Origin of the sequence: Streptomyces sp. Tue6028 (assembly GCF_002300165.1) — a bacterium.
Classification (GTDB): Bacteria; Actinomycetota; Actinomycetes; order Streptomycetales; family Streptomycetaceae; genus Streptomyces; species Streptomyces siamensis.
The window spans coordinates 173015-229521 of record NZ_MLCE01000006.1; the positions used below are offsets into that span (position 1 = coordinate 173015).

The 56507-nt window shown below is 70.8% G+C and carries 51 protein-coding genes and 7 tRNA genes (2 of these 58 running past the window's edge); 18 read left to right on the top strand and 40 right to left on the bottom strand.

The annotated features are described in order from the left end of the window. Window positions 1–1783: the 3' portion of an ATP-binding protein gene (locus tag BKI49_RS05425; RefSeq protein ID WP_095933041.1), read on the top strand. Its footprint begins 386 nt before the window's first position; the window shows 1783 of its 2169 coding nt (coding positions 387–2169); its start codon lies off the left edge, out of view; it ends in the stop codon at window positions 1781–1783. A 30-nt stretch (window positions 1784–1813) separates the two neighbouring features. On the opposite strand, the gene rpsD is transcribed toward BKI49_RS05425, so the two are convergent. From rpsD to BKI49_RS05440, 3 genes are all read right to left on the bottom strand, one after another. Next, a complete protein-coding gene (rpsD, locus tag BKI49_RS05430; protein WP_028803708.1) occupies window positions 1814–2428 on the bottom strand; it encodes a 30S ribosomal protein S4 in 615 nt (204 codons plus the stop codon). Window positions 2429–2792: 364 nt separating this feature from the next. Beyond that, window positions 2793–4148 carry a replication-associated recombination protein A gene (locus tag BKI49_RS05435; RefSeq protein ID WP_095933042.1) on the bottom strand — a complete coding sequence of 452 codons (1356 nt, stop codon included), beginning with the start codon at window positions 4146–4148 and terminating at the stop codon, window positions 2793–2795. A gap of 65 nt (window positions 4149–4213) precedes the next feature. After that, window positions 4214–4849, bottom strand: a complete 636-nt coding sequence (locus BKI49_RS05440; RefSeq protein ID WP_095933043.1) for a vitamin K epoxide reductase family protein — start codon at window positions 4847–4849, stop codon at window positions 4214–4216. 139 nt (window positions 4850–4988) lie between these two features. Between BKI49_RS05440 and BKI49_RS05445 the strand changes: the two genes are divergently transcribed. Both BKI49_RS05445 and BKI49_RS05450 read left to right on the top strand, forming a co-directional pair. Then, on the top strand, window positions 4989–5855 hold the full coding sequence (locus BKI49_RS05445) for an ABC transporter ATP-binding protein (protein WP_095933044.1): 867 nt from the start codon (window positions 4989–4991) through the stop codon (window positions 5853–5855). Continuing rightward, on the top strand, window positions 5852–6697 hold the full coding sequence (locus tag BKI49_RS05450; RefSeq protein ID WP_095933045.1) for an ABC transporter permease: 846 nt from the start codon (window positions 5852–5854) through the stop codon (window positions 6695–6697). The genes BKI49_RS05445 and BKI49_RS05450 overlap by 4 nt, the downstream gene beginning before the upstream one ends. 104 nt (window positions 6698–6801) lie before the next feature. Here the strand turns inward: BKI49_RS05450 and hisS are convergent, their stop codons facing one another. Both hisS and BKI49_RS05460 read right to left on the bottom strand, forming a co-directional pair. After that, entirely contained in the window at window positions 6802–8064 is a 1263-nt protein-coding gene (gene hisS / locus BKI49_RS05455; protein WP_095933046.1) for a histidine--tRNA ligase, read from the bottom strand. 13 nt (window positions 8065–8077) lie between these two features. After that, on the bottom strand, window positions 8078–8785 hold the full coding sequence (locus BKI49_RS05460) for an MBL fold metallo-hydrolase (RefSeq protein WP_095933047.1): 708 nt from the start codon (window positions 8783–8785) through the stop codon (window positions 8078–8080). 180 nt (window positions 8786–8965) lie between these two features. Between BKI49_RS05460 and BKI49_RS05465 the strand changes: the two genes are divergently transcribed. Together BKI49_RS05465 and BKI49_RS05470 are read left to right on the top strand one after the other, a co-directional pair. Further along, complete coding sequence (locus tag BKI49_RS05465; protein WP_095933048.1) at window positions 8966–9814, top strand: peptidylprolyl isomerase; 849 nt, start codon at window positions 8966–8968, stop codon at window positions 9812–9814. 135 nt (window positions 9815–9949) lie between these two features. Then, the gene (locus tag BKI49_RS05470; protein WP_095933049.1) at window positions 9950–11179 is read left to right on the top strand and encodes a DUF349 domain-containing protein; all 1230 of its coding nucleotides are present in this window, start codon (window positions 9950–9952) and stop codon (window positions 11177–11179) included. 79 nt (window positions 11180–11258) lie between these two features. Here BKI49_RS05470 and BKI49_RS05475 read toward each other — a convergent pair whose 3' ends face one another. The 15 genes from BKI49_RS05475 to pgsA form a co-directional block, all read right to left on the bottom strand. Then, a complete protein-coding gene (locus tag BKI49_RS05475) occupies window positions 11259–13814 on the bottom strand; it encodes a RelA/SpoT family protein (RefSeq protein ID WP_179332341.1) in 2556 nt (851 codons plus the stop codon). A 242-nt stretch (window positions 13815–14056) separates the two neighbouring features. Further along, a complete protein-coding gene (locus BKI49_RS05480; RefSeq protein WP_095933050.1) occupies window positions 14057–14596 on the bottom strand; it encodes an adenine phosphoribosyltransferase in 540 nt (179 codons plus the stop codon). Further along, window positions 14593–15708: a protein translocase subunit SecF gene (secF, locus tag BKI49_RS05485; RefSeq protein ID WP_095933051.1), complete on the bottom strand. Its 1116-nt coding sequence runs from the start codon at window positions 15706–15708 to the stop codon at window positions 14593–14595. The genes BKI49_RS05480 and secF overlap by 4 nt, the downstream gene beginning before the upstream one ends. A gap of 1 nt (window position 15709) precedes the next feature. Then, the gene (gene secD / locus BKI49_RS05490; RefSeq protein ID WP_095933052.1) at window positions 15710–17467 is read right to left on the bottom strand and encodes a protein translocase subunit SecD; all 1758 of its coding nucleotides are present in this window, start codon (window positions 17465–17467) and stop codon (window positions 15710–15712) included. Window positions 17468–17607: 140 nt separating this feature from the next. Continuing rightward, a complete protein-coding gene (yajC, locus tag BKI49_RS05495; RefSeq protein WP_095933053.1) occupies window positions 17608–18120 on the bottom strand; it encodes a preprotein translocase subunit YajC in 513 nt (170 codons plus the stop codon). 163 nt (window positions 18121–18283) lie between these two features. Beyond that, window positions 18284–19378, bottom strand: coding sequence for a Holliday junction branch migration DNA helicase RuvB (ruvB, locus tag BKI49_RS05500; RefSeq protein ID WP_095933054.1), 1095 nt, complete (start codon window positions 19376–19378; stop codon window positions 18284–18286). Between the two features lie 35 nt (window positions 19379–19413). Beyond that, on the bottom strand, window positions 19414–20025 hold the full coding sequence (ruvA, locus tag BKI49_RS05505) for a Holliday junction branch migration protein RuvA (RefSeq protein ID WP_095933055.1): 612 nt from the start codon (window positions 20023–20025) through the stop codon (window positions 19414–19416). Next, the gene (gene ruvC, locus BKI49_RS05510) at window positions 20022–20630 is read right to left on the bottom strand and encodes a crossover junction endodeoxyribonuclease RuvC (RefSeq protein ID WP_095933056.1); all 609 of its coding nucleotides are present in this window, start codon (window positions 20628–20630) and stop codon (window positions 20022–20024) included. Before ruvC ends, ruvA begins: the two co-directional genes overlap by 4 nt. A 132-nt stretch (window positions 20631–20762) precedes the next feature. Then, window positions 20763–21515, bottom strand: a complete 753-nt coding sequence (locus BKI49_RS05515) for a YebC/PmpR family DNA-binding transcriptional regulator (protein ID WP_028801488.1) — start codon at window positions 21513–21515, stop codon at window positions 20763–20765. 74 nt (window positions 21516–21589) lie between these two features. Beyond that, window positions 21590–22195: a pyridoxal 5'-phosphate synthase glutaminase subunit PdxT gene (gene pdxT / locus BKI49_RS05520; RefSeq protein WP_095933057.1), complete on the bottom strand. Its 606-nt coding sequence runs from the start codon at window positions 22193–22195 to the stop codon at window positions 21590–21592. Window positions 22196–22202: 7 nt separating this feature from the next. After that, complete coding sequence (gene pdxS, locus BKI49_RS05525; protein WP_028801490.1) at window positions 22203–23117, bottom strand: pyridoxal 5'-phosphate synthase lyase subunit PdxS; 915 nt, start codon at window positions 23115–23117, stop codon at window positions 22203–22205. Between the two features lie 143 nt (window positions 23118–23260). Beyond that, window positions 23261–23806, bottom strand: a complete 546-nt coding sequence (locus tag BKI49_RS05530; protein ID WP_095933058.1) for a LemA family protein — start codon at window positions 23804–23806, stop codon at window positions 23261–23263. A gap of 251 nt (window positions 23807–24057) precedes the next feature. Next, complete coding sequence (locus BKI49_RS05535) at window positions 24058–25218, bottom strand: glycosyltransferase family 4 protein (RefSeq protein WP_095933059.1); 1161 nt, start codon at window positions 25216–25218, stop codon at window positions 24058–24060. Further along, window positions 25215–26174 (bottom strand): phosphatidylinositol mannoside acyltransferase, encoded by a 960-nt coding sequence (locus tag BKI49_RS05540; RefSeq protein WP_095933060.1) that lies wholly within the window; start codon window positions 26172–26174, stop codon window positions 25215–25217. The genes BKI49_RS05535 and BKI49_RS05540 overlap by 4 nt, the downstream gene beginning before the upstream one ends. Next, a complete protein-coding gene (gene pgsA, locus BKI49_RS05545; protein WP_095933061.1) occupies window positions 26171–26893 on the bottom strand; it encodes a phosphatidylinositol phosphate synthase in 723 nt (240 codons plus the stop codon). The genes BKI49_RS05540 and pgsA overlap by 4 nt, the downstream gene beginning before the upstream one ends. 220 nt (window positions 26894–27113) lie before the next feature. Between pgsA and BKI49_RS05550 the strand changes: the two genes are divergently transcribed. Next, window positions 27114–29309 carry an elongation factor G-like protein EF-G2 gene (locus BKI49_RS05550; RefSeq protein ID WP_095933062.1) on the top strand — a complete coding sequence of 732 codons (2196 nt, stop codon included), beginning with the start codon at window positions 27114–27116 and terminating at the stop codon, window positions 29307–29309. 156 nt (window positions 29310–29465) lie between these two features. Next, complete coding sequence (locus tag BKI49_RS05555; protein WP_095933063.1) at window positions 29466–31133, top strand: hypothetical protein; 1668 nt, start codon at window positions 29466–29468, stop codon at window positions 31131–31133. Between the two features lie 144 nt (window positions 31134–31277). On the opposite strand, the gene BKI49_RS05560 is transcribed toward BKI49_RS05555, so the two are convergent. Beyond that, window positions 31278–31838 (bottom strand): HIT family protein, encoded by a 561-nt coding sequence (locus tag BKI49_RS05560; protein ID WP_095933064.1) that lies wholly within the window; start codon window positions 31836–31838, stop codon window positions 31278–31280. A 67-nt stretch (window positions 31839–31905) separates the two neighbouring features. Between BKI49_RS05560 and BKI49_RS05565 the strand changes: the two genes are divergently transcribed. Beyond that, on the top strand, window positions 31906–32565 hold the full coding sequence (locus BKI49_RS05565; RefSeq protein WP_095933065.1) for a potassium channel family protein: 660 nt from the start codon (window positions 31906–31908) through the stop codon (window positions 32563–32565). 36 nt (window positions 32566–32601) lie between these two features. Here BKI49_RS05565 and thrS read toward each other — a convergent pair whose 3' ends face one another. The 3 genes from thrS to BKI49_RS05580 form a co-directional block, all read right to left on the bottom strand. Continuing rightward, window positions 32602–34578, bottom strand: a complete 1977-nt coding sequence (gene thrS, locus BKI49_RS05570; protein WP_095933066.1) for a threonine--tRNA ligase — start codon at window positions 34576–34578, stop codon at window positions 32602–32604. 178 nt (window positions 34579–34756) lie between these two features. Beyond that, window positions 34757–35974 (bottom strand): hypothetical protein, encoded by a 1218-nt coding sequence (locus tag BKI49_RS05575; protein WP_095933067.1) that lies wholly within the window; start codon window positions 35972–35974, stop codon window positions 34757–34759. Beyond that, window positions 35971–36537, bottom strand: coding sequence for a DUF4365 domain-containing protein (locus BKI49_RS05580; protein ID WP_028801501.1), 567 nt, complete (start codon window positions 36535–36537; stop codon window positions 35971–35973). The genes BKI49_RS05575 and BKI49_RS05580 overlap by 4 nt, the downstream gene beginning before the upstream one ends. A gap of 170 nt (window positions 36538–36707) precedes the next feature. Between BKI49_RS05580 and BKI49_RS05585 the strand changes: the two genes are divergently transcribed. Beyond that, window positions 36708–37433, top strand: coding sequence for a 3'-5' exonuclease (locus BKI49_RS05585; protein WP_095933068.1), 726 nt, complete (start codon window positions 36708–36710; stop codon window positions 37431–37433). An 88-nt stretch (window positions 37434–37521) separates the two neighbouring features. On the opposite strand, the gene BKI49_RS05590 is transcribed toward BKI49_RS05585, so the two are convergent. Then, window positions 37522–37593, bottom strand: a tRNA-Val gene (locus BKI49_RS05590). 39 nt (window positions 37594–37632) lie between these two features. After that, window positions 37633–38079: an SRPBCC family protein gene (locus BKI49_RS05595; RefSeq protein ID WP_095933069.1), complete on the bottom strand. Its 447-nt coding sequence runs from the start codon at window positions 38077–38079 to the stop codon at window positions 37633–37635. 88 nt (window positions 38080–38167) lie between these two features. Here BKI49_RS05595 and BKI49_RS05600 point away from each other — a divergent pair, with 88 nt between their 5' ends. Continuing rightward, window positions 38168–40639 carry an SCO7613 C-terminal domain-containing membrane protein gene (locus BKI49_RS05600; protein WP_095933070.1) on the top strand — a complete coding sequence of 824 codons (2472 nt, stop codon included), beginning with the start codon at window positions 38168–38170 and terminating at the stop codon, window positions 40637–40639. A gap of 12 nt (window positions 40640–40651) precedes the next feature. Here BKI49_RS05600 and BKI49_RS05605 read toward each other — a convergent pair whose 3' ends face one another. The 7 genes from BKI49_RS05605 to BKI49_RS05640 form a co-directional block, all read right to left on the bottom strand. Then, window positions 40652–43387: an exo-rhamnogalacturonan lyase family protein gene (locus BKI49_RS05605; protein ID WP_095933071.1), complete on the bottom strand. Its 2736-nt coding sequence runs from the start codon at window positions 43385–43387 to the stop codon at window positions 40652–40654. A 262-nt stretch (window positions 43388–43649) separates the two neighbouring features. Further along, window positions 43650–44270, bottom strand: coding sequence for a hypothetical protein (locus tag BKI49_RS05610; RefSeq protein WP_095933072.1), 621 nt, complete (start codon window positions 44268–44270; stop codon window positions 43650–43652). 1 nt (window position 44271) lies between these two features. Next, the gene (locus BKI49_RS05615; protein ID WP_095933073.1) at window positions 44272–45150 is read right to left on the bottom strand and encodes a carbohydrate ABC transporter permease; all 879 of its coding nucleotides are present in this window, start codon (window positions 45148–45150) and stop codon (window positions 44272–44274) included. After that, window positions 45147–46115 (bottom strand): carbohydrate ABC transporter permease, encoded by a 969-nt coding sequence (locus BKI49_RS05620; RefSeq protein WP_179332342.1) that lies wholly within the window; start codon window positions 46113–46115, stop codon window positions 45147–45149. Before BKI49_RS05620 ends, BKI49_RS05615 begins: the two co-directional genes overlap by 4 nt. Continuing rightward, window positions 46115–47404: an ABC transporter substrate-binding protein gene (locus BKI49_RS05625; protein WP_095933074.1), complete on the bottom strand. Its 1290-nt coding sequence runs from the start codon at window positions 47402–47404 to the stop codon at window positions 46115–46117. The genes BKI49_RS05620 and BKI49_RS05625 overlap by 1 nt, the downstream gene beginning before the upstream one ends. A 1114-nt stretch (window positions 47405–48518) precedes the next feature. After that, window positions 48519–48593 (bottom strand) — tRNA-Val (locus tag BKI49_RS05635). Window positions 48594–48675: 82 nt separating this feature from the next. Then, entirely contained in the window at window positions 48676–49110 is a 435-nt protein-coding gene (locus BKI49_RS05640; protein ID WP_095933076.1) for a TIGR02611 family protein, read from the bottom strand. A gap of 191 nt (window positions 49111–49301) precedes the next feature. Between BKI49_RS05640 and BKI49_RS05645 the strand changes: the two genes are divergently transcribed. Together BKI49_RS05645 and BKI49_RS05650 are read left to right on the top strand one after the other, a co-directional pair. Continuing rightward, entirely contained in the window at window positions 49302–49715 is a 414-nt protein-coding gene (locus BKI49_RS05645) for an SsgA family sporulation/cell division regulator (protein WP_003959770.1), read from the top strand. 338 nt (window positions 49716–50053) lie between these two features. Then, window positions 50054–50611: a CGNR zinc finger domain-containing protein gene (locus BKI49_RS05650; protein ID WP_095933077.1), complete on the top strand. Its 558-nt coding sequence runs from the start codon at window positions 50054–50056 to the stop codon at window positions 50609–50611. Window positions 50612–50751: 140 nt separating this feature from the next. On the opposite strand, the gene BKI49_RS35200 is transcribed toward BKI49_RS05650, so the two are convergent. Beyond that, the gene (locus tag BKI49_RS35200) at window positions 50752–50904 is read right to left on the bottom strand and encodes a hypothetical protein (protein ID WP_010988207.1); all 153 of its coding nucleotides are present in this window, start codon (window positions 50902–50904) and stop codon (window positions 50752–50754) included. Between the two features lie 145 nt (window positions 50905–51049). Continuing rightward, a complete protein-coding gene (locus BKI49_RS05655; RefSeq protein WP_095933078.1) occupies window positions 51050–51493 on the bottom strand; it encodes a hypothetical protein in 444 nt (147 codons plus the stop codon). A gap of 204 nt (window positions 51494–51697) precedes the next feature. Here BKI49_RS05655 and BKI49_RS05660 point away from each other — a divergent pair, with 204 nt between their 5' ends. Further along, on the top strand, window positions 51698–52216 hold the full coding sequence (locus tag BKI49_RS05660) for a DsbA family protein (protein WP_095933079.1): 519 nt from the start codon (window positions 51698–51700) through the stop codon (window positions 52214–52216). 106 nt (window positions 52217–52322) lie between these two features. Here the strand turns inward: BKI49_RS05660 and BKI49_RS05665 are convergent, their stop codons facing one another. Genes BKI49_RS05665 through BKI49_RS05675 form a run of 3 tightly spaced genes read right to left on the bottom strand, consistent with a single transcriptional unit; the run spans window position 52323 to window position 55057 of the window. Continuing rightward, window positions 52323–53144 carry a GNAT family N-acetyltransferase gene (locus BKI49_RS05665; protein WP_095933080.1) on the bottom strand — a complete coding sequence of 274 codons (822 nt, stop codon included), beginning with the start codon at window positions 53142–53144 and terminating at the stop codon, window positions 52323–52325. A 48-nt stretch (window positions 53145–53192) separates the two neighbouring features. Then, window positions 53193–54017, bottom strand: coding sequence for an aminotransferase class IV (locus BKI49_RS05670; protein ID WP_095933081.1), 825 nt, complete (start codon window positions 54015–54017; stop codon window positions 53193–53195). Further along, the gene (locus tag BKI49_RS05675; protein ID WP_095933082.1) at window positions 54014–55057 is read right to left on the bottom strand and encodes a chorismate-binding protein; all 1044 of its coding nucleotides are present in this window, start codon (window positions 55055–55057) and stop codon (window positions 54014–54016) included. The genes BKI49_RS05670 and BKI49_RS05675 overlap by 4 nt, the downstream gene beginning before the upstream one ends. A 156-nt stretch (window positions 55058–55213) precedes the next feature. On the opposite strand from BKI49_RS05675, the gene BKI49_RS05680 reads away from it, so the two are divergent. The 5 genes from BKI49_RS05680 to BKI49_RS05700 all read left to right on the top strand — a co-directional run bounded on the left by BKI49_RS05680 (window position 55214) and on the right by BKI49_RS05700 (window position 55678). Beyond that, a tRNA-Gly gene (locus BKI49_RS05680) sits at window positions 55214–55286 on the top strand. A 38-nt stretch (window positions 55287–55324) separates the two neighbouring features. After that, window positions 55325–55398: transfer RNA gene (locus BKI49_RS05685), tRNA-Cys, on the top strand. Between the two features lies 1 nt (window position 55399). Further along, a tRNA-Val gene (locus tag BKI49_RS05690) sits at window positions 55400–55471 on the top strand. A gap of 20 nt (window positions 55472–55491) precedes the next feature. Continuing rightward, window positions 55492–55563: transfer RNA gene (locus BKI49_RS05695), tRNA-Val, on the top strand. A 40-nt stretch (window positions 55564–55603) separates the two neighbouring features. After that, window positions 55604–55678, top strand: a tRNA-Val gene (locus BKI49_RS05700). Between the two features lie 176 nt (window positions 55679–55854). On the opposite strand, the gene BKI49_RS05705 is transcribed toward BKI49_RS05700, so the two are convergent. Both BKI49_RS05705 and BKI49_RS05710 read right to left on the bottom strand, forming a co-directional pair. After that, a complete protein-coding gene (locus BKI49_RS05705) occupies window positions 55855–56142 on the bottom strand; it encodes a TFIIB-type zinc ribbon-containing protein (RefSeq protein WP_028801517.1) in 288 nt (95 codons plus the stop codon). A 74-nt stretch (window positions 56143–56216) separates the two neighbouring features. After that, window positions 56217–56507 carry the end of a phosphotransferase enzyme family protein gene (locus BKI49_RS05710; RefSeq protein ID WP_373557520.1) on the bottom strand. The gene runs 651 nt beyond the window's last position, so only the last 291 of its 942 coding nucleotides appear in the window; its start codon lies off the right edge, out of view; it ends in the stop codon at window positions 56217–56219.

Sequence of the window (56507 nt, forward strand, 5' to 3'; positions counted from 1 at the left end):
CGCGAGTGCCTCGCTGGTGGGCGGGCTGCTGCGCGGGGCGCCCGGGCTGCGGGTGCTGGCCGTGGGGCGCAGACCGCTGGGTGTCGCGGGCGAGCGGCTGTTCCCGCTGGCGCCGCTGCCCGGGCCGGACGCCGCCGAGCTGTTCGCGGACCGGGCCGCGGCCCGGCTGCCGGGCTTCGCGGTGCACGACGGCAACCGGTCCGAGGTGGCGGAGCTGTGCCGGCGCCTCGACGGGATCCCGCTCGCCGTCGAGCTGGCGGCGGGACGTCTGAACACCCTCTCCCCCGCGCAGCTGCTCTCCCGGCTGGAGGACCGCTTCCGGCTGCTGACCGGGGGTGCGCGCGACGCCCCGGCGCGGCACCAGACGCTGCGCACGGCGATCGGCTGGAGCCATGAGCTGTGCACGCCCGAGGAGCGGCTGCTGTGGTCACGGCTGTCGGTGTTCGCCGGGCAGTTCGACCTGGAGGCCGCGGAGTACGTGTGCAGCGGCGAGGGACTGCCCGCCGACTGCGTCCTCGACGTGCTGGGCGAGCTGCTCGCGCAGTCCGTGCTGTCGCGCGAGGAGACGGTGGCGGGTGTGCGCTACCGCATGCTGGAGACGGTCCGCGCGTACGGGGCTGACTGGCTGGAGGCGACGGGCGACGCCGACCGGCTGCGCCGCCGCCACCGCGACTGGTACATGGGTCTGGCCACCTGGTGCGAGCTGGACTGGTTCTCGCCCCGGCAGGGCGAGGTCGCCGCGCGCGTCGAGTCGGAGCTGCCGAATCTGCGCCGCGCCCTGGAGCACTGTCTGACCGAGCCGGGCGACGCGCATCTGGGCCAGTATCTGGCGGGCACCCTGTGGTTCTACTGGGTCGGCTGCGGGCGGCTCTCGGAGGGCAGGCACTGGCTGGAGCGCAGCGTGGACCTGGACGGCGACCGCGACCAGTCCCGGCTGAAGGCACTGTGGGTGCTCGGCTACGTCGCGGTCCTCCAGGGCGACACGGTGCCCGCGCTGTCCGCGCTCCAGGAGTGCCGGGAGGAGGCGGAGCGCACCGGGAACGCCACGGCAGTGGCCTACGCCGAGCATCGCACCGGCTGTCTGGCGCTGGTCACCGACGACATGGCGCGCGCGGAGACCCTGCTGCGCTCGGCGCTGGACCGGTATCACGAGATCGGCGAGCTGAACAGCAATGTGCTGATGGGCCAGGTCGAACTCGCGATGACACTGGCCTTCCAGGGCGATCTGCCGGGCGCGGTGAGGCTGTGCGAGGACGTCCGGCGGGTCTGCGAGGACCACGGGGAGCGCTGGGCCCTGGCCTATGCGCTGTACGTCCTCGCGTACCAGGCGCTGACCGAGGGCGACGCGGCGCGGACCCGGCACCTGCTGCGGGAGTGCCTGGCCATCGCGCACACCTTCCACGATCTGCTCGGCACCGTCCTCGCGGTGGAGGTGCTCGCCCTGGTCACGGCGGTGGAGGGCGATCCGGCCGAGGCGGCGGTGCTCCAGGGGGCGGCGTCGCGGATGTGGCCGTCGGTGGGGCTGCCGCTCTTCGGCTCGACGTACTACAACGCGCCGCACGAGCGGTGCGAGGCGCTGGCCCGGGAGCGCCTGGGGGACACGCGGTACGCGGAGTGCGTGCGGGAGGGTGCGCAGCTCGGACGGGAGGCGGCGGTGGTCCGGGCGCTGGGCCGGACGGGGCCGCCGCCGCTCGGTGCGGTCCCCTCGCCGCCCCGGCTGCCCCCGGACATGCGCGAGCCCGCCGTCTCGCCCACCTCGAAGGGCGGGGAGACGACGGGCTGACGCGCAGGTGGTGCTACGTCCGCAGGTGGATCAGCGGGCGTAGTACTCGACGACGAGCTGCTCGTCGCAGATCACCGGGATCTCCTTGCGGTTCGGCTCACGGTCCAGGCGGAAGGCCAGGGCACGGAGGTTCACCTGGAGGTAGCGCGGGGTCTCGCCGTCGGGGGCGAAGCCACCCTCACGCGCGACCTGGAACAGCGGCTTCTCGCGGCTGCGCTCGCGGACCATCACGACGTCGTCGGGACGGACACGGAACGAGGGCTTGTCGACCTTCTGGCCGTTGACCTCGATGTGGCCGTGGACGACCATCTGGCGGGCCTGGTAGATCGTGCGGGCGATGCCCGAACGCAGGACCAGCGCGTCGAGACGGCGCTCGAGCTCGATGACCAGAGCCTCACCGGTCTTGCCCTGAGTCTTGGCGGCACGCTCGTAGGCGCGGACGAGCTGGCGCTCGGACACGTCGTACTGCGCGCGCAGACGCTGCTTCTCGAGCAGACGGACCTTGTAGTCCGAGTTCTGCTTGCGGCCGCGGCCGTGCTCACCCGGCGGGTAGGGACGGGCCTCGAAGTACTTGACGGCCTTCGGGGTCAGCGCGATGCCGAGGGCACGCGACTTCTTGACCTTGGGGCGGGACTGGTTCGCCATGAACCAAACACCTCATGTTTCTGATCTGAATACGGCTTCACCAGGGTTAGGGGAGGTCGCATCCGCAGCCTGGGAAACCCTGCGGGTCCTTGCGGACCTGCCGGGCAGCCGCTCCCTGGTCTGGGCACATACGTGCAGCACGCGAGTGGCCCACCGACCGTCCCGGTGACCGGGTGGTGGTGGGCGGCCCGCGACACCTTCGACGGTGCGCGACGCTCCTGGAATCCCCCCGTGGAGGCGGGGGCTCCGGCTGGATGTCCCGTTCTGGTGGTGCCGACCGGAGCCGGACACGGGACGCAGCGCTGCGGGTCATCCTACAGGGGGTTCCGGGCCCCTCTCGACCGGAGGGTGCGCCGGGCCGATGTCAGGGTCTGCCCCGCCCGAGATGCTTGCGGGTCCACTCCACCGCGTCCGCGTACCGCGCCTCGGCGCCGTGCCGGGTCGGGGTGTAGTACTCGCGGTCCTTGAGCTCCTCCGGCGCGTACTGCTGGGCCGCGATGCCTTCGGGCAGGTCGTGCGGATACACGTACCCCTGGGCGTGGCCCAGCTTGGCCGCGCCCTTGTAGTGGCCGTCGCGCAGGTGCGGCGGCACCGGGCCCGCGTGCCCCTTGCGCACGTCCTCCATCGCGGCGCCGATCGCCGTGGTCGCGGAGTTGGACTTGGGGGCCAGGGCGAGGGCGATGGTGGCGTGGCTGAGGGTGAGCGCGGCCTCGGGGAAGCCGATCATGGCGACCGCCTGGGCGGCGGCGACGGCTATGGGCAGCGCGTTCGGGTCGGCGAGGCCGATGTCCTCGCTGGCGGAGATCATCAGGCGCCGGGCGATGAAGCGGGGATCCTCACCGGCCTCGATCATCCGGGCCAGGTAGTGCAGCGCGGCGTCGACGTCGGAGCCGCGGATGGATTTGATCAGGGCGCTCGCCACGTCGTAGTGCTGGTCGCCGTCGCGGTCGTACTTCACGGCGGCGCGGTCGACGGTCTCCTCCAGGGTCTGGAGGCCGATCTCCGTCTCGCCCTTGTCGAGTGCCGCGCCCGCGGCGGCCTCCAGGGCGGTCAGGGCGCGGCGGGCGTCGCCGCCGGCGATCCGCAGCAGGTGGTCCTCGGTGTCCTCGGGGAGGGTGACGGCCTCCTTGAGGCCGCGCTCGTCGGCGAGGGCGCGGCGCAGCAGACCACGCAGGTCGTCGTCGGTGAGGGGTTCGAGGGTGAGGAGCAGGGAGCGGGAGAGCAGGGGGGAGATCACCGAGAAGTAGGGGTTCTCGGTGGTGGCGGCGATCAGCGTGACCCAGCGGTTCTCCACGGCCGGGAGCAGGGAGTCCTGCTGTGCCTTGCTGAAGCGGTGGATCTCGTCGAGGAAGAGGACCGTCTCCTTGCCGAAGCCGCCGGTGGCGCGGCGTGCCCCGTCGATGACGGCGCGTACCTCCTTCACGCCCGCGGTGATCGCCGACAGCTCCACGAAGCGCTTGTTCGTGGCCTTGGACACGACGTACGCGAGGGTGGTCTTGCCGGTGCCGGGCGGGCCCCAGAGGATCACCGAGGAGGGACCGGCCGGCCCGCCGTTCCCCTCGCCGACGAGTCTGCGCAGGGGGGAGCCCGGCTTCAGCAGGTGCTGCTGGCCCACGACTTCGTCGAGGGTGCGCGGGCGCATCCGGACGGCCAGGGGGCTGCTGGACGGGTCCTTCTCCTGGCGTTCTTCGGCTGCGGCGGTGAACAGGTCGGGCTCCACGGGAAAACCCTATGTCACGCCACTGACAATGCCGTCCGGCCCGGGTCTCGGGGACCGGGGCGGGGTCAGCTGGTCCAGAAGTCCCACCAGCGGGTCAGGATCAGCATGCCGATGATGCCGATGTGCAGGGTCGGCAGGACCCAGGTGAACTCGCCGAGGAAGCTCTTCAGCCAGCGCGGGGCGGGCAGGAAGTCGTTGCGCACGTTGGACGAGGTCACGTACCAGAACATGATGATCGTGGCGACCCAGGCGAGGCTGCACCACAGGCAGAGCGAGTTGATGCGGTAGAGCGACTGGAACTGCAGCCAGGTGCAGAATCCGACGCCGAAGAGTGTGCCGGCGTTGAAGGTGAGCCAGTACCAGCGCGGGAAGGTCGCGCGGGCGAGCAGGCTCATGCCGACGCAGATGACGATGCCGTAGGCCACGAGTCCGAGCATCGGGTTGGGGAACCCGAAGGCGGAGGCCTGGTCGCTCTTCATGATGTTGCCGCAGGAGACGACCGGGTTCAGGCTGCACCCGGGCACGAAGTTCGGGTTCTCCAGCAGTTTGAACTTGTCGATCGTGATGACCCAGGCGGCGAGCAGCCCGGCGGCTCCGGTGATCACCAGCATCAGGGCGAACGCGCGGCTGCCGCCGGTCGTGCGGGGGGCGACGCTGTCTTCCCGGCCGGTCGAGACGTCCTTCACTGTCGTCTTGCTCATCACGCCGTTTCCGTAGATCGAAGGGGGCCTGCGGGCACGGTCATTGTGCCGCACCCTCCCCCGTGTCCACCGTTCGCTGGACATAAGGAGGTACGCACGGAGGCCCCGGAACGTTCGGTTCGGGGGGAGGCTCGTCGGCATGACAGCAGACGCGAAGCAACTCGCGGTGGACGTACGGGGGCTGCGCAAGCAGTACGGGGACGTGACCGCCGTCGACGGCATCGATCTCGGCATACGGCAGGGCGAGGTGTTCGGCCTGCTCGGGCCGAACGGCGCCGGCAAGAGCACCACGGTGGAGATCCTCCAGGGCAACCGCGGGCGGGACGCGGGCGAGGTGTCGGTGCTCGGTTCGGACCCCGCTACGGGCACGCGCGCGTGGCGCTCGCGGGTCGGGATCGTCTGGCAGGACGAATCGGCGCCCGCCGAGTTGACGGTGCGCGAATCCGTGCGGCATTTCGCCCGGTATTACCCGAATCCCCGTGATCCGGAAGAGGTCATCGCGCTGGTCGGTCTCCAGGCGAAGGCCGACAGCCGGATCAAGTCGCTCTCGGGCGGCCAGCGCAGGCGGCTCGATGTGGCCCTCGGCGTGATCGGCGGGCCCGAACTGCTGCTCCTGGACGAGCCCACCACCGGCTTCGACCCGGCCGCGCGGCGGCAGTTCTGGGATCTGATCCGACTGCTGGCCGACGAAGGCACGACGATCCTGCTCACGACGCACTACCTGGAGGAGGCGGAGGCGCTCGCGGACCGGCTCGCCGTCGTCGCACGGGGCAGGGTCGTCGCCGAGGGCGAACCGGCCGCCCTGCGGGAGCGCTTCGGCACGGAGGCGACGGTCGCGTGGGTCGAGCACGACGGCACCCCGCGCGCCGAACGCACCGCCACCCCGACCCGGACCGTCGCCGAGCTCATGCACCGCTTCGACGGGGAGATCCCGGGGCTGCGGGTGACCCGCCCCACCTTGGAGGACGTCTATCTGCGGCTGACCGGGCAGGAGAACGCGCGATGACCACGACCGCCGTGCGCCCACGTGGTGGGACCCGCTCGGACCGGCTGCCGGGGGCCTGGGGGCTCGGCCTGCACCGGGGCGCCCTGGAGATCAGGCAGTTCTTCCGTCAGCGCGACCAGGTCGTGTTCACCTTCGCCTTCCCGGTCGTGTTCCTCTTCCTCTTCGCGTCGATCTTCAGCGACGACGTGCGGGGCGCGGGCATCACCGCCTCCCAGCTCTACGTCCCCGCGATGATGGCCGCCGGCATCATGTCGACGAGTTTCCAGTCCCTCGGCATCTCCATCGCGATCGAGCGCGACGAGAAGGTGCTGCGCCGGCTGCGCGGCATACCCATGCCGCCGGCCGCGTACTTCCTCGGCAAGATCTGGCTCGTCCTGGTCACCGGCGCGCTGGAGACCGCCGTACTGCTCACCGTGGGCACCACGCTGTACGACGTCGAGCTGCCCTCCGACCCCGGCAAGTGGGCCGAGTTCGGCTGGATCTTCGTGCTGGGACTCACCGCGTGCGCCCTGCTCGGCATCGCGATCAGTTCGGTGCCCAAGTCCGGGAAGAGCGCCACCTCGGTCGTCGTCCTGCCCTTCCTGGTGCTCCAGTTCATCTCCGGGGTGTACATCTCCATCGACACCATCCCGGACTGGATGCTGAACATCGGCGCCGCGTTCCCGCTCAAGTGGATGTGCCAGGGACTGCGCGGGGTGTTCCTGCCCGAGTCCGCGAAGGTCCTGGAACAGGCGGGCGACTGGGAGTTCGGGCGGATCGCCCTGGTGCTCGGGGCGTGGTGCGTCGGCGGATTGCTGCTGTGCCTGCTGACCTTCCGGTGGACGAACCGGCGCGACGGATGAATCCCGCCGGCGCTCCTGCCGGCTCCCGAACGCCGGAGGGGCCGGTGCTCGGCCCCTCCGGCGTTCCCGGAGCGAGGTCCGGGGCCGAGGCACCGGGAGGCGGTTCAGCCCAGCCGGGACGTCAGCTCGGCGACCAGGTCGTCGAGGCCCACCGCGACCTGCTCGCCTGACTCCATGTCCTTGAGCTGCACGACGCCCTCGGCGAGATCACGCTCACCGGCCACGACCGTGTAACGGGCCCCGGACCGGTTGGCGTTCTTCATCGCGCCCTTCAGCCCCTTGCCGCCGTACGAGAAGTCGGCGGCGACGCCACGCCTGCGCAGCTCCGTCACCTTGGCGAAGAGCACCCGGCGGGCCTCCTCGCCGAGCGGCACCGCGAACACACTGGTCGACGAGGGGAGTTCGAGCGAGACGCCTTCGGCCTCCAGGGCGAGGACCGTGCGGTCGACGCCCAGCGCCCAGCCCACCGACGGCAGCGCGGGACCGCCGATCATCTCGGAGAGACCGTCGTAACGCCCGCCACCGCCGACCGCGGACTGGGAGCCCAGGCCGTCGTGGACGAACTCGAAGGTCGTCCGGGTGTAGTAGTCGAGCCCGCGCACCAGCTTCGGGTCGTCCTCGAAGGAGACGCCCTCGGCGGTGATCAGCTCGCGCACCTCCTCGTGGTACGCCTTGCACGCGTCGCAGAGGTAGTCCCGCAGGAGCGGCGCGCCGACCAGCTGCTTCTGCACGTCGTCCCGCTTGTCGTCGAGGACGCGCAGCGGGTTGATCTCCGCACGGCGCAGGGTGTCCTCGTCCAGGTCGAGGCCGCGCAGGAAGTCCTGCAGGGCCGCCCGGTACACGGGGCGGCACTCCTTGTCGCCGAGCGAGTTCAGCAGGATCCGGAAGTTGCGCAGTCCGAGCGACCGGTAGGCCTGGTCCGCCAGGATGATGAGCTCGGCGTCCAGAGCCGGGTCCTCGGCACCGATCGCCTCGGCACCGACCTGCGAGAAGTGCCTGTAACGGCCCTTCTGCGGGCGCTCGTAGCGGTAGTAGGAGCCCGAGTACCAGAGCTTGACGGGGAGGTTGCCCGCCTTGTGCAGGTTCGCCTCCAGCGCCGCGCGCAGTACGGAGGCGGTGCCCTCCGGACGCAGGGCCAGCCGGTCGCCGCCCTTGGTCTCGAAGGCGTACATCTCCTTGGTCACGATGTCGGTGGACTCACCGACGCCGCGCGCGAACAGTTCGACGCTCTCGAAGCCGGGCGTCTCGATGTAGCCGTAGCCGGAGTTGCGCAGCGGTGCGGCGATGGCCTCGCGGACGGCCAGATACGTCGCGGACTCCGGCGGGATCAGGTCGTACGTGCCCTTGGGGGCCTTGAAGGTGCTCACGGAAAGTCTCTCGTCACATTCCTCGTCGGGGAGCGTCCACGCTCCCTTGGCCGGCGGCCACCTGCCGCAGATACGGATTGGTGGCGCGCTCCTGGCCGATGGTCGTCTGGGGGCCGTGGCCGGACAGCACCACGGTCGAGTCGTCGAGCGGCAGGCACACACGGGCCAGCGAGTCGAGCATGTCGGCCATGTCGCCGCCGGGCAGGTCGGTGCGTCCGACGGAGCCGGCGAAGAGCAGATCCCCGGAGAAGAACACGGACGGGATGTCCGCGGCCTCCGGCATCCGGAACGTCACCGACCCCTTGGTATGGCCGGGCGCGTGCGCGACGGAGAGGTCGAGGCCCGCCAGCTCCAGCCGCGCGCCGTCGGAGAGCTCCTTGACGTCGTCGGGCTCCCCCACGGTCAGCTCGCCCATCAGCGGCATGCCGATGGAACGGCCGAGCGACTTCTCCGGGTCGCTCATCATGTACCGGTCCTCGGGGTGGATCCAGGCCGGTACGTCGTGCGCTCCGCAGACCGGGACGACCGAGGCGACGTGGTCGATGTGGCCATGGGTCAGGATGACCGCGACGGGCTTGAGCCGATGCTTCTTGAGTGCGTCCTCGACTCCCTGGGCGGCCTGATGGCCCGGGTCGATGATCACGCACTCCTCACCCGCGGCGGGGGCGACCAGGTAACAGTTGGTCCCCCAGGCCCCGGCGGGGAACCCGGCAATGAGCACGATCGTCCTTCGTGGTGGCGTACGCGCTGGTGTCGTACGGGGTGGGCGGCTGTGGTCAGAGCCTACCGGCGCTGCCGATTCCTCAGCGAACCCATATACGGTACGGGGCACACGCAGGCGGTCGGCTCACAAGACGCACGCGTCCCACTTGACGTACGAGACGCATGAGGAGAAAACCCGGTGGTCAGCCAGGAACAGCGGCGGCGTCAGCTCGCCCGGGAGAAGTTCTTGCGACAGCAGCAGCGGCGTACGGCCGCACGGCGCAAGACGCACACGCGCAACGCGATCGTCGCCTCGGTACTCGGCGTGGTCGTGGTGGGCAGTGTCGTGTCGTACGCGACCGGGGTCTTCAAGAACGACGACAAGAAGGCCAACGCGGGCGCGGAGGTGACGCCGACCCCCTCGGCGACGAGCAAGGCGCCCGACCCGTGCGAGAAGCCCGCGGAGGGCAAGGTGAAGCAGCTGAGCTGGAAGAAGGAGCCGGCGCTCACCATCGACAGGTCCGCGGACTACACGATGAAGATGGCGACGACCTGCGGTGACATAGACATCGCGCTGAAGGCCTCGGCGGCCCCGCACACGGTCAACTCGTTCGACTTCCTCGCCGGCAAGGGCTACTTCGACCACACCAAGTGCCACCGGCTCACCACCGACGGCATCTACGTGCTCCAGTGCGGCGACCCGCAGGCCACCGGCGCCGGCGGCCCCGGGTACACCATCCCGGACGAGAACCTGAAGGACAAAAGCCTGAAGGGCAACGTGTATCCGGCGGGCACCGTCGCGATGGCGAACCAGTACAACCCCCAGACGCAGAAGGGCCGCAACACCGGTGGCAGCCAGTTCTTCCTGGTCTACCAGGACAGTCAGCTGCCGCCCGACTACACACCGTTCGGCACGGTGTCCGAGGCGGGGATGAAGGTCCTCAAGAAGATCGCCGCCGCCGGCGCGCAGCCCGCCGATCCCCAGACCGGCAACACCGCACCGAACGCGACCGTGGTGATCGACAAGGCGACCATCACCAAATCCTGACCGTCAACAGGGGAACTTCGGTCGCGCGGGATGCGGACAGGCAACCCGCTGGTCGCCTATGTTGGCGGTGACGAAACTGTGGACGATGCCAGGGGGCTACGACGCCCCTCGCAGGCATCATGTGGAGGAGGCGCTGTGAGCAGCGACCCGTGGGGCCGCGTCGACGAGACGGGGACCGTGTACGTGCGTACGGCCGACGGCGAGCAGGTCGTCGGTTCCTGGCAGGCCGGCTCCCCCGAGGAGGCGTTGGCCTACTTCGAGCGCAAGTACGAGGGCCTGGTTGTCGAGATCGGCCTCCTCGAGAAGCGAGTGAAGACCACCGACCTGTCGGCGAAGGACGCCCAGACCGCCATCGATCACATCCGCGAGCAGGTGGACGCCCACCACGCGGTCGGTGATCTGGACGCGCTGCGCGGACGGCTGGACAAGCTCGTCGAGACGGTCGAGTCGCGCCGCGAGGAGCGCAAGGCCCAGCGGGCCAAGCAGTCCGACGAGGCGCGGCACGCCAAGGAGGCGCTGGTCGTCGAGGCCGAGGAGCTCGCGCAGAGCGACCAGTGGCGGGCGGCCGGCGAGCGGCTGCGCGCGCTGGTGGACACCTGGAAGGGCCTGCCGCGGCTCGACCGCAAGTCGGACGACGAGCTGTGGCACCGCTTCTCGCACGCGCGCTCGGCGTTCTCCAAGCGCCGCAAGGCGCACTTCGCGTCGCTGGACGCGCAGCGCGAGGAGGCCCGCAAGGCCAAGGAGAAGCTGGTCGCGGAGGCCGAGGCGCTGTCCGGTTCGACGGACTGGGGTCCGACGGCCGCCCGCTACCGCGAGCTGATGGCGGACTGGAAGGCCGCGGGCCGGGCGCAGCGCGAGCACGAGGACGACCTGTGGAACCGCTTCCGCGGCGCCCAGGACGTGTTCTTCGCGGCCCGCAGCTCGGTCTTCGCCGAGCGCGACGCGGAGCAGTCGGAGAACCTGAAGCTCAAGGAGGAGCTGGCCGAGGAGGCCGAGAAGCTCGTCCCGGTGACCGACCTGAAGGCGGCCCGCGCCGCCTTCCGCTCGATCAACGAGCGCTGGGAGGCCATCGGTCACGTGCCGCGCGACGCCCGCCCGAAGGTCGAGGGCCGGATGCACGCGGTGGAGCGGGCTCTCCAGGAGTCCGAGGAGGCCGAGTGGCGCCGGACCAACCCGGAGGCACGCGCGCGTGCCGAGGGTCTGACCGGACAGCTCCAGGCCGCCGTGGACAAGCTCCAGGGCCAGATCGAGGCCGCGCGCTCCGCGGGCAACACCGCGAAGGCCGACAAGCTCCAGAAGGAGCTCGACGGCCGTCAGGCGCTGCTCGACCAGGCCCTGAAGGGTCTGCAGGAGTTCGGCGGCTGACACGTCGGCGACACGAGAGGGGCTCCCGTACGGTGCGTACGGGAGCCCCTCTCGTGTGCCGTCCGGGCGCGGCCCGCCGTTACGGCCTGCGGGCCGAGGTCACGCGGTAGACGTCGTACACGCCCTCGACACCCCTGACCGCCTTCAGGACGTGCCCCAGGTGCTTGGGGTCGCCCATCTCGAAGGTGAAGCGCGAGGTGGCGACCCGGTCGCGGGACGTCTGCACGGCCGCGGACAGGATGTTCACGTGCTGGTCCGACAGGACACGGGTGACGTCCGACAGGAGCCGCGAGCGGTCCAGGGCCTCGACCTGTATGGCCACCAGGAAGACCGAGGACTGCGTGGGCGCCCACTCGACGTCGAGGATGCGCTCCGGCTCGCGGGACAGCGAGTCGACGTTGACGCAGTCGCTGCGGTGCACCGAGACGCCGCTGCCGCGTGTGACGAACCCGATGATCGGGTCGCCCGGCACCGGCGTACAACAGCGGGCGAGCTTGACCCACACGTCCTCGACGCCCTTGACGACCACACCGGGATCGGCGTTGGAGCGGCGCTTGCGGCCACGTCCGCGGGCCGGCGGAACGGCCTCGTCGATCTCCTCGGTGGCCGCCTCCTCGCCGCCGAGTGCCTGCACCAGCTTCTGCACGACGCTCTGCGCGGTGACGTGGCCCTCGCCGATCGCCGCGTACAGGGACGAGATGTCCGGGTAGCGCATCTCGTGCGCGAGGGTGACCAGGGAGTCGCCGGTGAGGATGCGCTGGATCGGCAGGTTCTGCTTGCGCATCGCACGCGCGATGGCGTCCTTGCCGTGCTCGATCGCCTCGTCGCGGCGCTCCTTGGAGAACCAGGCGCGGATCTTGTTGCGGGCGCGTGGCGACTTCACGAAGCCGAGCCAGTCGCGGGAGGGGCCCGCGCCGGTGGCCTTGGAGGTGAAGACCTCCACCAAGTCGCCGTTGTCCAGGGTGGATTCGAGCGGCACCAGGCGTCCGTTGACGCGTGCGCCTATCGTCCGGTGGCCGACCTCCGTGTGGACCGCGTACGCGAAGTCGACCGGCGTGGCACCCGCCGGGAGCGCTATGACGTCGCCCTTGGGAGTGAAGACGAAGACCTCGTTGCGGGACAGGTCGAAGCGCAGGGACTCCAGGAACTCGCTCGGGTCCTCGGTCTCCTTCTGCCAGTCGAGCAACTGGCGCAGCCACGCCATGTCGTTGACCGTGTCCTGGCCGGCGCTGCCCTTCGCGGCCCGGGGCACGTCCGTGCGGATCTTGGAGGTGCCGGCGACGGTCTCCTGCTTGTACTTCCAGTGCGCGGCGATGCCGTACTCGGCGCGGCGGTGCATGTCGAAGGTGCGGATCTGCAGTTCGACCGGCTTGCCGTTGGGGCCGATCACCGTGGTGTGCAGCGACTGGTACATGTTGAACTTGGGCATCGCGATGTAGTCCTTGAACCGGCCGGGGACCGGGTTCCATCGCGCGTGCACGGTGCCGAGAGCGGCGTAGCAGTCCCGGACGGTGTCGACCAGGACGCGGATGCCCACCAGGTCGTAGATCTCCGCGAAGTCACGGCCGCGGACGATCATCTTCTGGTAGACGGAGTAGTAGTGCTTCGGGCGGCCGGTGACCGTCGCCTTGATCCGGGCCGCCCGCAGGTCGGACTGGACCTCGTCGGTCACTATGGCGAGGTACTCGTCGCGCTTGGGGGCGCGCTCGGCGACCAGGCGCACGATCTCGTCGTACATCTTGGGGTAGAGGATCGCGAAGGCGAGGTCCTCCAGCTCCCACTTGATGGTGTTCATGCCCAGGCGGTGCGCCAGCGGAGCGTAGATCTCCAGCGTCTCGCGGGCCTTCTTCTCCTGCTTCTCGCGCTTGAGGTAGCGCATGGTGCGCATGTTGTGCAGGCGGTCGGCGAGCTTGATGACCAGGACGCGAGGGTCCTTGGCCATGGCGACGACCATCTTGCGCACGGTCTCGGCCTGCGCGGCCTCGCCGAACTTGACCTTGTCGAGCTTGGTGACGCCGTCGACGAGGAGGGCGACCTGGTCGCCGAAGTCGCGGCGCAGGGTGTCCAGGCCGTACTCGGTGTCCTCGACGGTGTCGTGCAGCAGGCCCGCCATCAGCGTCGCCGGGTCCATGCCGAGCTCGGCGAGGATGGTGGTCACGGCGAGCGGATGCGTGATGTACGGGTCGCCGCTCTTGCGCTTCTGGCCGCGGTGCCAGCGCTCGGCGACCTGGTAGGCCTTCTCGATCTGCCGGAGGGTCGCCGTCTCGATCTTCGGGTCGTTGCTGCGCACTATCCGCAGCAGCGGCTCCAGAACCGGGTTGTACGGGTTGGAGCGCTGGACGCCGAGACGGGCGAGGCGGGCGCGTACGCGGTTGGAGGAACCGCCGCTGCGCGCGGGCTGGCCCGGCGCGGGACGGACCGCCGACGTGCCGGAGGGGCGCTCGGGAGGAGCGGGCTTGGGACGTGACTGCTCGGCCGCCTTGCGGTCGGGCGCCGCCTGGGCATGCTCGACCGGCCCGCCGGTGGTGTTCTTGGCGGGCCTGTCCGCGGGCGCCGAGGCACGCTCGGGCTTCGCGGACGGGGTGACTCCCAGGCGTTCGGCGCTGGGGGCGAGTGGCTGGGCCTCGTCTGGCAAGAGGGCTCCTCGTGCGCGTTCCGGGTCCCCCGGTCAGGCTCCGGAGACCCCATGGTAGCGATCCTGGGCGTCGGACTCGCTGTCGGCCGTTGGGACGGCCTCATACAGAAGCAACGCAAGAGGCGGGCGCCGGATTCCTCCGGGCCCGCCTCCGCGGTGTCCTACGGGTGTCTCAGGGCTTTCCAGGGCCTTTCCCGGGGGTTTTTCCCACGGAGTGGCCGGACTCGGCGTCCTGGGTCCGCTCAGACCTTGAGGAGCGCCTCCAGCGGAGCTCCCTGGAGCGCCGGCTCCAGACGGCCCCGGCCGCCCAGGAAGCCGAGCTCCATCAGCACGGCGACGCCCGCGGCCTCGGCGCCCGCCCGGCGGATCAGCCGGAGGGAGGCCTCGGCCGTGCCGCCGGTGGCGAGGACGTCGTCGACGACGAGCACACGGTCGCCCGCGCTCAGGTCTTCGGCGTGCACCTCGATCTCGGCGGAGCCGTACTCCAGGTCGTACGCCTGCGACAGCGTCGCACCGGGCAGCTTGCCCGCCTTGCGGACCGGGATGAAGCCGAGCCCGGCACGGATCGCGACCGGAGCGCCGAGGATGAAGCCCCGGGCCTCCAGGCCGACGATCTTCGTGGCGCCGTTGCGCACGGCGATGTCGGCGAGGGCGTCGGTGAGGGCCCCGAAAGCGGCCGGGTCCGCCAGGAGCGGGGTGATGTCCTTGAACATCACACCCGGCTCCGGGTAGTCGGCCACATCGCGGATGCGGCTGAGCAGCAGTTCTTCGATGCCCGTCATCGGCGCTTCCCCGAGGGACGGCCGCGGCCGCGGTTGCGGGACGCGGGCTGGTTGCGCGGGCCGACGACCGCCGCCGCGACGTCGTCCGGCTCGTCGTCCGCCGGCACCCCGGCGGCCTGGGGCTCCAGGGACTCGCCCTTGGCCGCGGCCTGCGCCCGCTTGGCGAGGACCCGCTTGCGCAGGGCCTTCATCTGCGGCTCGCGCTCCTTGAGGTCGGCGACGAGCGGCGTGGCGATGAAGATCGACGAGTACGCACCGGCGGCGAGGCCGACGAACAGCGACAGCGAGATGTCGTTGAGCATGCCCGCGCCGAGGACACCGCCACCGATGAACAGCAGGCCCGCGACCGGGAGCAGCGCGACCACCGTGGTGTTGATCGAACGGACCAGGGTGCCGTTGATCGAGCGGTCGGCGACCTCGCTGTAGGTGAAGCGGGTCTGCTTGGTGATGTCCTTCGTCTGCTCCTTGAGGCTGTCGAAGACGACGACCGTGTCGTAGAGCGAGTAACCGAGGATGGTCAGCAGACCGATCACGGTGCCCGGGGTGACCTCGAAGCCCACCAGGGCGTAGATGCCGACCGTGATGGTGATGTCGTGGATCAGGGCGACCAGCGCGGCGACGGCCATGCGCCACTCGAAGGCGATGGCCAGGTAGATCACCACGAGGACCATGAAGATCGCCAGGCCCTGCCAGGCCTTGTTGGCGATCTGATCACCCCAACTGGGGCCGACCAGGTCGGCGTTGATCTTCTCGGCGTTGACGTTCAGGTCCTTGGCCAGCGTGTCCTTGATCTGGTCGGACTTGTCGGTGTCGATGCCGGCGATCTGGATGCGCAGGCCGCCGTTGCCGAGCTTCTGCACGATCGCGTCGTGGCCGGAGGCCTCCTCCGCGAAGGTCTCCGCCTGCGTGACCGAGACGCTGGTCTTCTCGGTGGTGAAGACGGCTCCGCCCTGGAACTCGATGCCCATGTTCAGGCCGCGCACCGTCAGGCCGAGGATGGCCGTGATGGTGATCAGGATCGAGATGCCGTACCAGATCTTGCGCTTGCCTACGAAGTCGTAGCCGATCTCGCCGCGGTGGAGCCGGGCGCCGAGGGTGCCGAGTTTCGACATCTCACGCCTCCTTCGTGTCGACGGGGGCGGACGCGCGACGGGTGCGGCGCAGCGGCGGCTGGGCGCCCAGTCGCTTCGGGTCGAGACCCGACCAGCTGTGGCCGCTCGAGAAGAACTTCCTGCGGGCGAGGATCGTCATCAGCGGCTTGGTGAAGAAGAAGACGACGACCACGTCGAGCAGGGTGGTCAGGCCGAGCGTGAACGCGAAGCCCTGGACCTTGCCGACCGTGACGATGAAGAGCACCGCGGCGGCGAGGAACGACACGAAGTCGGAGACCAGGATGGTGCGCCGCGCGCGCGGCCAGGCGCGCTCGACGGCGGGCCGCAGGGTGCGGCCCTCGCGGATCTCGTCACGGATGCGTTCGAAGAACACGATGAACGAGTCCGCCGTGATACCGATCGCGACGATCGCACCGCAGACGGCCGGCAGGTTCAGCGCGAAGCCGATGGTCGGGCCGAGCAGCGACATGATCACGTAGGTGAGGACCGCCGACACCATCAGGGAGGCGATCGCGATGAGCGACAGGCCCCGGTAGTAGACCACCAGGTAGATGACGACCAGGCCGAGGCCGATCGCACCGGCGATCAGACCGGCGTGCAGCTGCTCACCACCGAGCGCGGCGGTCACGGTGGTGACGCTCGCCTCCTTGAAGGTGAGCGGCAGGGCGCCGTACTTCAGCATGTTGGCCAGGTCCTGGGCCTCGGTCTGGCTGAAGCTTCCGGAGATCTCCGCGTTGCCGCCGGTCAGCGCCTGGTTGACGTACGGGTCGGAGACGACCTCACCGTCGAGGACGATGGCGAACTGGTTCTGCGGGGACTGGTTCTGGGCGAGCTTGCCGGTGATGGCGGCGAACTTCTTGGAGCCACCGGACGTGAAGTCCATGGTGACCTTCCAGCCCGCGGCGCTCTGCGTGTCGTAGACCGCGGCGGCCTTCTTGATGTCCGTGCCGGACACCTCGGCCGGGCCGAGGATGTACTTCTGCCACTGGCCCGACGAGTTCTGGCCGCAGGCCACGGTGGGGTCGGACGGCTTGACGCCGTCACCGGCCGTCGCGCGGACCGCCTTGTCGGTGCAGTCGAGGGCGGCGTACTGGGCCTGGAGCTTGGCCGTGCCCGGGTCCACGCTGCTGCTCGCCGACGGCGAGGCGCTGGAGGAGGGCGACGTGCTCGCGGAGCCGGTCGCGGACGGCGTGGTGTCGGCCTTCAGGGCGTCGCTGACCGCGCGGCCCTGGGAGGTGGCACTGGCCGTCGGCGTCGCGGAGCTCGACGACGTCGCCTTGTCCGTCGCCTTGTCGGTGGCCTTGTTCGACGAGCTGCTGCTCGGCGACGGGCTGGCCTTCGCGCCGGGTCCGGAGACCTCGGTGGTCAGGACCGGACGGAAGTAGAGCTTTGCGGTGGTGCCGACCTGCTCCCGGGCCTGCTTGGAATTCGTGCCCTTGGGAATGTTGACGATGATGTTCCTGTCGCCCTGCGTCTGGACCTCCGCCTCGGACACGCCGAGACCATTGACACGGCGGTTCATGATGTCGACCGCTGTGTCCATGTTGGTCTTGTTGATCGCGTTGGGCTGACCGGGCTCGTTCTTCGCCTCGAGCGTGATGCTGGTGCCGCCGGCGAGGTCGATGCCGAGACGCGGGGTGGGGTGCCCGGAGAGGAACATCCCCCCGGTGAGCGCCGCGATGGCGATCAGGATGAGGGCCAGCGAGCGCCCCGGCCTGCTCTGGGCGCTCGCGCTCCGGCCCTTCTTCGGTGCTGCCACCTTCTCGTACTCCCTCTCGGGCCACCGTGCGCCGGGTCAGCGCGCGGGCGGCCATGACATGGTGTCGGGACTCCGTGCGAGAACAGCACGTCCCGGATGCGCGGGGCGCGAGCGGGTCGCGCCGCGCTCCCGGGGCGTGACTACTTCGCGTCGGCCTCGCCGTCGGTCTTCTTCGGCTCCGCTGCGCCCGCGTCGTCGGCCTTCGCCTCGGCGGGCTTGTCGGCCGGCTCGTCCGCCACGTCCTTCTTGCCGAGGTCGAGCGGCTTGTCGTCGGAGGCGTCGGAAGAGGCGTCGGCGGCGGGCTCGTCGGTCTCGGTGAGGGAGGAGGCGTCGTCCGGGACGACGGCACCGTCGGCCTTCAGATCGTGCTCGATGCCGTGGACGATGCGGTTGTACTCGTCGTCCGTGAGGACGGCGCCGATCGCGTTCTTCGCGAAGAGCAGCTCGACCCCCGGGGCGGCGTCAAGGAGGACCGTGTCCTCGTTGACCTCCTTGACGGTTGCGTACATGCCACCAATCGTGCGGACACCGGAGCCGGGCTGCATGTCGTTGCGCATCTGCGCAGCCTGCTGCTGCTTCTTCTTGGCCGACCGGGTCATCAGGAACATGGCCCCGATGAGCACGATGAACGGGAGGAGGGTCACGAGACTCACGGGTCGGAACTTCCTTCTACGACCGCAATGGGGGGCGGCCTGCTGGTTGGGGGTATGTATGCCGTCGACAAGGGCGGCATCGGCGGAGTCTAAGCGAGTCCGCACTCAGTGAACAACGCTCAGCATGGCACCGGGGTTCCTGCCCCGACACATCCCCGCGCCGTCACGCCCCGAACAAGTCCTGTTGTCCGTTTCCACCGGTGGCCTGGCGGGGCGGGGTGAGGCCGAGATGCGCCCATGCCGCCGGTGTGGCCACCCGGCCACGGGGCGTACGGGCGAGCAGTCCTTCCCGGACGAGGAAGGGTTCGGCCACCTCTTCCACGGTCTCACGCTCCTCCCCCACCGCGACGGCGAGTGTCGACAGGCCCACCGGGCCGCCGCCGAAGAGCTTGAGCAGTGCTTCGAGGACACCGCGGTCCAGGCGGTCCAGGCCGCGGGCGTCCACCTCGTACACCTGGAGGGCCGCCGCCGCGATCTCCCTGATGATCACTCCGTCCGCCTTGACCTGGGCGTAGTCGCGTACGCGGCGCAGCAGGCGGTTGGCGATACGGGGCGTGCCCCGGGAACGTCCGGCGATCTCCGCGGCGCCGTCCGGGTCGATCTCGACGTCGAGGAGGCTCGCGGAACGGTGGATGACCCGCTCCAGCTCGGCGGGCTCGTAGAACTCCATGTGGGCGGTGAAGCCGAAGCGGTCGCGCAGCGGGGGCGGCAGCAGGCCCGCGCGCGTGGTGGCGCCGACCAGGGTGAACGGCGGCAGTTCCAGCGGGATGGCCGTGGCGCCGGGGCCCTTGCCGACGATGACGTCGACCCGGAAGTCCTCCATCGCCATGTAGAGCATCTCTTCGGCGGGCCTGGACATGCGGTGGATCTCGTCGAGGAAGAGCACCTCGCCCTCCTGGAGGGAGGAGAGGATCGCGGCGAGGTCCCCGGCGTGCTGGATGGCGGGGCCGCTGGTGATGCGGATCGGGGCGCCCATCTCGGCCGCGATGATCATCGACAGGGTGGTCTTGCCGAGTCCCGGGGCCCCCGAGAGGAGCACGTGGTCGGCGGTGGCGCCACGCGCGCGTGCGGCCCGCAGGACCAGGTCGAGCTGCTCACGGACCTTCTCCTGGCCGATGAACTCGTCCAGGTCCTTCGGGCGCAGCGCGGCCTCGACCGCCTGGTCCTCGCGGTCGGCGACCGAGTCCACCAGCCGCTCCTCGGCGGGGCCGACGAGCCGCTCGGCGGCGGTCGCGTCGGTCGTGTCGTCCCAGTTCATGTGAAGTGCCTCGGGGTGTGGTGGGTGCCGGCGGTTCAGCGGGCGCGGTTCAGGGTCTGCAGGGCGGCCTTGAGGAGCTGTCCCACCTGCGGGGCGCCCTCGGCGGCCGCGGCCTGCGGGGCGACGGCGCTGACCGCCTCGTCGGCCTCCCGGGTCGCGTACCCGAGACCGATGAGCGCGGCGTGCAGCTGGTCGCGCCACCCGGTGGTCACCGCCGTCCCGATGGCGGGGCCGCCCGTGCCGAGCGGCTCGCCGAGCCGGTCCTTCAGCTCCAGGAGGAGCTTCTGGGCGCCCTTCTTGCCGATGCCGGGCACGGCGGTGAGCGCCTTCTCGTCCCCGGTGGACACCGCGCGGCGCAGGGCGTCGGGGCTGTGCACGGCGAGCATCGCCTGGGCCAGCCGGGGGCCGACGCCGCTGGCGGTCTGCAGCAGCTCGAAGGTCTGCCGCTCGTCGTCGTCCGCGAAGCCGTAGAGCGTGAGGGAGTCCTCGCGGACGACGAGGGAGGTGGCGAGCTTGGCCTGCCGGCCGGTCCGCAGCGCCGAGAGGGTGTTGGGCGTGCACTGGACGGCGATGCCGATACCGCCGACTTCGACCACCGCGGAGTCGGGGGCGAGGGCGGCCACCGGGCCGCTGACGAAGGCGATCATGCGGTACGGCCTTTCGATGCGTGGGGCTGTGCGTGGGGCTGCTGGTGCTCGGCGGCGGCCTGCTGGAGGCGGTTGCGTGCGGCGGCCTGCTGGAGCCTGTTCTCGGTGACCGCCTGCTGGAGCCTGTTCTGGGCGGGGGCGCGCCAGATGTGACAGATGGCGAGGGCGAGGGCGTCGGCCGCGTCGGCGGGCTTGGGAGGTGCGTCGAGCCGGAGCAGGCGCGTGACCATGGCACCTACCTGGGCCTTGTCCGCCCGTCCGTTGCCGGTGACGGCGGCCTTGACCTCGCTCGGGGTGTGCAGGGCGACGGGGATGCCCCGGCGGGACGCGCACAGCATGGCGACCGCGCTGGCCTGAGCGGTGCCCATCACCGTGCGGACGTTGTGCTGGCTGAAGACGCGCTCCACGGCGACGAATTCGGGCTCGTGCTCGTCGAGCCACTGCTCGATGCCCTGCTCGATCGCGACGAGGCGCAGTCCCAGTTCGGCGTCGGGCGGGGTGCGCACGACACCGACGCCGCGCAGGGCCAGGGGCCGGCCCGCGACTCCTTCGACGACTCCCACACCGCACCGGGTCAATCCGGGGTCGACACCCAGTACCCGCACCCAGCCCCCTCCTTCGATCCGGCCCGGCAATCGCCGGGCTCTGCCCCCAGTTCGTGCAGGCTATCGGGTGCCGTGACAAAGCGACGGGCCGACGGGGTGTGTTCCCGTCGGCCCGTCGCCCAGCCTGTGCGATCAGGCGTCGACCTTCTCCATGACGTCGTCGCTCACGTCGAAGTTGGCGAAGACGTTCTGCACGTCGTCGCTGTCCTCCAGGGCGTCGATCAGCTTGAAGATCTTCCGGGCGCCCTCCTCGTCCAGCTCGATCTGCATCGTCGGGACGAAGTTGGCGTCGGCGGAGTCGTAGTCGATGCCGGCTTCCTGGAGCGCGGTGCGCACCGCGACCAGGTCGGTGGCCTCGGAGATGACCTCGAAGGACTCGCCGAGGTCGTTGACCTCTTCGGCGCCCGCGTCGAGCACGGCACCCAGGACGTCGTCCTCGGCCAGCTCGCCCTTGGGGACGATCACGACGCCCTTGCGGTTGAACAGGTACGAGACGGAGCCCGGGTCGGCCATCGAGCCGCCGTTGCGGGTCATCGCGACGCGGACGTCCGAGGCGGCACGGTTGCGGTTGTCCGTGAGGCACTCGATGAGCACGGCGACGCCGTTCGGGCCGTAACCCTCGTACATGATCGTCTCGTAGTCGGCGCCACCGGCTTCGAGACCGCCGCCGCGCTTGATCGCGGAGTCGATGTTCTTGTTCGGGACCGACGACTTCTTCGCCTTCTGCACGGCGTCGTACAGCGTCGGATTTCCGTCGAGGTCCACGCCGCCCATGCGCGCCGCGACCTCGATGTTCTTGATCAGCTTCGCGAAGAGCTTGCCGCGCTTGGCGTCGATCACGGCCTTCTTGTGCTTCGTCGTGGCCCATTTAGAGTGGCCGGACATCTGCCTGTCTCCTTCGCGTAACCCATCCCGTACGAACTCCCCCACACCTTAAGGATCTGGGGGACCCCCAGATCCTACAAGGACTCCGGTGTCCGGTTCGCGCGCACCATGTCGACGAACAGCCCGTGCACGCGGTGGTCGCCGGTCAGTTCCGGGTGGAACGACGTGGCGAGCGCGTTGCCCTGGCGTACGGCGACGATGTGGCCGCCGTGCTCGGCGAGCACCTCGGCCTCGGCGCCCACGGACTCGACCCAGGGGGCGCGGATGAAGACGCCCTCTACAGGATCGCCCTCGACACCGCGGACGTCGACCGCCGCCTCGAAGGACTCGTTCTGACGCCCGAAGGCGTTGCGGCGCACGATCATGTCGATGCCGCCGAAGGTCTCCTGACCGGACCGCGGGTCGAGGATCTTGTCGGCGAGCATGATCATGCCGGCGCAGGTGCCGTAGACGGGCATGCCGTCGCGCACACGCGCGCGCAGGGGCTCCATCACTCCGAAGAGGACGGCCAGTTTGGAGATGGTGGTGGACTCCCCGCCGGGAATGACGAGGCCGTCCACCTCCGCGATCTCTTCGGGGCGCCGCACCGGCCTGGCCACGGCGTCGGCCGCGGCCAGGGCGATGAGGTGCTCCCGTACGTCGCCCTGGAGAGCCAGGACGCCTATGACAGGAGTGTTCATGAGGTGATTACCAGCCGCGGTTGGCGTAGCGCTCGGTCTCGGGGAGGGTGTCGCAGTTGATGCCGACCATGGCCTCGCCCAGGTTGCGGGACGCGTCCGCGATGATCTTCGGGTCGTCGTAGAAGGTGGTGGCCTTCACGATGGCGGCGGCGCGCTTGGCCGGGTCGCCCGACTTGAAGATGCCGGAGCCGACGAAGACGCCCTCGGCACCGAGCTGACGCATCAGAGCCGCGTCGGCCGGGGTGGCGACACCACCGGCGGAGAACAGGACCACCGGGAGCTTGCCGAGCTCGGCGACCTCCTTGACGAGCTCGTACGGGGCGCGCAGCTCCTTGGCGGCGGCGTACAGCTCGTTGTTGTCGAAGCCGCGCAGCTTGGCGATCTCGTTCTTGATCTGGCGCAGGTGGCGGACGGCCTCGACGACGTTGCCGGTGCCGGCCTCGCCCTTGGAGCGGATCATGGCGGCACCTTCGGCGATGCGGCGCAGGGCCTCACCGAGGTTGGTGGCGCCGCAGACGAAGGGGGTGGTGAACGCCCACTTGTCGGAGTGGTTGACCTCGTCGGCCGGGGTGAGGACCTCGGACTCGTCGATGTAGTCGACGCCGAGGGACTGCAGAACCTGGGCCTCGACGAAGTGGCCGATGCGGGACTTCGCCATGACCGGGATCGAGACGGCGTCGATGATGCCCTCGATCATGTCCGGGTCGGACATGCGGGCCACTCCGCCGTCCTTGCGGATGTCGGCGGGGACCCGCTCCAGGGCCATGACGGCGACGGCGCCCGCGTCCTCGGCGATCTTCGCCTGCTCCGGCGTGACGACGTCCATGATCACGCCGCCCTTGAGCTGCTCGGCCATGCCGCGCTTCACGCGGGCGGTGCCGGTCTCGGGGGTCTGGGCGGGGTTGGAGAGCGTGCTGGACACGGGTTGACCTCACTCGGTGAAAGAGGGTTTGTGCTGCACCGAGGAAACGTGAGGCGACCAGGCCACTGCAAGGGCCAATGGAGAGGCGGTGGATTTTTTTCGCCCATGCCACCGGGTGGCCGGACCGTCACGATCCGTCCGGGTCAGGCCGCCTGGCGCTCCGCCAGTGCCGCCGGGGGCTCGTCGTCCATCTCGAAGGCCATCGGGAACGGCGCGTGGCCCGCGAGGCGGAACCAGCGCACCTTGCGGTGACGGCGCAAGGCCCGTGCGGCGCGTACGGCGTCGTTGTGGAACCGCCGGGCCATCGGCACCCGGCGCACCGCCTGCGCGAGCTCGTGGGCGGCCTCCTCACCGCCCGGCGCCTCGCGTACCGCGTCGACCTGCTGCGCCTCCCCGAACACGGCGCGCAGGGCCTGGCTCAGCTCGCTCTCCGCCACCTCGCGCTGGTCCTCCTCGGCCTGCCGGGCCTCGTGGGCCGCCTCGTACAGCACGATGGAGGCGGCCGGATCGAGCACCCCGGACGTGGCCAGTTCCTGTGCCACGGAGGCGCGGCGCAGCAGCTGGGCGTCGAGGGCCGCGCGGGCGGCGTCGATGCGGGCGTGCAGCCGGTCGAGCCGGCCGGCGGTCCAGCTCAGGTACAGGCCGATCGCGACGAGGCCGACGACGATCCAGATCAGGGTTGCGGTCACGGGCGGCAAGGCTACCTCTGCGCGGTGACGGCTCCCGACGGTCCCGGATCACCGGACAGGTGCCGCACGCTCACCGGTCCCGTCCGGCACACTCACCGGGCACCCGCAGCGCCTTCGTCACTCCCGTCCCACACGCTCACCGGGCACCCGCAGCGCCTTCGTCACTCCCGTCCCGCACGCTCACCGGGCACCCTTCGGCACGCACCCTCGTCGCTCCCGTCCCGCACGCTCACCGAACGCGGCCGGCGCGGTCAGTCCCGGGCGAGTCCGAAGCGCGCCCGGAGCCCCGTGCGTTCGTCGGCGGCCACCGCCGCCGCCCCGTCCGTCACGGTCTCGTACACGGACAGGATGTCCGCGCCGACGGTCGACCAGTCGAAGCGCCTTACGTGGCTGCTCCCCCGCTCGCGCAGTTCGGCGCGGCGCGCGGGGTCGTCCAGGAGCCGGACCGCGGCGGCGGCCAGCGCGTCCGCGTCCTCGTTGGCGAACAGTTCGCCCGCGGCGCCCTGGTCGAGGACCTGGGCGAACGCGTCGAGGTCCGACGCGAGCACCGGTGCCCCCGCCGACATCGCCTCGACCAGGATGATCCCGAAGCTCTCGCCACCGGTGTTGGGCGCGACGTACACGTCGACGCTGCGCAGGAAGCGGGCCTTGTCCTCGTCGCTGACCATGCCGAGGAACTCGACGCGCGAGCGCATCTCGGCGGGCAGGGACTCCACGGCCTCCTTCTCGTCGCCGCGTCCGGCGACCAGCAACCGGGTCTGCGGACGCTCGGCGAGGATCTTCGGGAGGGCCTTCATGAGGACGGGCAGGCCCTTGCGGGGCTCATCGATGCGGCCGATGAAGCCGAGGGTGTCGCCCTGCCACTCGGGCTTGGGCTTGGCCCGTGCGAAGAAGTCGACGTCGACGCCGTTCGGGATGACGACGGCGTCGCCGCCCAGGTGCTCGACGAGGGTGCGCCGCGCGTACTCGCTCACCGCGATCCGCGCGCTGATCTTCTCCAGTGCCGCCTGGAGGATGGAGTACGCGGCGACCATCGCCCTGGAGCGCGGGTTCGAGGTGTGGAAGGTCGCGACGATGGGGCCCTGCGCGGCCCAGCACGCCAGCAGACCCAGCGACGGGGAGGCCGGCTCATGGATGTGGATCACGTCGAAGGTGCCGTCGTGCAGCCAGCGCCGTACCCGGGCCGCCGAGAGGAAGCCGAAGTTCAGACGGGCCACGGAGCCGTTGTAGGGCACCGGGACCGCGCGGCCGGCCGAGACGACGTAGGGCGGCAGGGGCGTCTCGTCGTCCGCCGGGGCGAGGACGGAGACCTCGTGCCCGAGGCCGATGAGGTGCTCGGCGAGGTCGCGGATGTGGAACTGGACGCCGCCCGGGACGTCCCAGGAGTACGGGCAGACGATGCCGATCCTCACGGGGTCACCTCCCCGGGTTCCCGACCGGCGCCGTCGCTCCGGATCGCCGCGGGGTCCTTGGCGGGATCCAGGTCCTTCAGCCACAGCCGTTGCAGCATGTGCCAGTCCTCCGGGTGGTCGGCGATCCCCGAGGCGAAGGCGTCGGCCAGCGCCTGTGTCATGACAGACGTCTTTTCGGCGCGGGTGCCTGTCTCGGGAATCTCGACGGGGGGATGCACACGGCCCTTCATCACGGGCGAGTCGTCGTACCAGAGTGTCACGGGCAGGAGCAGGGCGCCGGTCTGCTGCGCGAGCAGTGCCGGTCCCGCGGGCATCCGGGTGGCCTCGCCGAAGAACTGCACCTCGACGCCGGACGAGGACAGGTCGCGCTCGGCGACCAGGCAGATCAGCCCGCCGTCGCGGAGCCGCCGGGCCAGCGTGCCGAAGGCGCTGCCGCCGCTGTGCGGCAGGACCTCCATGCCCAGGCCCTCGCGGTAGGCGACGAAGCGGTCGTACAGCGATTCCGGCTTGAGGCGCTCGGCGACCGTCGTGAAGGGCGTACGGAGCTTCGTGGTGACCCAGGCGCCGGCGAGGTCCCAGTTGCCCATGTGCGGCAGGGCGAGGATCACGCCCTTGTCGGAGGCGAGCGCGTCGGTGAGGTGGTGCACGTCCTTCGGGTCGAAGCCCGTCTTCACCCGCTCCTCGCTCCAGGCGGGCAGCCGGAAGGACTCCATCCAGTAGCGCAGGTAGGAGCGCATGCCGGCCTTGGACAGCTCGGCCAGCCGCTCGGGCGTCGCATCGGGCACCACGCGCGCGTAGTTGCTCTCCAGACGCTGTATGCCCTTGCCGCGGCGCTTCCAGGCGATGTCGGCGATCGTGCGGCCGAGCCGCTCGGCGACCGGCTCGGGGAGCTTCTTGACCGTGCTCCAGCCGAGTGCGTAGGCGCCGTCGACCAGCCTGTCCTGGAACCTGGTCACGAGGTGGCCTCGCTGTTGTGGGCCGCGGCCTCGGCGTCCGCCTCGGCGGACTCGCGGCGCACCGTGACGACACGCTGGATCAGCGTGACGAGGCTGCCGACGGCGACGATCCACAGTGCGACGGGCAGGAGCACCTGGATACCGGGCACACCGAACTTGTGAAGGCCCGCGAAACCGGCCGCGACCAGCGAGATCACGAGCCGCTCGGCCCGCTCGACCAGGCCGTTGACCGCAACCGGCAGGCCGATCGACTCGCCGCGCGCCTTGGTGTACGAGACCACCTGGCCGCTGGCCAGGCAGAAGATCGAGACGGCGCACAGGATGTTGTCGTCGCCGTTGCCCGCGTACCAGAGGGCGAAGCCGCCGAAGATCGCGCCGTCGGCCACCCGGTCGAGCGTGGAGTCCAGGAAGGCGCCCCAGCGGCTGGAGCGGCCGAGCTGGCGCGCCATGTTGCCGTCGACGAGGTCGGAGAACACGAAGAGCGTGATGACGACCGTGCCCCAGAAGAACTCTCCGCGGGGGTAGAAGACCAGCGCGCCCGCCATGACTCCTGCCGTGCCCAGGAGGGTCACCGTGTCGGGGCTTACCCCCCGGCGGATGAGAAACGCGGCGAACGGTGTGAGGACACGCGTGAAGAATGCACGCGCGTACTTGTTCAGCATGGCCTTCCCGAGGGTCGGTGTCGCCGCGCGGCCCCTGCTGGCCGCCGGCTGGCCCATCGTAGCCACGCGCGCGCGTGTGCGACCGTCGGGCACCCGCACGCCCCGCGTCATGACGGGATGCCGTCGGTGGCACGGCGGGATCGCGTCCGCCGTATGGACGCACCGTGACACGAGTGCAAAGCTCGAAGACACCGCGGGCGTCATCGGAGCCGCCACCGCACGCGGATCCGTAACGCCCGCGCCCACAGAGACCTCACCGTGCACGGGAGGCAAGGCCATGGGCGACAAGGCGAATGCACACCCCGGAGCCGCCGGCAGGGCTACGGCGGCCGACCACCCCGCGTCCGTACGGAATGTGGTGCTGGTCGGCCACAGCGGATCGGGCAAGACGACTCTGGTGGAAGCTCTCGCGCTGACCGCGGGAGCAGTGAACCGGGCGGGCCGCGTCGAGGACGGCGGCACCGTCTCGGACTACGACGAGATCGAGCACCGGCAGCAACGCTCGGTGCAGCTCTCGCTGGTCCCCGTCGAATGGGACGGGTACAAGATCAACATTCTGGACACCCCCGGATACGCCGACTTCGTCGGGGAGCTGCGGGCCGGTCTGCGAGCCGCGGACGCGGCCCTTTTCGTCGTCTCGGCCTCGGACGGCGTGGACGGCTCGACCCGCATGGTGTGGGAGGAGTGCGCGGCCGTGGGGATGCCACGGGCCATCGTGGTCACCCATCTCGAATCGGCGCGGGCGGACTTCGAGGAGATGACGCGGATCTGCGCGGAGGCCTTCGGCGCGGACGACCCCGACGCCGTCCTGCCCCTGTACCTGCCGCTGCGCGGCGCGGAGGCACCCGACGGGCACGCGCCCGTGACGGGACTGATCGGGCTGCTGTCGCAGCGGCTGTTCGACTACGCGTCCGGGGAACGCAAGGAGGCGGAGCCGGGTCCTGAGCAGCTGCCGCTGATCGAGGAGGCCCGCAACCGGCTGATCGAGGGGATCATCGCCGAGAGCGAGGACGAGACCCTCATGGACCGCTATCTCGGCGGCGAGGAGATCGACCTCAAGACCCTGGTCGAGGACCTGGAGCGGGCCGTGGCCCGCGGGACCTTCTTCCCGGTGCTGGCCGCGGCTCCGGCCGCCGACGGCGCCCGTCAGGGGCTCGGCACGGTCGAACTGCTCGAACTCGTCACGGGCGGCTTCCCCACCCCGCTGGAACGGGCGGCGCCCGTCGTGACCACACCGGACGGCGCGGCGCGCGAGGTGTCGGCCTGCGACCCGACCGGACCACTGGTCGCGGAGGTCGTGAAGACCGCGTCCGACCCGTACGTGGGCCGGGTCTCCCTGGTCCGTGTCTTCTCCGGCACGCTGCGACCCGACGAGACGGTGCACGTCTCCGGGCACGGGCTGTCCGACCGCGGTCACGAGGACCACGACGTCGACGAACGCATCGGCGCCCTGTCCACGCCGTTCGGCAAGCAGCAGCGCGTCCTGTCGCACTGCATCGCGGGCGATCTCGCGTGCGTGGCGAAACTGAACCGCGCGGAGACCGGGGACACCCTCTCCGCCAAGGAACATCCGCTGCTCATGGAGCCGTGGCAGATGCCCGACCCGCTGCTGCCGCTCGCCATCCAGGCGCACAGCAAGGCCGACGAGGACAAGCTGTCGCAGGGGCTCGCCAGGCTGGTCGCCGAGGATCCCACGATGCGCCTGGAGCAGAACCAGAACACGCATCAGGTCGTCCTGTGGTGCCTGGGCGAGGCCCACGCGGACGTCGCCCTGGAGCGGCTGCGCAGCCGGTACGGCGTCCAGGTCGACGTCGTCCCGCACAAGGTGTCGCTGCGGGAGACGTTCGCGGGCAGGTCCGGCGGGCGCGGGCGCCATGTGAAGCAGTCCGGCGGGCACGGTCAGTACGCGATCTGCGAGATCGAGGTCGAGCCGCTGCCGAACGGCTCGGGCATCGAGTTCGTGGACAAGGTCGTCGGCGGCGCCGTGCCGCGGCAGTTCATCCCGTCCGTCGAGAAGGGCGTGCGGGCCCAGGCCGCCAAGGGTGTGGCCGCCGGCTATCCGCTCATCGACGTCCGGGTCACGCTGCTCGACGGCAAGGCGCACTCGGTGGACTCCTCCGACGCCGCGTTCCAGACCGCGGGCGCGCTCGCCCTGCGCGAGGCCGCGGCCGACGCCAAGATCCACCTGCTGGAACCGGTGGCGGAGGTGACCGTCCTGGTCGGCGACGACTACGTGGGGCCCGTCATGAGCGACCTGTCGGGCCGCCGCGGCCGGGTCGTGGGCACCGAGCAGGCGGGCGGCGGGCGCACCCTCGTACGGGCCGAGGTCCCGGAGATCGAGATCGGGCGGTACGCCGTCGATCTGCGCTCCCTGTCCCACGGCACCGCGCGCTTCAACCGCAGCTACGCACGGCACGAGCCGATGCCGCCTCAGGTGGCCGAGAGGATTCGCGAACAGGCCCGCGACACCTGAGGGTTCGCCGGGTCACCCGTCGGCGGACGGCTTCGGCCGTCCGCCGACGAATGTCGGTCGGGGCCGATACTCTGAGAACCTGATCAAGGCAATGACCTGATCAACAGGTGTGCGAGGGGCGGAAGTCGGGAAAAGCCGCAGCAGCGGACGGCGGCGATGGGGGCGGAAGTGGCATTCGACGGTTTCGATTTCACTCCCGGGGCGCAAGTGCCGCTCACGGGCTCCGCGGGCCAGACGGCGGCGACCTTCGCCCTGGCCTCCGCGGCCTACCGGGACAATGGCATCGAGGAGATCCTCAAGGCCGACAACGAATGGCACAAGTCCACCGTCAAGACGGGCAAGGTCAAGCTGTTCGCACCGAATCTGGGCGAGGCCTTCGCCCGGGCCGTGGTGGACCGGATGCTGGGCGCCGGCCGCAAGCCGCTCATCCAGTCCTTCGGCACCGAGCCGCAGGTCGTGGTGGAGCACTGCCTGGCGGCGAACAACATCCGCCGCGAGCGGGACAACTGGCTGGCGGCCGTGATGGTGCTGTGCGGGCTGCTCTTCCTGCCCGGACTCGTCGTCTGGCTGCTCGTCTTCCAGATCCGCACCCAGATAGCCAAGCGCGAGGACAAGCGTGCCTCCGCCCTCGGCACCACGCTCCTCGTCGCCGTCGGCGCCCTCGCGGTGCTCTTCCTCCTCCGTATGCCCTTCTCCGGCTTCTGGGCCTGGTACGCGCGCGCTTCGGTCGTGCTGCCGGTCGTCGGCTGGCTGTGGGCCCGGCAGATCTGCGAGCGCACGGCCAAGAACCTGCGCGACCGCTGGGACGGGCTGCTGTCCGGCGGCGGCATCGGCGCGAAGATCCCCGAGGCGGTGCCCGGCAGCCCCGGTGAGACCGCGGCGGAGCGGCTGCGCCAGTCCCTCGCCCGGCTCAGCGCCGAGCAGCAGTCCAACTCGGTCTTCTACGCGGGCCCCAAGGGCATACTCGGCATGGGTACCCGGTGGGGCAGCTGGCAGCTCGCCGAGGAGCTGGTGCCGCGCGACGCGGACAAGGAGATCCACCCGTTCCGCAGCTGGGACGTCATCCGCTCCATCCACGACCAGCTGCGCATGCTGGAGCGCGGTCCGCTGAACACCGGTGGTTTCCCCGCCCCTTCGATCAAGCACTGGATCGTCACGCCGATCGGTGAGAACGCGAAGGCGGTGTCCCGGCCGGCCGGCACGGACGTGGACGCGTACACGATCAAGACCCACGCGATACAGGACATCTGCAACAAGCAGCAGTTCGGCAGCGGTGACCGGCACTACCTCGGGGTCCAGTGGACGCTCTGGGACGGTCAGTTGATCATCACGATGCTGATCACGGTGACCGTGCTGCACGAGACGCTGCGCATCGAGGTCACCGGGCATGCGCTGGGTCCGGTGAACCCGCTGTTCACCACCAAGCCGGAGGCGCCCACGAAGGAGGTCGCCAAGGCGGTGAAGTTCTGGGAGACCCGCAAGGTGAATCTGCCGCTGGTCACCACGGACGAGGTCGTGCGGCTCGCGGCGCGGGCCCCCTTCACCTGGTACCCGCCCTTCCTGAACTGGCTCGGCGGCACCGTGGCGCTGCCCGAGCCGTTCGGCCTGCGGCACGCCTGGGCCGACCAGCCGTGGCGGCACCGGTTCATGGCCGACGACGCCCTGCGCGCCGCGACCCCCGTGCTGCGCGTGGTACACGCGGCGGCGATCAAGGTCCTCGACGAGAACGGCGTCGACACGGAGAAGTTCGGCAACCGCTCGGCGTTCCTCAGCACGGCGGTCCAGGACCCGATGCCGCGGAAGGCGGACGTGTACGACGCGTAGCCGCGGACCGGCGGGGAGAGCGGTGCGCCGCTCCCCCCGGACCGGCCCCTGCTCCGGAGCCCGGCGGCGCACCGGTCCGCGCGGGGGCGGGGCGGAGTGTGGCGACGGGGCGGCCCGTGCCGGAGCCGGGCGGCCCATGCGGCCTCAGGCCGTCGGCCAGGCCTCCGCCAGCATCTTGCGGGTGTCGGCGAGCAGCTGCGGCAGCACCTTGGTGTGCCCCACGACCGGCATGAAGTTCGTGTCGCCGCCCCACCGCGGCACGATGTGCTGGTGGAGGTGGGCGGCGATGCCGGCGCCGGCGACGGTGCCCTGGTTCATGCCGATGTTGAAGCCGTGGGCGCCCGAGGCGGTGCGCAGGGCGGTCATGGCCTGCTTGGTCAGCTCACCGAGCTCGACGGTCTCCGGGCCGGTCAGGTCCGTGTAGTCCGCGACGTGACGGTAGGGCACCACCATGAGGTGGCCGCCGTTGTACGGGTAGAGATTGAGCACGGCGTAGACCTGCTCGCCGCGCTTCACGATCAGCCCGTCCTCGTCGGACTTGGCCGGAATCGAGCAGAACGGACAGCCGTCGTCGGCCCCCGGGCCGGTGGGCTTGTTCTCGCCCTGGATGTAGGCCATCCGATGGGGTGTCCACAGGCGCTGGAACGCGTCCTGCGTTCCCACTCCGATCTGCTGCTCCGGCTCACTCGTCATGTTGTGCAGCATATGGCTTCGCCCGATCGCGGCGTGTCGGCGGGGCGGCACGAGGGCGCTCAGCGGCCAAGCTGGGCCGGTGGACGATGACAGCCCCGAGGCCCGCTGGGCGGAACGCACCGAGGTCGCCCTCTTCGCGGCGTCGCTGGTGTTCATGGCCACCTACGCGACGCGCGTCCTGGCGACCGGCCTCCCACCCTTCTGGCGGGACCTGTGCGGTCTGGTGCTGCTGGTCCTCTGGTTGCTGTTCGCCGCGGACTACGTGGTCCGCTGGCGGCTCAGCGGACAGCACTGGTGGCGGTTCGTCCTCGGCCACGTGGTGACCACGGTCTCGGTCATCCTGCCCCTGTTGCGCCCGCTGCGGATCGTGCCGTTGTACGAGGTCCTCCAGAAGAAGCGCGGGGAGCCCCGGCTGGCGCTGTACGCGCGTGTGATCTCCTACGCGGGTCTGTCCACCCTGCTGCTCGGATTCGCCGGATCCCTCGCGGTCTACCAGCAGGAGCGGGGGGCGCCCGGAGCGAACATGCGGACCTTCGGCGACGCCGTGTGGTGGGCCTGCTCGACCCTGAGCACGGTCGGCTACGGCGACATCACCCCGGTGACCCCGCTGGGCAGGACGATCGCGGTCGCGATGATGGCCGGCGGGCTGGCGCTGCTCGGCGCGGTGACGGGGTCGTTCTCGTCCTGGCTGCTGCAGACCTTCACCAGGGAGGGCGACGAGAAGCCGCCGGGACGCTGAGCGTCCCGGCGGCATGCGCGTTCGCAGCGTCCCGGATCAGACCTGGGCCCGCTCCTCGACGATCTTCGCGATCTTGGCGATCGCCTCGTCGACCGGGATGCCGTTCTCCTGCGAGCCGTCGCGGTAGCGGAACGACACCGCGCCGTTGGCCATGTCCTCGTCGCCCGCGATGACCATGAAGGGCACCTTCTGCTTCTGGGCGTTGCGGATCTTCTTCTGCATGCGGTCCGAGGAGGAGTCCACCTCGACGCGCAGGCCCCGCTTCTTCGCCTCGGCGGCGAAGGTGTGCAGGTAGTCCACGTGGGCGTCGCCGATCGGGATGCCGACCGCCTGGACGGGGGCGAGCCAGGCCGGGAAGGCGCCCGCGTAGTGCTCCAAGAGCACGGCGAAGAAGCGCTCGATGGAGCCGAACAGAGCGCGGTGGATCATGACCGGGCGCTGCTTGGAGCCGTCGGGGCCGGTGTACTCCAGGTCGAAGCGCTCCGGCAGGTTGAAGTCGAGCTGCACCGTCGACATCTGCCAGGTGCGGCCGATGGCGTCCTTGGCCTGCACGGAGATCTTCGGGCCGTAGAACGCGGCGCCGCCCGGGTCCGGGACCAGCGGGAGACCCTGCTTCTCGGCGACCTGCCGCAGCGTCTCGGTGGCCTCCTCCCAGACCTCGTCGGAGCCGACGAACTTCTCCGGGTCCTTGGTGGACAGCTCCAGGTAGAAGTCGGTCAGACCGTAGTCGCGCAGCAGGTTCAGGACGAAGGTGAGCGTCTTGTCGAGCTCCTCCGCCATCTGCTCCTTGGTGCAGTAGATGTGCGCGTCGTCCTGGGTGAAGCCGCGGGCACGGGTCAGACCGTGCACCACGCCGGACTTCTCGTACCGGTAGACGGTGCCGAACTCGAACAGGCGCAGCGGCAGCTCACGGTAGGAACGCCCGCGCGCGTCGAAGATCAGGTTGTGCATCGGGCAGTTCATGGGCTTGAGGTAGTAGTCCACGCCCTCGTCGAGCTGCATGGGCGGGTACATGCCGTCGGCGTACCAGTCCAGGTGGCCCGAGGTCTCGAAGAGCTTCCCCTTCGTCGCGTGCGGGGTGTAGACGAACTCGTAGCCCTCTTCCTCGTGGCGGCGCCGCGAGTAGTCCTCCATGACCCGGCGGATGATGCCGCCCTTGGGGTGGAAGACGGCGAGGCCGGAGCCGATCTGGTCCGGGATCGAGAAGAGGTCCAGCTCGTTGCCCAGCTTGCGGTGGTCGCGCTTCTCGGCCTCGGCGAGGAAGTCGAGGTGCGCCTTCAGCTCGTCCTTCGAGGGCCACGCGGTGCCGTAGATGCGCTGGAGCATGGGGTTCTTCTCGCTGCCGCGCCAGTACGCGGCGGCGTTGCGCATCAGCTTGAACGCCGGGATGTTGCGGGTGGTGGGCAGGTGAGGACCGCGGCAGAGGTCCTTCCAGCACAGGTCACCGGTCTTGGCGTCCAGGTTGTCGTAGATGGTGAGCTCGCCCGCGCCCACCTCGACGTCGGCGCCGTCGTCCGAGGACGCGGAGCCCTTGAGGCCGATGAGCTCCAGCTTGTACGGCTCGTCGGCGAGCTCCTCGCGGGCGGCCTCGTCGGTGACGACGCGGCGCGAGAAACGCTGACCGCGCTTCTGGATCTCCTGCATCTTCTTCTCGACGGCCTTGAGATCCTCGGGCGTGAAGGGGCGCTCCACGTCGAAGTCGTAGTAGAAGCCGTCCTTGACCGGCGGGCCGATGCCGAGCTTGGCCTCGGGGAAGAGCTCCTGCACGGCCTGGGCCATGACGTGCGCGGTGGAGTGGCGCAGGATGTTGAGGCCGTCCTCGGAGGAGATCTCGACGGGCTCGACCTCCTCGCCGTCCCGCACCTGGTACGCGAGGTCCTTCAGCTCGCCGCCCACGCGGGCCGCGACGATGGTGCGCTCGCCTGCGAAGAGGTCGGCGGCCGTAGTGCCCGTCGTCACCACGCGCTCTTCCCGCTCGGAATCGCGTTGGATGATCACACGGACGTCTGACACCGGACTCTCCTGCCTGAAGGGGACGTGCGCATCGTCGGTCGCGCACGCAATACAGGCGATCGTACCGAGCCGGGGGTGCCCTCCGCGAAACGGTTCTCGTCGGTGCCGCCGGGAAAGTGTCGGCGCCGGCCGTGGCCCGCCATGGCGCCGGCCGGGGTCCTCGCTCCCCCGCTCCCCGTCAGTCGGCGCTGCACGCCTCCTCGAAGAAGTCCAGGTTCTCCTGGAGCGACTTCATCAGCCGGTCCCGTTCCGCCTCGTCGACCTGCACGGGCACGACCCCGGAGGCATCGGTGAGCCTGCGGAAGCCGCCGCGGCTCTCCAGCCGTCCGTGCACCCGCACCGGCAGCCCGACCAGATGGGCGTGGCCCGCTATCCGGTAGGCCTCCTCGTCGAGCGTCATACGGACGTGCGGCACCTCGGCGCCCGCGAGGACGCGCAGCCGCACGGTGCCCTCCCCGCGCGGTCCGGAGCGACGCATCCGCACCACGGCCCCGGTGAGGCGCACCGGGACGGACGGCTCCTCGCGCAGGTAGCGGGCGCCGGCCTCGCGCAGCACGGGCAGGTCGCCGGGCGAGAACTCGACGGGTTCGGCGGGGGCCGCGCCGCCCTCGGGGACGCCCGCCGAGGGCGCCCACTCGACGGCGATCCTGGCGCCTTCGGTGCCCCGGACGAGGGCGACCAGGGCCTCCATGAGCTCATGGCTGACGCCCGCCTCGACGGCGGCGTCGAAGGCGTCCATGCCTCCGGTGGCCCGCTGGTAGTCGATGGCCTCGCGGGCGGCGTACAGCGCCTGATGCAGCCGTACGGCGAGCGGCCGGCCCGCGGTGACGGGCACGAAGGCGGTGAGCCGGCGTCCGCCCGGTTCGGCACCGACCAGGACGTTCTCCAACAAGGCCGCGGCGGACCTGCGGTGGCGGGCGCCGTAGTAGCCGGCACGCGCGCGGGTGGCGAGCGCGGCGGCGAGGAGCATCTGCCGGGCCGCGGCGCGCAGCTGTTCCTCGACGGTCCACGGCGCCGCGCCCACGGGACCGGTCGGCACGTCGCGCCACCAGCGGATCTCGTCACTGGGGACGGCGAGCGCGACCAGCACGTCACGGGCGGAGGGCGAGCCGCTGCGGGAGAGCGCGACCAGGGCTTCGCTCAACAGGTCGTCGCTGTCGGGAAAGGCCCGGCTCTCCGGCACCAGCAGGCTGGTGCCGCCGCCACCGGGCCCGGGTGGGGTCCACCGGCCGTACCGTCCCGCGGCTCCGCCGCGCCGCTGCCAGCCGTGCCGGTGCAGCAGCGCGCTGAGGACCGCCGGATCGACCTGGTCGGGGGTCGGCGGGTCGTTCCAGAGGGCGTCGACGGGATGCGGCCTGACCGGTCGCAGCGACTCGTCGAGGGGGCGGTGGGTCATGGTCTGCCTCCCGTCCCGACCCGGGTCATGATCTCGCAGAGCGCCCGGTCGTCGAAGATGCGGGCCGTCGGTATGCGGACGGTGGTCCTGCGGCGGCCGGTGACGGCGTGCCCGGCGAGGTTGATCCAGTAGCAGCAGTGGCGCAGGTCGAGGCGGTCGTGGCTGGCGCGCAGCCAGTCGTCCTGGGAGCGCGGCACGAGCATCACGACCAGGATCTTGTGCACCGAGACCGGGGTGCGGGCGAGCTTCGCCAGGTGCTCGTTGTCCAGGGTGAAGGAGAAGGCGGGCCCGGGCGGGTTCGGCGGGATCTGGTACGTGCACTTGAGCTGCACCTTGATGGTGACTTCGTCGTCGACCGTGTGCCCGGGGGCGCTGTGGCTGACGTGCCAGTCGATGCCGTTGTCCGGGAAGGGCTGGGACAGCGAGCAGCCCGCCGCCGCGGCGACCGCGTGCAGATAGCCGACCTGCAACGTCTCCATGCAGGCGGTGGTGGCGAGTGAGCCGCGATGGGGTGCCGTCCGCTGGGGCAGCAGCCCGCCCCGTTCGGGCTGGGCGAGTGCCATGAGTCCAACAGCCTTCCAGACCAAGAGATTCCCCGTGACGGGCCGCTGAACTGCAAAGACCCGTACCTCTGTTGTCTCCTTCCGGCGTACGCCGCAAACAGCCCGGGTATCACCAAACGGGCAGAAGACGGTGCGTCAGCTGCCGTGGGTGAACGAGGAGTTGTGTACGTATGACGTGCTGGTACGAGGGCCCTTTGGCCGCGTTCGACACGGAGACCACGGGCGTGGACGTCGAGACCGACCGGATCGTGTCGGCCGCCGTCGTGGTCCAGGACGCCCCCGGTTCCCGTCCGCGGGTGTCCCGGTGGCTGGTGAATCCCGGGGTGCCGGTGCCCGCGGGGGCGACGGAGGTGCACGGTCTGACCGACGAGCATCTGCAGCACAACGGCCGCTGGCCGTCGCCGGTGATGGAGGAGATAGCCCGGGAGCTGGGCGAACACGCGGCGGCCGGGCGCCCGCTCGTGGTGATGAACGCTCCGTTCGATCTGACGCTCCTGGACCGGGAGTTGCGTCGTCACCGGGCCTCGTCGCTGGACCGGTGGTTCGGGTCGACGCCGCTGACGGTGCTCGACCCCCGGGTGCTGGACAAGCATCTGGACCGCTACCGCAAGGGCCGCCGCACCCTCACCGATCTGTGCGCGCACTACGGCGTGGCGCTGGAGGGCGCGCACGACGCGGCGGCCGACGCGCAGGCCGCACTGGATGTCGTACGGGCGGTGGGGCGCCGTTTCGCGGCGCGTCTGGAGCGGCTCTCCCCGGCCGAACTGCACACGCTCCAGGCGGTGTGGCACGCGGCACAGGCCCGCGGGCTCCAGGCGTGGTTCGCGCGCAGCGGCTCGGAGGAGGCGGTGGACCCGGCGTGGCCGCTGCGTCCGGAGCTGCCCGCGGCGGCGTGAGGACGCCCGTCGGCCGGGGACACGCAGCGCAGAAGGACCGGGAATGCGGAAAGGCCGGTCCGTCGGTGACGGACCGGCCTTCTCCCGGTGGGCGATACTGGGTTCGAACCAGTGACCTCTTCGGTGTGAACGAAGCGCTCTCCCACTGAGCTAATCGCCCGGGAACGGACTGAACAATACAGGTCCCGACGGGTGTGGTTCAAACCGCTTGGAGACAAGCCGTCAGTCCCCGGCGTCCGGCGCGCATCATCAGGGCGTGGTTGGCACGGAACAACGGCCGTCCGGGCACCGCGAGCCGGCGCAGCAGCGGCTTGCGCACGTCGACCTCCTGGTCGTACCGGGCGCGGGTGCCGGTGCCGTGCGCGGTGAGCGTCCAGCGTGCCCAGCCCTCCATGTCGCCGGACAGCGCGATCTCCAGGACGCCGCCCGCCGGATCACGACGCACCTCGCGCGCGGTGAAGGTCATGCCGTACGGGAGGAGCGAGCGGACCCGGATGACGCCGCTGCGGTCGTCGATGCGAGTGACCTCGCGCACCTGGGGCCACCAGTGCGGGTAGTTCTCGGCGTGCTCCAGCACGACGTAGACGGCGGCGGGCGGTGCGGGCAGCTCCCACTCGCTGCGGAAGCGGTAGTGGCTCCAGTCCATGTGGGGAGTGTGCCCGCTCGCGGATATGAGTACGTCGTGAGTACGCGCACTCATGCCGTGAAGGGTGACCGGGACCACACTCCCAGGCATGACCTCGATTCCGCCCCCGGCGGAGGAGCTGCGGCTCCTGGACGCCGAGCTGCGGCAACTCGACGCGCGCCGGGCTCTGTTGCTGACGCGTCGTGCCTGGCTGATCAGCGCCCTCCGGACGGCTCCGGCGCCGTCCGGCCCGCCGTCGGCCGCCGCTCCCGGACCGTTCGCCGCTCCCGCGCACCGGCCGGAGGCCACGGCTCCCGGCGTGCAGAACGTGCTCCTGCTGCTCGGCGGCATCCTGCTGACCGTGGCCGCCGTCGCGTTCACGGTCGTCAGCTGGGGACACCTGGGGATCGCGGGCCGGGCGCTGGTGCTCGCCGCGCTGACGCTGACCGCGCTCGGCGCACCGCTGCCCCTGCTCCGGCGCGGGCTGCGCTCCACGGCCGAGGCGGTGGCGGGCCTCGGTCTGGCGCTGACGGTGCTGGACGCCTACGCGCTGTACGAGGTCGCCGTCCCGGACGCCGACGGGCTCGGGTACGCCGCTGTCACGTCGGCGGTGCTGGCCGCGGTGTGGGCCGCGTACGGCCTCGCCGTGGGCACGCTTCACCTGCCGGCGGGACCTTCGGCGGTCACCACCCCGGGCGAGAAGCCCGTGGGCGCCGGCGAGGGACCGGCCGGCACCCGGGTCCGTCTCCCGCTGCGGCTGCCTCTGCCGGCGGCGCTGGTCACGGCCCAGTTGCCGCTGCTGCTGTGGGTGGCGGCGGCCGACGGGGGCGCCCACGCCGTCACCGCCGCGCTGCTGGCGACGGCCGCGTTCGACACGGCTGTCGCGCTCCTCGTCCCCGTGAAGCCGGTCCGTGCCGTCGCCGTCGTCGGTGCGTACGGACTGGGCGGGTGGGGCGCCTTTGCCGCCGGCTGGCTGTCCTGGACGGCCTCCGGCCCGAGCGCCGCCGCCCGTGCGGCGGCGCTCCTCCTCCTTGCCGCGTCGATCGCCCTCGTGGCGGCGTGGCGCACCCCGAAGCCGGGCGTCGCGGCCGGCGGCGCGCTGACGGGAGGTCTGCTCACGGTCGCCGCGGTCGGCGGCGTACTGCGTGCATCGCTGCCGGCGGACTGGACGGTCACGGCCCATCTCGTGTGTGCCGTCGCCCTGTTGGGCGCGATGCGCACGCCGCTCGCCGAGCCGATGAAGCGGGGCCTCGCGTGGGCTTCGGGTGCGGTGCAGGCTGTCGCGGTGGTGTGGGCACTGCCTCCGGTCGGCCTCGCCCTGCTGGGCCCGGCCGACTGGACCGGCCGGATCTGGTCCGGTGCCCCGGCGACCGTCCGGGAAGCGGTCACGACGGACGTCCCATGGCCCGCGCACGCGATCACGGCGCCCCTCGTGCTCGCGCTGGTGGCCGGCGTCCTGGTGATGGCGGTCCGCGGGACGGACTGGCGTCCGCGGGCCCTGGCCGCCGCGACGGCGCTGGTCTGGGCCGCGGTGTCCGTCGTCCCGGCCTCGCTCGAACTCCCCTACGAGGCAGGGTTGTCGGTGCACGGTCTGACGGCGGTGGCGGCCCTGGCCCTGGCCACCCGTGCGCGGCCCGTGGTGACGCCTCTCGTGCTCGCCGTCCTCACGTCCGCGAGCCTCGCGTTCCTCTCCCTGGCCTCGGAGGGTGCGACCCTCACTGTCCTCGGGGCGCTGGTCCTGTTGTTCGCGGCCGCCGCCCTGCGGCCTGGCCTCGGTCCGGTCGCCGCACCGGTCTCGCTCGTGTACGCGACCGCGCTGGCCTGCGCCGCGGGCGCGTCCCTGGACCTTCCCACGCATCGGATCGCCCTGCTGGTGCTCGTCGTGCCGGTGGCCGCCGCGGTGTCGGCGGCGCGTACGGACGACGTGGCGACGACCGTGGCGTCCGAGGTGACGGGGGCCGCCGCCGGGCTGCTCGCCATCGGACTCGCGGTGACCGATCTGCCGACGCTGGCCCTGGTCCTGGCTCTGTGCGGGGTGATCGCCGCGGGCACGGCCGTACGGGAGGACCGGCGCCCGGTGGGGTACGCGGCCGCGGCGCTGTTCGTGCTCGCCACCTGGGTCCGCCTGGCGTCCTGGGACGTCGGCTCTCCGGAGGCGTACACGGTCGTGGTGAGTGTTCCGGCGCTGGTCGTCGGTGTGGTCAGGCGCCGCCGGGACGGGACGGTCTCGTCGTGGACGGCGTACGGGCCGGGCCTGACCGCGACGCTGGTGCCGAGTCTCTTCGCGGCATGGGGCGACACGCACTGGCTCCGCCCGCTGCTGCTCGGCACCGCGTCCCTGCTCGTCACCCTGGTGGGTGCCCGGCACCGTCTCCAGGCGCCACTCGTGGTGGGCGGCGCGGTCCTGGCGCTGGACGCGCTGCACGAACTCGCCCCGTATCTGGTGCAGGTGGTCGGCGCGCTCCCCCGTTGGGCGCCTCCCGCACTCGCCGGTCTGCTGCTGCTCGCGCTGGGTGCCACGTACGAGCAGCGGATCCGCGACGCGCGGCGGGTGCGGGAGGTGCTGGGGAAGATGCGCTGACGGCCGTGGGGCCTACGGCATCCTGTCGCCGAGCAGCGCCAGATTCTCGATGGCGGCGAGCCCGTAGAGCGCGGTGTCGTTCGTGTACACCCAGTCGGCCTCGCTGCCCGGCACCAGGGTGACCGGACCGCTCAGCTTCGTGGTCCTCCAGGGCGAGGACTCGGTGTAGCCGTCGGAGCTGTAGAACTTCGTCCACGCGCGCGTGGCGAGCTTCGCGTCACCGGTCTGCACGGCGGCGTACGCGTCCAGGCGGGAGTGGCCCTGGAAGAGCAGCAGGGAGCCGAAGTCGGAGCCGTAGCGCGCCTTCTGTTCGGCCTTGGTGGCGTTGAAGTAGCGGCAGTAGTCGAGGTAGGCCTCCTTGAAGGCGGGCATGTCGACGAGGTCGATGAGCTCGGCACACAGTTCGTTGAGGCCGAAGACCGCGGAGAGGTGCGAGACGCCGACCGCGGGCGCCGCGGCGACGGCGAACCTGCCCGTGTCGAGGTCGTACAGCCCGGTGCCCTGGACGAAGCCGTTCGGCTGGGCGGCGATGGTCTCCATCGTCGACAGCACGCGTGCCTTGGCCTTCTCCCACTTCGGGCCCTTGCGCTCCCACTCCGTCAGCCAGGCGGACACGAGTCCGCTCCAGTCCGTGCCGAAGCCGATGGACAGCGCGTGCCGGTCGGGTGTGTAGGGCTCGGTGCGGATCTTGCGGATCGGGTCGAGGACCAGGAACGTCTCGTCGGAGTCGACGTTGGCGTGCATGAGGTCGCCGACGCGTTCGTCCGCGGTGAGGAAGTAGTAGTAGCGCCGGTACGTGGTGTTGGCGATGCGCTGCTGTTTGGCGCTGTCGGCGTAGTGCTGGACGCCGTGCCGGGTGCCGAGGCCCGCCCACTGGCCGAGGTGGTAGACGTCGACCTCGCCGGTGTGCCGGGTCATCGCCTCGGCGAAGCGGAAGATGTCCGCGCGGCCGCTGCGGAGGTAGGCGAACCAGAGCCAGAGGTCCGGCGACAGTTCGGAGTTGTCCCAGGCGTAGCCGCCGACGTCGTAGCGCCACTGGTGTCTGACCGGGTCGTAGGAGTGCATGACGTCGCCGTAGTCCCAGAAGCCGTACCACCGGCGCATCTCCACCTGGTCCTTGTAGTAGGTGAAGAGGAAGTCGAGGTGCTCCTCGATCCTGGCCTTGGCGGGCGTGGAGCGGTCGGGCTCGGAGTAGAGGCCGGGGCCGAAGACCTTCGCGCCGATGAGTTGCTTGGGCGGTGCGGCCAGTTGCGGCAGCACCCGGACGGCCGCGACCTGTTCGGCGAGCTTCTCCGGCGCGGGTGTCGACTCGTTGGCCCAGAAAAGGAGTTCGGAGGTGCGGGCGATGCCGTACGGGGTGCCGAAGCCCGGCTCGTAGTCCTCGTAGGTGATGTTGAGGCCTTCGAGCTGTTCGGCGTACGTGTCCTGGCCCATGCCGTCGTGGTAGAAGCGCAGGTCCATGGGCTGCGCCTCGGGCGACCAGAGCCACAGGGTGACCTCGGCCTCGTCGGTGTGGGCGTCGCGGATGTCGAGCTGCGCGGGGTATTTCTCCCAGAAGTCCCTGAGGCCGAAGGAGAGTCCGCCGGTGGGACCGCCGACGTAGCCGAAGCCGGAGGCACGCCGGCCGCCTCCCGCGCCGATCCAGCCGTGCCCCTTCTTCGTGCGCTTGCGCAGGGTGAAGCCGTCTGCGGACAGCTGGGCGAGGGTGTAGTCGCCCCATTCGGGGATGTACTGGAGCCGGGTCGTCACCCGCTGGTCCCAGGTGGACGGGTCGGGCAGCTTCTGACCCGCGAACTGGGCGGCCTGCACGGCGGCACCCGGGTCGCGCCGCAGTCCGGTGACGCCCTTGACCGCCTCGCGCAGCAGACCGCTGTCGTCGCCGCCGATCCTGATGTGCCGGTCGTAGGACGCGTCGCGCAGGGGAACGCCGAAGCGCACGCCCAGGCCGCGGATGAAGTCGCCGCTCGGCTTCCCCGGTTCCTGCTTCCCGTCGAAGGTGATGGTGTGCACCATGCGGAAGGAGTCGGCGCCCGCGTAGAAGTACAGCCGGATCGAGAAGGGCAGCCAGCTCCGGTCGCCCTTGCGGTGCTTGCCGTCGATACGGACCACGGCGCGCACCGGGCCGTCCTGCTCGACCTCGGTCCGCGAGATGGCGCTCTCGAAGCGCTCGTACTTCTCCGCGCCCTGGTCCTCGTCCTCGATCTCCGGCTGGCGGACGAGGACCAGGCGGCCGTTCCTGGCGATCTCCGTGGAGCCCCGGGTCACGGACTTGACCAGGACCGAGCCGCTCTTGCCGATCTTCGCGGTGATGACGCCGGTGGACACGTCGACGGTGGCGCCGTTCCTGTCGACGGTCACCTTCTTGTCGGGGGCGGCCGGTGCGCCGGCTGTGAGCGTGTACTTCCCGGCGTCGGAACTCACCGCGTGCGCGGTCCACTTGAGGGAGCCGTCCGGCCAGTGGGCGAGCGGCCACGTCTGCACGGGGACGGCCTTGCCGTCGGCGTCCGTGAGCGCGAAGGTCTGGTCCTCCCGGTGGACTCCCTTCGGCCAGGGCACGCCGACGGTGGAGCCTGGGGCGGCGCCGAGGCCGCCGTCCTCCAGCCACTCCAGGGTGACGGGGTCCGTGCCGGTGGCCGCGGCCGCGGGCGCTGCCTGGGCGTCCTGGGTGCCCAGCGCCCAGCTGAACTGCGCGGCGGCGGCGGCGACGGCGGCCGCCTTGAGGAGGGATCTGCGGGGAATGGGGGACATGGCCTTTCCTTTCCGAGCGGGGAGGTCAGGGGCATGACAGAGAGGGGCGCGGCGCCCGGGGCGCCGGCCTTGCGTGGAGTTCCCGGTGCCGTCGCGAGGTGCGGCACGGGGCGCCGGGTCTGCGTGACGTTCCCGGCGCTGTGGCGGGGCACCGGCCGTGCGTGCGGTCGTTCTCCGGGCCGTCGGTCAGTGGCGGTGCGTGCTGTTCCCGGCGCTGTGGCGAGGCACCGGCCGTGCGTGCGGTCGTTCTCCGGGCCGTCGGTCAGTGGCGGTGCCGGTGTCGCTCCTCCACCGCGACGGCCGCGGCCGCGACGAACCCGAGCACCGGCACCGCCAACGGCGCGACGAACCAGGCGGAGGAGGCCACCACGGCCAGTCCGCCGACGAGCAGGAAGGAACCGGCGGGATCGAGCACGGTGCGGCGACCCGCGGCCGCGAGCAGCTCGCGCCAGGACGCCCCCGGTTCCCAGGACGCCGCCGCGCGCAGTCCGGCGACGGCACCCGCGATCAGGGCGAAGAGGCCGACGGCCCCGACGACCGGTCCGCCGGGCAGCCCGGCGCGCACGGCCTGGACGTCCACCCAGACCGCGACCGCCCCGGCCCATCCGGCCAGACCGGCGATCCAGCCGCCCCGGACGGCCGCCCGGAAGTCGGCGGCGAACTCCTTCCAGCCGCCCGCTCGGTGGGTCGTTCGCCGCCGCAGGTGCCGGGCCCCGGCCGCGAAGGCGGCGGGGTACGTCACCAGGGGCAGCGCGGCCACCGCGATCCACACCCCGGTGAGCAGGCACTCCGCGAAGACGGCGAAGCGTTCGGCGAGGACGGACTCCCTGGGCGTGCGCCCCGCGCGGGCCCCGGCCCGCGCCCGTGGCTGGGTGGTGGCCATGTCAGCCCTTCAGTCCGGACGTCGCCATGCCGTCGATCAGATACCTCTGGAAGGCGAGGAAGAAGAGGAGCACCGGCAGCAGCGCCACCAGCGACATCGCGATCATTCCGCCGTAGTTGGCGACGCCCTCCTGGTCGCGGAACATCATCATGCCCAGCGAGACCGTGTACTTGCTCGGCTCGTTGAGGTAGATCAGCGGGCCCATGAAGTCGTTCCAGGCGTTGATGAAGGTGAAGATCGCGCTGGTGATGAGGGCCGGGCGGCACAGCGGCAGCACGATCGACCAGTAGATCCGCAGGTGCCCGCAGCCGTCGAGCCGGGCCGCCTCGTCCAGCTCCCGGGGCAGGTTCCGCATGAACTGCACCATGAGGAAGACGAAGAACGCCTCGGTGGCCAGGTACTTGCCGATCAGCAGCGGCACGTAGGTGTTGACCAGTTCCATCTTCTGGAACATCACGTACTGCGGGATGAGCAGCACGTGGTACGGCAGCAGGAGCGTGCCGATCATCAACGAGAACAGCAGGTTCCGGCCGGCGAACCGGATCTTGGCGAAGGCGTACGCCGTCAGCGAGCAGGAGATCAGGATGCCGACGACGGAACCGAGCGCGTAGAAGAGGGAGTTCTGGAAGAAGGTCGCGATGGAGATGTCGGCGATGCCGTCGGCCAGTCCCTCGAAATTGGTCAGGATGGGCCGGGTCGGGAACAGGTCGAGGCTGCCGATGATCTCCCGGCCGGGCTTGAACGAGGCCCCGACGACCCAGACGACGGGATAGAGGACCACGGCGAGGACCAGCAGGGCACCGAGGTGCCAGGCGAGCGAGCCGCCGTGCCTCCGTCCGAGCCGCGGGGGCCTGCGCGCGGTGGTCGTGGTGATGCTCATCGGGCGTCCTCCTCGTAGTGCACCCACCGCTTCTGCGACCAGAAGAGGACGGCCGTCACCAGCGCCACGGCCAGCAGCAGCATCCAGGCCATGGCGGACGCGAAGCCCATCTGGGACTCCTTGAAGCCCTTCTGGTACAGGTAGCAGGTGTAGACGAGCGTGGCGTCGGCCGGTCCGCAGGTGGCATTGGAGACCACGTACGCCGAACCGAAGATCTGGAAGGAGTGGATGGTCTCCAGGAGCACGTTGAAGAACAGCACCGGCGAGATCATCGGCAGGGTGATGTTCCAGAAGCGGCGCAGCGGTCCCGCACCGTCGACCTCGGCTGCCTCGTACAGTTCCTTCGGGACCTGCTTGAGCCCGGCGAGGAAGATCACCATGGGCGCGCCGAACTGCCAGACGGTCAGGGCGACCAGGCTGTAGAGCACCCAGTTCGGGTCCCCGACCCAGCCGCCCGTGTGGAAGCCGAGGAAGGACTGCGTACGGTCCACGACGGCGTCGTCGGAGAACAGCGCGCGCCAGACGAAGCCGACGGAGACGCTCGCACCGATCAGCGAGGGGGCGTAGAACGCGGCGCGGTAGAAGGCCTGGCCGCGGCGGCTCTGCGCGAGCAGCAGGGCGACCCCGAGCGCGAGGAGCAGTTTCAGCGGGGTGCCGATGACGACGTACTTGGCCGTCACCTCCACCGACTTCTGCCACCGAGGGTCGTCGAACATCTTGGTGAAGTTGTCGAAGCCGATCCACCGCGGCGAATTGAAGAGGTTGTAGTCGGTGAACGCGAAGTAGAGGGACGCGGCCATCGGGCCGGCCGTCAGCAGCAGGAAACCGGCGATCCACGGGGACATGAAGAGGTAGCCGGCGAGATTCTCCCGGCGGCCCCGCCGTTTTCCGGCGGCGGGGGCTGCGGGGCGCTTCTCCGGGGCGTCGGGCGGAGAGTCCTTGACGAGCGTCACGGCGGTTCCCATCAGGCGGCGAGGGCGGTCTTCGCCTCGGAGAAGAACTGCTTCACCGCGTCGGAGACCTTGGTCGTCCCCTGGGACATGTCGCCGCCGATGCGCAGGAACGCGGCCTCGACGGTGTCGGCCCCGGCCGGGTGCGGGGTGATGGCGCCGAGGACTCCGGCGCCGGCCACATCGGTCTCGTACTGCGCGATCGCCTTGTTGGGCGCGTCGGTCGGCTTGTACGCCTCGAACTGCTCGGTGGTGGCGAGGATGCCGCGGTCGTAGCCCATGATCCTGCCGACCTCGGGGTCGTGGACCATGAAGTCGATGAACTGTGCGACTTCCTTGGGGTGCTCGGTGCGCGCGGACGCGCTCAGCATCAGGGAGGCGAGGTACTGACCGGTCTGCTTGCCGTCGGTCGTCGGGATCGGGGCGAGACCGTAACTGCTGTCGCCCTCCGCCGTGTAACGGACCGTGAAGTTGTCCCAGGTGAACTCGGAGGCGGCGTGGCCCGCCGAGAGCGACGACTTCGGCTTGTCCTGCTCCACCCGCTTGGGGTCGGTGACGATGCCGGCCTTGACGCGGTTGTAGCCGTCCGTCCACCACTCCGTCAGATCGGCCTCGTCGAAACCGAGTCCGTCCTTGGTGAAGAACGCCTTGCCGTTCTGCCGGAGGTAGAGGTCGTAGAGGTACATGATGCTGAAGTAGCCGGTGTCGCCCGGCACTTTCTGGGTGTCGTGGATCGTCTTGAGCGCGGCGAAGTACTCGTCCCAGGTCCAGCCCTGCTTCGGCTTGATTCCCGCCTTCTCAAAGACCTTCTCGTCGATGACAAGTGACATGGTGTTGGATCCGACGGGAATGCCGAGCTGCTTTCCGTCGACCTGCCCGACCTTCTCGACTCCGGCACGGAAGTTGTCGAGGCTCAGATTTCCCGCGTCGATCTGCGACCTGAGGTCGAGCAGTACGCCCCGCTTGTCGTACTTCCGAAGAAATCCGACGGCGTTCTGGAAAACGTCCGGCGGATTCCCGCCCGCGGCCTGGGTCTGGAACTTCTCCCAGAACGCCACGTAATCCTGGAAGTCCGTCTTCACCTTGATCTTCGGGTACTTCTTCTCGAAGAGCTTGATGGACTCGTTGATCCTCTTCGCCCGCTCGTCGGCGCCCCACCAGGCGTAGCGGATGGTGACCGTCCCGTCCCCGGCGCCGCCGCTGTCCCCGCCGCAGCCCGTCGTCGCGGCCAGCCCCAGCGTGGCCAGCGAAGCTCCGGCCGCCTTGAGGACGGTCCGCCTCTCAACACTCCCGTTGTTTCCCACAGTCGGGCCTCCCCGCAGCGTCGTCTCCGCCTGCATGAATCGTTTCAAGTAAGCGCTTGCTGGCACAAGGTACGGAGGGCTTCGGGGCGCGTCAATGATTCGGACAGGAATTGATGTGCCGCGGCCCTCCGGCTCGACGACGGGCGTGCCGGGACGGAGCGCGAAGGGGCACCTGACCTCGCAGGTCGCACGCCCGCGGCCGACCGGTCGAACGCGACGGGACCGTGCTGCGGGTTGTGAACGGTGCCGAGCCCGGGGTACGTCGCAAAGGGAGCTCAGCCTCGCGGGAGGTGAGGAGGTTGCCCACCGTCGAGGAGGTTGCCCGCTGTCGGAGGTGAGGAGGATTCCCGTCGTCGGAGGCGAGGGGGATGCTCATCGCGGCCGGAGCCGAGTTCGTGGAGGGGCTGCCGTCACTGCGGGGCGCATCTCCACGGAGCGGAGCGCCCGGATTCACCGAGGGGCGCTCACCAGCGCCGGGACGCTTCGCGGGCACGTCACCGGCTTCGGCGGCACGCCATCGGCAGGTCACTCGCAGACGCAGCCGGCACTCCCGGCCGTGCCTCCCACAGCCGCCTGCGGGGCTGGGCGCCGGCGGGCTCCTCACCGACGCGCCCAAGACACGCGCCGCCAGGTCGCTCCCGATCGTAGGGCGCAGCCCTGAGGGACCCACAGCGCCGTCAGCAGCGCCCGGCCCGGACCCGTCGGCGACCAGACGCCGGAGCACGGCACGGACAGACACCCGGCGCCGTCAGGGCCACGGGTCGGGCGACCCCACCCGCTCCGGTGGCCGGATTCGAGCGGCCACGGCCCGTCCCGTCGACCCCTCGGGTGCCGAGGACGTCCGGCGACGGCCGACATGTCACTCCCCGTATGCCGATCAGGTGACGCGAAGGACTCCACGGAGGCGTCGGCAGGCACGCTCATGAAGCGGCCGGGCCCGCGCACCGGCACCGCGGCGCGGGCCTCGCCCGGCCCCCGCCGACCGCCCACCGACCACCTGCCCGTCCGCGCGAACGCGCAGGTGGCGAGGGTCGTGCCCGGTGCGAGCCGGGCACACGGGAACGACGAAGGCGGCCGGGTCCACGTCGTGCGTGGACCCGGCCGCCTGTCGTACTGGTGGGCGATACTGGGTTCGAACCAGTGACCTCTTCGGTGTGAACGAAGCGCTCTCCCACTGAGCTAATCGCCCGGGCGCAGAGAGAACATTACCCCATGTCAGGGGGTGCCCCGACCAGCGGCGAAGCGCCGGAACGACGTCCGGGCGAGCCTCGTCACTCCTTGATGTTCCAGGGCATCTCGATGCCGAACTTCCACACGTAGACGCCGACGAGCACGGCCACGATCACGAGCCCGACGGTCGTCAGGATGATGTTGCGGCGCCGCACCTTCGGGTCGAGCGCGCGCTGTGTGGCCTCCGTGACCTTGCGCTTCGTCCAGCGGAGCACCAGCTGCGCCCAGACGAACTCGGTCGCCCAGATCGCCATGCCGCCGAAGATCACCAGCCAACCGGGACCCGGCAGCGGAAGCATGATCACGCCCGCGACGACCACCGCGAGCCCGACCACGAAAACGCCGACCTGCCAGCTCAGGTGCAGTGCACGGCGCGCCTTGATGAATTCCGGCGCCCGCGAACCGAGCGGTCGCTCGGAGTTCTCCCCGTCGTCGGCCATGGCGATCCAGCCCGGCCCGTCACTCCCCGTATTCATACGGCCAAACCCTACCGGAGGGAAACCGGTCACCGGAATGGCCCTATCCGACGAACGCACTCTCGGCCGGATGAGTTACGTAAAGGCACGCAAAACACTCAGAGGGGTTTACAACGGCACCGTAGGTGGCATGTCGATTTCGCCGACGTGCGAATCCCCGAGCGCACACTGAGCGAAAGGCCCTGGCGCTTATGAACACCACGGTCAGCTGCGAGCTGCACCTGCGCCTCGTTGTGTCGAGCGAGTCCTCACTGCCTGTACCCGCAGGACTGCGGTATGACACGGCCGATCCCTACGCCGTGCACGCAACCTTCCACACCGGAGCCGAGGAAACCGTCGAGTGGGTGTTCGCCCGCGACCTCCTCGCCGAGGGCCTGCACCGGCCCACCGGTACCGGAGACGTCCGAGTCTGGCCGTCCCGGAGCCATGGTCAGGGCGTCGTATGCATCGCCCTGAGCTCCCCGGAGGGCGAGGCCCTGCTCGAAGCCCCGGCGCGGGCCCTGGAGTCGTTCCTGAAGCGGACGGACGCCGCCGTGCCCCCGGGCACGGAGCACCGGCACTTCGATCTCGACACCGAGCTCTCCCACATCCTGGCGGAGAGCTGAGGAGGCCCCACAGAGCCGCCCGGCGCCGTCCACTCGGGGAGACGGCTCGGGCCTAGACAACCGCATAGGGCACACACCGGCGCCGTCGCCGTGGGACCACCACGGAGGCGGCGCCGGTGCGCGTCCGCAGCCCTGCACGCCCCGCCCTCACCACCCATCACTGTGCCGCACCTCAACGTGACACAGCGTGATCCACACCCCAGGCCGCACGGCTCCCCCGCTTCCGGCCGATTCCCCCGCCCCCCACGCCCCGCACCGACTCTCCCGCGCCGGAACGCACTACCATCGGCCTGCATCGGGCGGGCGCCGGCCCGACCCCCCAGGCCAGGGAGCGAAACGTGCTGATCACCCACGACACCCGGTGCGCGCTCGACGCCGTGGTGGATCTGGTGAACTCCGCGCCGGACGAGGAGACGACGGACACGCTCGCGGATGTCGCGTCCCTTACCGATTTCGTACGAAAGCACGAAATCAGTGATGTCGGAGTGCTGTCGGAGCACGACCTGGCGGCCGTGCACAAGATCCGCGGCCGGTTCGCGGGGATCTTCGCCGCCGACGATCCGCGGACCGCCGCCGCGCTGATCAACGAACTGGTCGCCGCGGCCGGCACCACGCCCCGGCTGACCGATCACGACGGCTACGACTGGCATGTGCACTACTTCGCCCCGGGCGCCTCGGTCGCCGACCACCTCGCGGCGGACTGCGGCATGGCGCTGGCCTTCTTCGTGGTCGCCGGGGAGCAGGAGCGGCTGCGCCGCTGCGAGGCCCCGGACTGCCGGCGCGCCTTCGTGGATCTCTCCCGCAACCGTTCACGCCGCTACTGCGACAGCCGCACCTGCGGGAACCGTCTGCATGTCGCCGCCTACAGGGCGCGTCGCAAGGAAGCGGCGAGCTGACCGGACGCTCACGCGCCACAGGTTCGTACGCAAGGACGCGACGGCTCGTTTCGGACATGGGTGCGCCCTGACGGCCGGGCTGCGGCGGGGGTGGACTGACGGAGCCCTCGGCGGGTGGCGCCAGGGGCTCCGTGTACGGCTCAGAGCAGCAGCAGGTCGTGCAGCGAAGCCATGAGCAGCAAACAGCCGATCACCGCAAGGAAGATCATCAGCGGCGGCTGGGAGAGCGCGAAGAGACAACCACGCCGCTCCTCGGGAGGAGCGGCGGTGTCGCTCTGTGTTGTGTCCAGCATCTCGCGGCGATGATGACCCAGGCGACACCCCTCGCGCGATCAACACGCCCGGAATGTACGGGAGTTCGCTGGATCATGTTACGAGCGGATCCGAACGTGATCGGTTCCGCGCCGGACGCGTGCCGCCTTGTGTCGTTTCAGCCGGTCATATGCCGTGCTTCTTGAGAATGGCCTCGATGTCGCTGAAGTCGTCCGACGAGGAGCCGGCGGCGGGCTTCGCCGCGGGACGGGCGGCCGGGCGGGTGCTCGGCGCCAGCGACGGCGCGGACGCCGCGGGGGCCACCGCGTCGCGCTGGGCGGCCTTCGCCGCCTTGCGCTCCTTACGGGTCCCGCCGCCGCGCCGCTCCACGGCCCGCGTGGTCATGAAGAGCACCCAGGAGACACCGAGCACGGCGAAGCCGGCCCACGCGGTCGGGCTGAACGCGGTGTCGGCCAGCCAGCCGACGACGCCCGTCATCACGAGCCCGAGAGGCACCAGCGAGTACGCGGCGATACGGGCGGCGGACAGGAAGCGCTTGCGATAGGCCGTGACCGCGGCGATGCCCAGGCCGGCCGCGGCGACGGCGGAACAGACGGTCTCGGCAATCATCCGGGCCTCCAGGCGGGCATGCGTGTCGGGCAGGGCGGTTCGTCCCTTCCATCGTGCACCGCCCGGTGCCCGATATGCCATGGTCCAGGTACACCTCAGGGACATCTCCGGGTCGCAGTCCTCCCCAGGTCCCGGTCGGGGAGCCGTACGGGTGCGCGGGGTCCCGGTTGGGGCGACCCCGGCGGGGCTGGGAGACTGGCCGTCATGAACGACTCCTCCTCCGCGCGCCCCGTCGTCCTGGACGTCTGGTGCGAACTCCAGTGCCCCGACTGCCGCGGTGCCCTCGCCGACCTGCGCGCGCTGCGCGACCGCTACGGCGACCGCTTGGAGCTGCGGCTGCGGCACTTCCCCCTGGAGAAGCACAAGCACGCCTTCGCCGCCGCCCAGGCCGTCGAGGAGGCCGCGGAGCAGGGCCGCTCCTGGGCGTACGTCGAGGCGGTGCTCGGCCGCGTCGAGGAGCTGGACCGCAAGGGAGAGCCCTTCCTGATCGAGGTCGCCCGGGAACTCGGCCTGGACGCCGAGGAGTTCGACACGGCGCTGATCGACGGCCGGCACATCCTGATCGTCGACGCCGACCAGGCCGAGGGCAAGGCGATCGGGGTCACGGGCACTCCCACGTACGTCATCGGCGGTGAGCGTCTCGACGGCGGCAAGAGCCAGGAGGGCCTGCGCGAGCGCATCGAGGAGATCGCCGACCGTCTGCTGGCCGAGCAGCAGGCCTGACGCCGAAGGCCGGCGAGGGCCCTGCCGGAGACCCGGACCGGGCGGGACACCAGGCCGGGTGGATCCAAGCCTTTGGACGTGACGCGTCCACAGCAGGCCCTTGTACCTACAGCAGGCTCTTGTAGAGGTAGTGCGTCGTCGTCCCGTAGCCGAGCGACGCGTAGAGCCGCTCGGCCGGGGCGTTCCCGGCGAACACGTCGAGGGCGATCCGGCGGTCCCCCGCCGCCACCGCCTGGGCCTCGGCGAGGAGCATGAGCGTACGGCCGTGACCCCGGCCCCGACGGGCCTCGTCGACCTCGACGTCGTAGACGAAGGCGTTCCCGGCACGCCGGCCCAGCCAGAGGTTTCCGACCGGCACGCCGTCGTGTTCCAGGACGCTGAGCCGCACGCCGTCGGTGGCGGTCCCCTGCGGCAGCAGCAGGTCGTGGTCCCGGTGCGCCTTGGCGTACGCCTCGCCCTCCGGCATGCCCCGCCGGATCCAGTCCTGCGCGTAGGCCTCCCGGCGTTCCCGGTCGCGGACCTCGTACTCGGCGGCCGTCATGGGGCGGCCGACGCTCCCCGCGGGCAGCTCGGGCGGGGTGTCGCCGAGCGCCTTCTCCATGGTGCGGTTGCGCGTGACGTACCCGAGTGCCCCGGCGAGCCGGAGCGCGGCCACGGCGTCGCCGGGAACGGCCACCTCGATCTGCTCGCAGCCCCAGCCGCGCAGCACTTCCTCGGCGGCCAGCGCGGCCACGGTCCCGCGGCCGCGGCCGCGGTCCGGCTCCTCGATGCGGAGGTCCCGGATCATGGCGACGGACGGCACGACGGGGTCGGTCTCGAGGTGGATCGCCCCGACGGGACGACTGTTCACGCACACGTTGTAGTGACGTGAACGCGTCCCGTCGGCGGAGCGCTGAAGCGGCTCGGTCGGCCGCAGGGTGGTCGTCATCACGGGTGTTCTACCCGTTGCCGCGACCGGGAGCAGCCGATTTTCCTCTCAGGCGGGGTCGAGGTCGTGCCCGGCCCGCTCGTCGAAGATCCGCATGGCCTTCGCGGTCACCGGCCCGGGCGCGCCCGGGAGTTCACGGCCGTCGACCCGGTGCACGCCCTGCACGTCGCGCAGGGTGGAAGTCAGGAAGACCTCGTCGGCGCGCTCCAGGACGTCCAGCGGCAGATCGGTCTCCTTGGCGCCGGTCCATTCGACGGTGAGCGCGCGGGTGATGCCGGCGAGGCAGCCGGAGGCGATCGGCGGGGTGTGGATCTCGCCGTCGAGGACGACGAAGACGTTCGAGCCGGTGCCCTCGCACAGCTGCCCCACCGTGTTGCCGAACAGCGCCTCGGTGGCGCCGTGTTCGCGGGCGCGGGCCAGCGCGACGACGTTCTCGGCGTACGAGGTCGTCTTCAGGCCGGTGAGCGCGCCGCGCTCGTTGCGGGTCCAGGGGACCGTGACGACGGCGGTGGTGTCGGGGCGCCGGGTGGACTCCCCCACGGCGACGACGAGGGTCGGGCCGTGCTCGCCGCGGTCCGAGCCGAGGGGGCCGTGCCCGCCGGTGTAGGTGATGCGCAGCCGGCCGAGCGGCATCGGGTTCGCGTCCAGGACGGCTTCGCAGGCGCGGCGCACCTCGTCGCGGTCGGGCTCGGGCAGGCCGAGGCCGTGTGCCGAACGGGCGAGCCGGTCGAGGTGGCGCGTGAGCGCGAACGGCCGCCCGTGGACCGCCTTCACGGTCTCGAAGATGCCGTCGCCCACGGTCAGTCCGTGGTCGAAGACGGAGACGCGGGCGGACTCGGTGTCCTGCAGCCCGCCGTCGAGCCAGATCTTCACGAAAGGGTCCCTCCACTTGCCTCGTACTCACCCGACGCTACCGCGAGCAGGCGGGCGGCCTTCAGTTCGGTCTCCCGCCACTCCCCGTCGGGATCGGAGCCCCAGGTGATGCCCGCGCCGGTACCGAACCGCAGGACGCCTTCCTCCCGGGCGATCCAGAAGGTGCGGATGCCCACGGCGAGCTCGCCGGTGCCGCGGTCGGCGTCGACCCAGCCGATACCGCCGCAGTAGGGGCCCCGGGGCGCGGTCTCCAGGAAGTCGATGATCCGCAGGGCGCTCGACTTGGGGGCGCCGGTGACCGAGCCGGGCGGGAACGCGGCGTCGAGGAGCTCCGGCCAGCCCGCGTCGTCGCGCAACTCGCCGTGCACGGTGGAGACGAGGTGGACCAGCCCCGGGTGCTTCTTCACGACGCAGAGGTCGGGGACGCTCACGGTGCCGGTGGCGCAGACCCGGCCGATGTCGTTGCGGACGAGGTCCACGATCATCACGTTCTCGGCGTAGTCCTTCTCCAGGAGGTCCGCCTCGGTGCGGCCGGTCCCTTTGATCGGGCCCGACTCGACGCTCCGGCCGCGGCGGCGCAGGAAGAGCTCGGGGGACGCGGTGGCGATCTCCACGCCGTGCGCGGGCAGCCGAATCGTTCCGGCGTACGGGGCCGGGTTGCCGCGCGCCAGCAGTGCGGTGAGCGCGTCGACGTCGGCGTCGGGCGCGACGGGCGCGGTGAGCACCCGGCAGAGGTTCGCCTGATAGACCTCGCCGGCCGCTATGTGCTCGCGGATGCGGCGCACACCCGCGGTGTACGCGGCGCGGTCGAGGGACGACGTCCAGTCACCGGCGGCGGGTCCCCGCCAGCGGCCCGGCACCGGGGCGGGTACGGCCTCCTCCCTTACGTCCCGGAAGCGGGCGCAGGTCAGACGGCCTTCGAAGTCGGCCGAGACGGCCCAGAAACCGGTGGAGTCCAGGGCGGCGGGGTCGCTGGTGACGTCGATGAGACCGGTCGCGACGAGGCCGCCGAAGCGGGCGAGAGGAGGGAGGTCGAGCACGCTGACGAGTCTAGGGCGGGTGACCTGCGGGTGCCCTGACCATGTCCTCGGGCGGTCGGACCGCAGCACGCTGCACAAACGCGTTTTTGTGCTGGCCCGGGAATCCGCTAGAGTTCAACACGTCGCCGGGACGCGCAAGCGAAACGGAAACGACAAGCGGACGTAGCTCAGTTGGTAGAGCGCAACCTTGCCAAGGTTGAGGTCGCCAGTTCGAACCTGGTCGTCCGCTCGCAGGAAGTGGGGGATCTTCCCGAACCCCGCACTCCTGGTGGAGTGGCCGAGAGGCGAGGCAACGGCCTGCAAAGCCGTCTACACGGGTTCAAATCCCGTCTCCACCTCCAAGGACGATTAGCTCAGCGGGAGAGCGCTTCCCTGACACGGAAGAGGTCACTGGTTCAATCCCAGTATCGTCCACTGGTCCGCAAGGATCCCCCGCGCGATTAGCTCAGCGGGAGAGCGCTTCCCTGACACGGAAGAGGTCACTGGTTCAATCCCAGTATCGCGCACGCAGTACCAGCAGCAAGCGTGGCTCCGGCCGCGTGACCTGCGCGATTAGCTCAGCGGGAGAGCGCTTCCCTGACACGGAAGAGGTCACTGGTTCAATCCCAGTATCGCGCACCAGCCGAAGCCCCCGGCCGTCTCGTACGGTCGGGGGCTTCGTCGTGCACGCACGGGGAGGGGCCCCTCGGCTCAGGGAGAGGGGCCCCTCCGCCGGCAGGTCTCCCGCGACCCCGCGCGTCCCGGACGGGACAGGCTCTCTCGTCCGGGACGCGCGGGGCTCGGGAGACGGCAGGGGTTCAGGACGAGAAGAGCATGTGCCCGAAGCTCTTGTGGCGGTGGTGGCCGCCGTAGTGACCGCCGTGGCCGCCGTGCTGCGGGGCGCCCCAGGCGGGCGCGGGCGCGGACGGGTAGGCCTGCGGCGCGGCCGGGGGCGGCGCGGGCTGCGACCACTGCGCCTCGACGCGGGTCAGCGCCTCCAGCTCGCCGTAATCGAGAAATATCCCGCGGCAGCCGCTGCACTGCTCGATCTGGACGCCGTTGCGGTTGTACGTGTGCATCGGCGCGTGGCACTTCGGACACTGCATGCTCGGCTCAACTCCTCGCCGCTCGGTACTGCTTTCGCCAGGACAGACACCACCCGGCCTCGGTCGGTTGCACCTTACGACGCGAAACCGCGTGCCAACTCGGGCGGGACGGTGCCCATTCGGTCACAGGCGTCGATCACCGCCTGCTGCACCTCGTCCAACGGCTGCCCCGCGGCCATCGATTTGGCGATCGCCAGGGCCGCCGTCTGCACGGTGAGCGCGCGGGCCGCGACGTCCAGGGCGGGCCAGGGATCGCCGTCCGCGGGGACGGCCGGGCCGCCGTGCCGCCGGTACGCGGCCAGGAAGCGGTGCCACTCGTCGGGCGGCAGCAGGCCGCAGGCGTACCAGGCGGCCGGTCGGGCCAG

Bases quoted from the DNA above. Each gene is read 5' to 3' on its own strand.
- rpsD (WP_028803708.1), bottom strand. From the start codon at position 2,428: ATGGCGAACCAGTCCCGCCCCAAGGTCAAGAAGTCGCGTGCCCTCGGC.
- BKI49_RS05440 (WP_095933043.1), bottom strand. From the start codon at position 4,849: ATGAGCAAGACGACAGTGAAGGACGTCTCGACCGGCCGGGAAGACAGC.
- BKI49_RS05445 (WP_095933044.1), top strand. From the start codon at position 4,989: ATGACAGCAGACGCGAAGCAACTCGCGGTGGACGTACGGGGGCTGCGC.
- BKI49_RS05450 (WP_095933045.1), top strand. From the start codon at position 5,852: ATGACCACGACCGCCGTGCGCCCACGTGGTGGGACCCGCTCGGACCGG.
- BKI49_RS05480 (WP_095933050.1), bottom strand. From the start codon at position 14,596: ATGACGGGCATCGAAGAACTGCTGCTCAGCCGCATCCGCGATGTGGCC.
- secF (WP_095933051.1), bottom strand. From the start codon at position 15,708: ATGTCGAAACTCGGCACCCTCGGCGCCCGGCTCCACCGCGGCGAGATC.
- ruvB (WP_095933054.1), bottom strand. From the start codon at position 19,378: ATGAACTGGGACGACACGACCGACGCGACCGCCGCCGAGCGGCTCGTC.
- ruvA (WP_095933055.1), bottom strand. From the start codon at position 20,025: ATGATCGCCTTCGTCAGCGGCCCGGTGGCCGCCCTCGCCCCCGACTCC.
- BKI49_RS05515 (WP_028801488.1), bottom strand. From the start codon at position 21,515: ATGTCCGGCCACTCTAAATGGGCCACGACGAAGCACAAGAAGGCCGTG.
- pdxT (WP_095933057.1), bottom strand. From the start codon at position 22,195: ATGAACACTCCTGTCATAGGCGTCCTGGCTCTCCAGGGCGACGTACGG.
- pgsA (WP_095933061.1), bottom strand. From the start codon at position 26,893: ATGGGCCAGCCGGCGGCCAGCAGGGGCCGCGCGGCGACACCGACCCTC.
- BKI49_RS05550 (WP_095933062.1), top strand. From the start codon at position 27,114: ATGGGCGACAAGGCGAATGCACACCCCGGAGCCGCCGGCAGGGCTACG.
- BKI49_RS05555 (WP_095933063.1), top strand. From the start codon at position 29,466: ATGGGGGCGGAAGTGGCATTCGACGGTTTCGATTTCACTCCCGGGGCG.
- BKI49_RS05560 (WP_095933064.1), bottom strand. From the start codon at position 31,838: ATGCTGCACAACATGACGAGTGAGCCGGAGCAGCAGATCGGAGTGGGA.
- BKI49_RS05575 (WP_095933067.1), bottom strand. From the start codon at position 35,974: ATGACCCACCGCCCCCTCGACGAGTCGCTGCGACCGGTCAGGCCGCAT.
- BKI49_RS05580 (WP_028801501.1), bottom strand. From the start codon at position 36,537: ATGGCACTCGCCCAGCCCGAACGGGGCGGGCTGCTGCCCCAGCGGACG.
- BKI49_RS05585 (WP_095933068.1), top strand. From the start codon at position 36,708: ATGACGTGCTGGTACGAGGGCCCTTTGGCCGCGTTCGACACGGAGACC.
- BKI49_RS05595 (WP_095933069.1), bottom strand. From the start codon at position 38,079: ATGGACTGGAGCCACTACCGCTTCCGCAGCGAGTGGGAGCTGCCCGCA.
- BKI49_RS05600 (WP_095933070.1), top strand. From the start codon at position 38,168: ATGACCTCGATTCCGCCCCCGGCGGAGGAGCTGCGGCTCCTGGACGCC.
- BKI49_RS05605 (WP_095933071.1), bottom strand. From the start codon at position 43,387: ATGTCCCCCATTCCCCGCAGATCCCTCCTCAAGGCGGCCGCCGTCGCC.
- BKI49_RS05610 (WP_095933072.1), bottom strand. From the start codon at position 44,270: ATGGCCACCACCCAGCCACGGGCGCGGGCCGGGGCCCGCGCGGGGCGC.
- BKI49_RS05615 (WP_095933073.1), bottom strand. From the start codon at position 45,150: ATGAGCATCACCACGACCACCGCGCGCAGGCCCCCGCGGCTCGGACGG.
- BKI49_RS05620 (WP_179332342.1), bottom strand. From the start codon at position 46,115: ATGGGAACCGCCGTGACGCTCGTCAAGGACTCTCCGCCCGACGCCCCG.
- BKI49_RS05640 (WP_095933076.1), bottom strand. From the start codon at position 49,110: ATGAATACGGGGAGTGACGGGCCGGGCTGGATCGCCATGGCCGACGAC.
- BKI49_RS05645 (WP_003959770.1), top strand. From the start codon at position 49,302: ATGAACACCACGGTCAGCTGCGAGCTGCACCTGCGCCTCGTTGTGTCG.
- BKI49_RS35200 (WP_010988207.1), bottom strand. From the start codon at position 50,904: ATGCTGGACACAACACAGAGCGACACCGCCGCTCCTCCCGAGGAGCGG.
- BKI49_RS05655 (WP_095933078.1), bottom strand. From the start codon at position 51,493: ATGATTGCCGAGACCGTCTGTTCCGCCGTCGCCGCGGCCGGCCTGGGC.
- BKI49_RS05660 (WP_095933079.1), top strand. From the start codon at position 51,698: ATGAACGACTCCTCCTCCGCGCGCCCCGTCGTCCTGGACGTCTGGTGC.
- BKI49_RS05665 (WP_095933080.1), bottom strand. From the start codon at position 53,144: ATGACGACCACCCTGCGGCCGACCGAGCCGCTTCAGCGCTCCGCCGAC.
- BKI49_RS05705 (WP_028801517.1), bottom strand. From the start codon at position 56,142: ATGCAGTGTCCGAAGTGCCACGCGCCGATGCACACGTACAACCGCAAC.